At 57.2% G+C, this 53,485-nt stretch carries 64 protein-coding genes (2 of these 64 running past the window's edge); 18 read left to right on the forward strand and 46 right to left on the reverse strand.

The window, feature by feature from the left end; genetic code table 11:
• From ACYJRZ_RS11060 to ACYJRZ_RS11105, 10 genes are all read right to left on the reverse strand, one after another.
• A protein-coding gene (locus ACYJRZ_RS11060) for an isoprenyl transferase (protein ID WP_459458943.1) crosses the window boundary here: on the reverse strand, positions 1–6 show its 5' portion. 741 nt of this gene lie to the left of the window's left edge; 6 of the gene's 747 nt are visible here — the first part of the coding sequence; the start codon lies at positions 4–6; the stop codon falls past the left edge of the window.
• A gap of 109 nt (positions 7–115) precedes the next feature.
• Positions 116–676 (reverse strand): ribosome recycling factor, encoded by a 561-nt coding sequence (gene frr, locus ACYJRZ_RS11065; RefSeq protein ID WP_095434804.1) that lies wholly within the window; start codon positions 674–676, stop codon positions 116–118.
• Between the two features lie 56 nt (positions 677–732).
• Positions 733–1,452, reverse strand: a complete 720-nt coding sequence (gene pyrH, locus ACYJRZ_RS11070) for a UMP kinase (protein ID WP_069612088.1) — start codon at positions 1,450–1,452, stop codon at positions 733–735.
• 237 nt (positions 1,453–1,689) lie between these two features.
• Entirely contained in the window at positions 1,690–2,616 is a 927-nt protein-coding gene (gene tsf / locus ACYJRZ_RS11075; RefSeq protein ID WP_459458946.1) for a translation elongation factor Ts, read from the reverse strand.
• Between the two features lie 272 nt (positions 2,617–2,888).
• Entirely contained in the window at positions 2,889–3,656 is a 768-nt protein-coding gene (gene rpsB, locus ACYJRZ_RS11080) for a 30S ribosomal protein S2 (RefSeq protein ID WP_459458948.1), read from the reverse strand.
• Positions 3,657–3,843: 187 nt separating this feature from the next.
• Positions 3,844–4,950 (reverse strand): hypothetical protein, encoded by a 1,107-nt coding sequence (locus tag ACYJRZ_RS11085; RefSeq protein WP_459458950.1) that lies wholly within the window; start codon positions 4,948–4,950, stop codon positions 3,844–3,846.
• On the reverse strand, positions 4,950–5,567 hold the full coding sequence (locus tag ACYJRZ_RS11090) for a 5-bromo-4-chloroindolyl phosphate hydrolysis family protein (protein WP_459458952.1): 618 nt from the start codon (positions 5,565–5,567) through the stop codon (positions 4,950–4,952). Before ACYJRZ_RS11090 ends, ACYJRZ_RS11085 begins: the two co-directional genes overlap by 1 nt.
• Before the next feature lie 7 nt (positions 5,568–5,574).
• Positions 5,575–7,149 (reverse strand): substrate-binding domain-containing protein, encoded by a 1,575-nt coding sequence (locus ACYJRZ_RS11095; RefSeq protein ID WP_459458954.1) that lies wholly within the window; start codon positions 7,147–7,149, stop codon positions 5,575–5,577.
• A gap of 4 nt (positions 7,150–7,153) precedes the next feature.
• A complete protein-coding gene (locus tag ACYJRZ_RS11100) occupies positions 7,154–8,233 on the reverse strand; it encodes a toxic anion resistance protein (protein WP_459458956.1) in 1,080 nt (359 codons plus the stop codon).
• 203 nt (positions 8,234–8,436) lie between these two features.
• Positions 8,437–9,264 carry a cell envelope integrity EipB family protein gene (locus ACYJRZ_RS11105; protein WP_459458958.1) on the reverse strand — a complete coding sequence of 276 codons (828 nt, stop codon included), beginning with the start codon at positions 9,262–9,264 and terminating at the stop codon, positions 8,437–8,439.
• A gap of 135 nt (positions 9,265–9,399) precedes the next feature.
• Between ACYJRZ_RS11105 and ACYJRZ_RS11110 the strand changes: the two genes are divergently transcribed.
• The 4 genes from ACYJRZ_RS11110 to ACYJRZ_RS11125 all read left to right on the forward strand — a co-directional run bounded on the left by ACYJRZ_RS11110 (position 9,400) and on the right by ACYJRZ_RS11125 (position 12,367).
• Positions 9,400–9,867 (forward strand): RidA family protein, encoded by a 468-nt coding sequence (locus tag ACYJRZ_RS11110; RefSeq protein WP_459458960.1) that lies wholly within the window; start codon positions 9,400–9,402, stop codon positions 9,865–9,867.
• Complete coding sequence (locus ACYJRZ_RS11115; protein ID WP_459458962.1) at positions 9,867–10,586, forward strand: glycerophosphodiester phosphodiesterase; 720 nt, start codon at positions 9,867–9,869, stop codon at positions 10,584–10,586. Before ACYJRZ_RS11110 ends, ACYJRZ_RS11115 begins: the two co-directional genes overlap by 1 nt.
• Positions 10,587–10,709: 123 nt before the next feature.
• Complete coding sequence (locus ACYJRZ_RS11120) at positions 10,710–11,897, forward strand: GNAT family N-acetyltransferase (protein ID WP_459458964.1); 1,188 nt, start codon at positions 10,710–10,712, stop codon at positions 11,895–11,897.
• Between the two features lie 41 nt (positions 11,898–11,938).
• Positions 11,939–12,367: an HIT family protein gene (locus ACYJRZ_RS11125; protein WP_459458966.1), complete on the forward strand. Its 429-nt coding sequence runs from the start codon at positions 11,939–11,941 to the stop codon at positions 12,365–12,367.
• Between the two features lie 108 nt (positions 12,368–12,475).
• Here the strand turns inward: ACYJRZ_RS11125 and clpA are convergent, their stop codons facing one another.
• From clpA to cysE, 5 genes are all read right to left on the reverse strand, one after another.
• Positions 12,476–15,010, reverse strand: a complete 2,535-nt coding sequence (clpA, locus tag ACYJRZ_RS11130; protein ID WP_459458968.1) for an ATP-dependent Clp protease ATP-binding subunit ClpA — start codon at positions 15,008–15,010, stop codon at positions 12,476–12,478.
• Positions 15,011–15,020: 10 nt separating this feature from the next.
• Complete coding sequence (clpS, locus tag ACYJRZ_RS11135; protein WP_069612294.1) at positions 15,021–15,374, reverse strand: ATP-dependent Clp protease adapter ClpS; 354 nt, start codon at positions 15,372–15,374, stop codon at positions 15,021–15,023.
• A gap of 290 nt (positions 15,375–15,664) precedes the next feature.
• The gene (locus ACYJRZ_RS11140; RefSeq protein WP_459458970.1) at positions 15,665–16,030 is read right to left on the reverse strand and encodes a phasin family protein; all 366 of its coding nucleotides are present in this window, start codon (positions 16,028–16,030) and stop codon (positions 15,665–15,667) included.
• A gap of 349 nt (positions 16,031–16,379) precedes the next feature.
• Complete coding sequence (locus ACYJRZ_RS11145) at positions 16,380–16,583, reverse strand: DUF3126 family protein (protein WP_015339784.1); 204 nt, start codon at positions 16,581–16,583, stop codon at positions 16,380–16,382.
• Between the two features lie 124 nt (positions 16,584–16,707).
• A complete protein-coding gene (cysE, locus tag ACYJRZ_RS11150; protein WP_459458972.1) occupies positions 16,708–17,571 on the reverse strand; it encodes a serine O-acetyltransferase in 864 nt (287 codons plus the stop codon).
• A gap of 76 nt (positions 17,572–17,647) precedes the next feature.
• Between cysE and ACYJRZ_RS11155 the strand changes: the two genes are divergently transcribed.
• Positions 17,648–18,448 (forward strand): enoyl-CoA hydratase-related protein, encoded by an 801-nt coding sequence (locus tag ACYJRZ_RS11155; protein ID WP_459458974.1) that lies wholly within the window; start codon positions 17,648–17,650, stop codon positions 18,446–18,448.
• Positions 18,449–18,467: 19 nt separating this feature from the next.
• Here the strand turns inward: ACYJRZ_RS11155 and ACYJRZ_RS11160 are convergent, their stop codons facing one another.
• The gene (locus ACYJRZ_RS11160; RefSeq protein WP_459458976.1) at positions 18,468–19,253 is read right to left on the reverse strand and encodes an alpha/beta fold hydrolase; all 786 of its coding nucleotides are present in this window, start codon (positions 19,251–19,253) and stop codon (positions 18,468–18,470) included.
• A 201-nt stretch (positions 19,254–19,454) separates the two neighbouring features.
• Here ACYJRZ_RS11160 and ACYJRZ_RS11165 point away from each other — a divergent pair, with 201 nt between their 5' ends.
• Positions 19,455–19,700 carry a zinc-finger domain-containing protein gene (locus ACYJRZ_RS11165; protein WP_047454665.1) on the forward strand — a complete coding sequence of 82 codons (246 nt, stop codon included), beginning with the start codon at positions 19,455–19,457 and terminating at the stop codon, positions 19,698–19,700.
• Between the two features lie 29 nt (positions 19,701–19,729).
• Positions 19,730–20,893 carry an FAD-dependent monooxygenase gene (locus tag ACYJRZ_RS11170; protein WP_459458979.1) on the forward strand — a complete coding sequence of 388 codons (1,164 nt, stop codon included), beginning with the start codon at positions 19,730–19,732 and terminating at the stop codon, positions 20,891–20,893.
• On the opposite strand, the gene ACYJRZ_RS11175 is transcribed toward ACYJRZ_RS11170, so the two are convergent.
• Complete coding sequence (locus ACYJRZ_RS11175) at positions 20,894–22,084, reverse strand: cystathionine beta-lyase (RefSeq protein WP_459458981.1); 1,191 nt, start codon at positions 22,082–22,084, stop codon at positions 20,894–20,896.
• 374 nt (positions 22,085–22,458) lie between these two features.
• On the opposite strand from ACYJRZ_RS11175, the gene ACYJRZ_RS11180 reads away from it, so the two are divergent.
• The 7 genes from ACYJRZ_RS11180 (at position 22,459) to ACYJRZ_RS11210 (ending at position 29,419) form a co-directional block, all read left to right on the forward strand.
• Positions 22,459–23,484, forward strand: a complete 1,026-nt coding sequence (locus tag ACYJRZ_RS11180) for an amino acid ABC transporter substrate-binding protein (protein WP_459458983.1) — start codon at positions 22,459–22,461, stop codon at positions 23,482–23,484.
• A 94-nt stretch (positions 23,485–23,578) separates the two neighbouring features.
• Positions 23,579–24,769 (forward strand): amino acid ABC transporter permease, encoded by a 1,191-nt coding sequence (locus tag ACYJRZ_RS11185; RefSeq protein WP_459458985.1) that lies wholly within the window; start codon positions 23,579–23,581, stop codon positions 24,767–24,769.
• Between the two features lies 1 nt (position 24,770).
• Complete coding sequence (locus ACYJRZ_RS11190; protein ID WP_459458987.1) at positions 24,771–25,925, forward strand: amino acid ABC transporter permease; 1,155 nt, start codon at positions 24,771–24,773, stop codon at positions 25,923–25,925.
• An 18-nt stretch (positions 25,926–25,943) separates the two neighbouring features.
• The gene (locus ACYJRZ_RS11195; RefSeq protein ID WP_183812165.1) at positions 25,944–26,717 is read left to right on the forward strand and encodes an amino acid ABC transporter ATP-binding protein; all 774 of its coding nucleotides are present in this window, start codon (positions 25,944–25,946) and stop codon (positions 26,715–26,717) included.
• 238 nt (positions 26,718–26,955) lie between these two features.
• Positions 26,956–27,117: a hypothetical protein gene (locus ACYJRZ_RS11200; RefSeq protein ID WP_459458989.1), complete on the forward strand. Its 162-nt coding sequence runs from the start codon at positions 26,956–26,958 to the stop codon at positions 27,115–27,117.
• Positions 27,118–27,357: 240 nt separating this feature from the next.
• The gene (locus tag ACYJRZ_RS11205) at positions 27,358–27,795 is read left to right on the forward strand and encodes a hypothetical protein (RefSeq protein WP_459458991.1); all 438 of its coding nucleotides are present in this window, start codon (positions 27,358–27,360) and stop codon (positions 27,793–27,795) included.
• A gap of 322 nt (positions 27,796–28,117) precedes the next feature.
• Positions 28,118–29,419 carry a TROVE domain-containing protein gene (locus tag ACYJRZ_RS11210; protein ID WP_459458993.1) on the forward strand — a complete coding sequence of 434 codons (1,302 nt, stop codon included), beginning with the start codon at positions 28,118–28,120 and terminating at the stop codon, positions 29,417–29,419.
• Between the two features lie 367 nt (positions 29,420–29,786).
• Here the strand turns inward: ACYJRZ_RS11210 and ACYJRZ_RS11215 are convergent, their stop codons facing one another.
• The 7 genes from ACYJRZ_RS11215 to ACYJRZ_RS11245 all read right to left on the reverse strand — a co-directional run bounded on the left by ACYJRZ_RS11215 (position 29,787) and on the right by ACYJRZ_RS11245 (position 34,297).
• Positions 29,787–29,960 carry a hypothetical protein gene (locus ACYJRZ_RS11215; protein WP_459458995.1) on the reverse strand — a complete coding sequence of 58 codons (174 nt, stop codon included), beginning with the start codon at positions 29,958–29,960 and terminating at the stop codon, positions 29,787–29,789.
• A gap of 737 nt (positions 29,961–30,697) precedes the next feature.
• The gene (locus ACYJRZ_RS11220) at positions 30,698–31,885 is read right to left on the reverse strand and encodes a hypothetical protein (protein ID WP_459458997.1); all 1,188 of its coding nucleotides are present in this window, start codon (positions 31,883–31,885) and stop codon (positions 30,698–30,700) included.
• 61 nt (positions 31,886–31,946) lie between these two features.
• Entirely contained in the window at positions 31,947–32,396 is a 450-nt protein-coding gene (locus ACYJRZ_RS11225) for a hypothetical protein (RefSeq protein WP_459458999.1), read from the reverse strand.
• A gap of 36 nt (positions 32,397–32,432) precedes the next feature.
• A complete protein-coding gene (locus ACYJRZ_RS11230; RefSeq protein ID WP_459459001.1) occupies positions 32,433–32,690 on the reverse strand; it encodes a hypothetical protein in 258 nt (85 codons plus the stop codon).
• Between the two features lie 38 nt (positions 32,691–32,728).
• Complete coding sequence (locus ACYJRZ_RS11235; protein ID WP_459459003.1) at positions 32,729–33,112, reverse strand: hypothetical protein; 384 nt, start codon at positions 33,110–33,112, stop codon at positions 32,729–32,731.
• Positions 33,113–33,124: 12 nt separating this feature from the next.
• A complete protein-coding gene (locus tag ACYJRZ_RS11240) occupies positions 33,125–33,508 on the reverse strand; it encodes a hypothetical protein (protein WP_459459005.1) in 384 nt (127 codons plus the stop codon).
• A 54-nt stretch (positions 33,509–33,562) separates the two neighbouring features.
• Entirely contained in the window at positions 33,563–34,297 is a 735-nt protein-coding gene (locus tag ACYJRZ_RS11245) for a peptidoglycan-binding protein (protein ID WP_459459007.1), read from the reverse strand.
• A gap of 133 nt (positions 34,298–34,430) precedes the next feature.
• On the opposite strand from ACYJRZ_RS11245, the gene ACYJRZ_RS11250 reads away from it, so the two are divergent.
• Positions 34,431–35,618: an acyltransferase family protein gene (locus tag ACYJRZ_RS11250; protein ID WP_459459009.1), complete on the forward strand. Its 1,188-nt coding sequence runs from the start codon at positions 34,431–34,433 to the stop codon at positions 35,616–35,618.
• Here the strand turns inward: ACYJRZ_RS11250 and ACYJRZ_RS11255 are convergent.
• From ACYJRZ_RS11255 to ACYJRZ_RS11295, 9 genes are all read right to left on the reverse strand, one after another.
• Positions 35,615–38,308 carry a beta strand repeat-containing protein gene (locus ACYJRZ_RS11255; protein WP_459459011.1) on the reverse strand — a complete coding sequence of 898 codons (2,694 nt, stop codon included), beginning with the start codon at positions 38,306–38,308 and terminating at the stop codon, positions 35,615–35,617. The genes ACYJRZ_RS11250 and ACYJRZ_RS11255 overlap by 4 nt on opposite strands.
• 80 nt (positions 38,309–38,388) lie before the next feature.
• On the reverse strand, positions 38,389–38,943 hold the full coding sequence (locus ACYJRZ_RS11260; RefSeq protein ID WP_459459013.1) for a DUF4376 domain-containing protein: 555 nt from the start codon (positions 38,941–38,943) through the stop codon (positions 38,389–38,391).
• A gap of 15 nt (positions 38,944–38,958) precedes the next feature.
• Positions 38,959–40,251 (reverse strand): hypothetical protein, encoded by a 1,293-nt coding sequence (locus ACYJRZ_RS11265; protein WP_459459015.1) that lies wholly within the window; start codon positions 40,249–40,251, stop codon positions 38,959–38,961.
• Between the two features lie 14 nt (positions 40,252–40,265).
• The gene (locus tag ACYJRZ_RS11270) at positions 40,266–41,057 is read right to left on the reverse strand and encodes a DUF2612 domain-containing protein (protein WP_459459017.1); all 792 of its coding nucleotides are present in this window, start codon (positions 41,055–41,057) and stop codon (positions 40,266–40,268) included.
• Positions 41,057–42,235 carry a baseplate J/gp47 family protein gene (locus ACYJRZ_RS11275; RefSeq protein ID WP_459459019.1) on the reverse strand — a complete coding sequence of 393 codons (1,179 nt, stop codon included), beginning with the start codon at positions 42,233–42,235 and terminating at the stop codon, positions 41,057–41,059. Before ACYJRZ_RS11275 ends, ACYJRZ_RS11270 begins: the two co-directional genes overlap by 1 nt.
• Complete coding sequence (locus tag ACYJRZ_RS11280; RefSeq protein WP_459459021.1) at positions 42,235–42,588, reverse strand: hypothetical protein; 354 nt, start codon at positions 42,586–42,588, stop codon at positions 42,235–42,237. Before ACYJRZ_RS11280 ends, ACYJRZ_RS11275 begins: the two co-directional genes overlap by 1 nt.
• A complete protein-coding gene (locus ACYJRZ_RS11285; protein WP_459459023.1) occupies positions 42,588–43,253 on the reverse strand; it encodes a Gp138 family membrane-puncturing spike protein in 666 nt (221 codons plus the stop codon). The genes ACYJRZ_RS11280 and ACYJRZ_RS11285 overlap by 1 nt, the downstream gene beginning before the upstream one ends.
• 3 nt (positions 43,254–43,256) lie before the next feature.
• A complete protein-coding gene (locus ACYJRZ_RS11290) occupies positions 43,257–44,192 on the reverse strand; it encodes a phage protein (protein ID WP_459459024.1) in 936 nt (311 codons plus the stop codon).
• Positions 44,189–44,503, reverse strand: coding sequence for a phage baseplate plug family protein (locus ACYJRZ_RS11295; RefSeq protein WP_459459026.1), 315 nt, complete (start codon positions 44,501–44,503; stop codon positions 44,189–44,191). The genes ACYJRZ_RS11290 and ACYJRZ_RS11295 overlap by 4 nt, the downstream gene beginning before the upstream one ends.
• A 92-nt stretch (positions 44,504–44,595) precedes the next feature.
• Here ACYJRZ_RS11295 and ACYJRZ_RS11300 point away from each other — a divergent pair, with 92 nt between their 5' ends.
• Entirely contained in the window at positions 44,596–44,847 is a 252-nt protein-coding gene (locus ACYJRZ_RS11300) for a hypothetical protein (RefSeq protein WP_459459028.1), read from the forward strand.
• Here the strand turns inward: ACYJRZ_RS11300 and ACYJRZ_RS11305 are convergent.
• Positions 44,844–45,365 carry a phage baseplate protein gene (locus tag ACYJRZ_RS11305; RefSeq protein WP_459459030.1) on the reverse strand — a complete coding sequence of 174 codons (522 nt, stop codon included), beginning with the start codon at positions 45,363–45,365 and terminating at the stop codon, positions 44,844–44,846. The genes ACYJRZ_RS11300 and ACYJRZ_RS11305 overlap by 4 nt on opposite strands.
• Entirely contained in the window at positions 45,362–46,768 is a 1,407-nt protein-coding gene (locus ACYJRZ_RS11310; protein WP_459459032.1) for a glycoside hydrolase family 73 protein, read from the reverse strand. The genes ACYJRZ_RS11305 and ACYJRZ_RS11310 overlap by 4 nt, the downstream gene beginning before the upstream one ends.
• Here ACYJRZ_RS11310 and ACYJRZ_RS11315 point away from each other — a divergent pair.
• A complete protein-coding gene (locus tag ACYJRZ_RS11315) occupies positions 46,742–46,933 on the forward strand; it encodes a hypothetical protein (RefSeq protein ID WP_459459034.1) in 192 nt (63 codons plus the stop codon). The two genes, ACYJRZ_RS11310 and ACYJRZ_RS11315, sit on opposite strands and share 27 nt — an antisense overlap.
• A 365-nt stretch (positions 46,934–47,298) precedes the next feature.
• Here ACYJRZ_RS11315 and ACYJRZ_RS11320 read toward each other — a convergent pair whose 3' ends face one another.
• From ACYJRZ_RS11320 to ACYJRZ_RS11335, 4 genes are read right to left on the reverse strand one after another with little or no spacing between them, the layout of a single operon-like run.
• Positions 47,299–47,469, reverse strand: a complete 171-nt coding sequence (locus ACYJRZ_RS11320; protein ID WP_459459036.1) for a DUF6889 family protein — start codon at positions 47,467–47,469, stop codon at positions 47,299–47,301.
• A gap of 41 nt (positions 47,470–47,510) precedes the next feature.
• A complete protein-coding gene (locus ACYJRZ_RS11325) occupies positions 47,511–47,900 on the reverse strand; it encodes a phage tail assembly chaperone (protein WP_459459038.1) in 390 nt (129 codons plus the stop codon).
• 8 nt (positions 47,901–47,908) lie between these two features.
• Positions 47,909–48,361: a DUF3277 family protein gene (locus ACYJRZ_RS11330; RefSeq protein ID WP_113436356.1), complete on the reverse strand. Its 453-nt coding sequence runs from the start codon at positions 48,359–48,361 to the stop codon at positions 47,909–47,911.
• Between the two features lie 15 nt (positions 48,362–48,376).
• Positions 48,377–48,652, reverse strand: coding sequence for an HNH endonuclease (locus tag ACYJRZ_RS11335; RefSeq protein WP_459459585.1), 276 nt, complete (start codon positions 48,650–48,652; stop codon positions 48,377–48,379).
• On the opposite strand from ACYJRZ_RS11335, the gene ACYJRZ_RS11340 reads away from it, so the two are divergent.
• Positions 48,644–48,817 carry a hypothetical protein gene (locus tag ACYJRZ_RS11340; protein ID WP_459459633.1) on the forward strand — a complete coding sequence of 58 codons (174 nt, stop codon included), beginning with the start codon at positions 48,644–48,646 and terminating at the stop codon, positions 48,815–48,817. The two genes, ACYJRZ_RS11335 and ACYJRZ_RS11340, sit on opposite strands and share 9 nt — an antisense overlap.
• 101 nt (positions 48,818–48,918) lie before the next feature.
• Here the strand turns inward: ACYJRZ_RS11340 and ACYJRZ_RS11345 are convergent, their stop codons facing one another.
• The 7 genes in view from ACYJRZ_RS11345 to ACYJRZ_RS11375 are tightly spaced (at most 12 nt apart) and all read right to left on the reverse strand, a layout consistent with a single transcriptional unit that may run on beyond the window.
• Positions 48,919–50,403, reverse strand: a complete 1,485-nt coding sequence (locus tag ACYJRZ_RS11345) for a DUF3383 domain-containing protein (protein WP_459459041.1) — start codon at positions 50,401–50,403, stop codon at positions 48,919–48,921.
• 12 nt (positions 50,404–50,415) lie between these two features.
• Positions 50,416–50,994 carry a phage neck terminator protein gene (locus tag ACYJRZ_RS11350; RefSeq protein WP_459459043.1) on the reverse strand — a complete coding sequence of 193 codons (579 nt, stop codon included), beginning with the start codon at positions 50,992–50,994 and terminating at the stop codon, positions 50,416–50,418.
• Positions 50,991–51,371: a hypothetical protein gene (locus ACYJRZ_RS11355; protein ID WP_459459045.1), complete on the reverse strand. Its 381-nt coding sequence runs from the start codon at positions 51,369–51,371 to the stop codon at positions 50,991–50,993. The genes ACYJRZ_RS11350 and ACYJRZ_RS11355 overlap by 4 nt, the downstream gene beginning before the upstream one ends.
• A gap of 1 nt (position 51,372) precedes the next feature.
• On the reverse strand, positions 51,373–51,882 hold the full coding sequence (locus tag ACYJRZ_RS11360; RefSeq protein WP_459459047.1) for a hypothetical protein: 510 nt from the start codon (positions 51,880–51,882) through the stop codon (positions 51,373–51,375).
• Positions 51,882–52,268: a DUF4054 domain-containing protein gene (locus ACYJRZ_RS11365; RefSeq protein WP_459459049.1), complete on the reverse strand. Its 387-nt coding sequence runs from the start codon at positions 52,266–52,268 to the stop codon at positions 51,882–51,884. The genes ACYJRZ_RS11360 and ACYJRZ_RS11365 overlap by 1 nt, the downstream gene beginning before the upstream one ends.
• Positions 52,269–52,790, reverse strand: a complete 522-nt coding sequence (locus ACYJRZ_RS11370) for an STY1053 family phage-associated protein (protein WP_459459051.1) — start codon at positions 52,788–52,790, stop codon at positions 52,269–52,271.
• A gap of 2 nt (positions 52,791–52,792) precedes the next feature.
• On the reverse strand, positions 52,793–53,485 hold the 3' portion of the coding sequence (locus tag ACYJRZ_RS11375; RefSeq protein WP_459459052.1) for an HNH endonuclease. The gene runs 96 nt beyond the window's last position; 693 of the gene's 789 nt are visible here — the last part of the coding sequence; the start codon falls outside the window, past its right edge; the stop codon is at positions 52,793–52,795.

The following is a 53,485-nucleotide window of genomic DNA, read 5'->3' on the forward strand; positions in this document are numbered from 1 at the left end:
TGACATATGGATCCGGTTTCGTTCAGCGGAAAGATGCTCTGGCCTCGTAATCTAGGGCGCAGTCGCGGCTTTCAATATTGCAAAAATCGAAAGCCCGTCGTTCCCCAGCGTACGATCAGACGTGCATGATTTCCTTTTCCTTGTCCGCTAGCAAGCGGTCGATTTCCGAAATCGTCTCATCCGTCATTTTCTGCACACGTTCGGAGAGCGAACGGCTCTCGTCCTGACCGATTACGCCGTCCTTTTCGGCCTTTTTGAGGCCATCCATGCCATCGCGGCGCACGTGGCGAATCGCGACCTTCGCCTTTTCGGCATATTCGTGAGCAACCTTCACCAGCGAGCGGCGGCGCTCTTCATTGAGCTCCGGCAGCGGGATGCGCAGATTTTGGCCATCGACGATGGGGTTGAGGCCGAGATTGGATTCGCGGATGGCGCGCTCGACGGCGCTGACCATCGACTTGTCCCATACCGAGACGGTCAGCATGCGCGGTTCCGGCACTGTGATATTGGCGACTTGGTTCAGCGGCATGCGCGAACCGTAGGCTTCGATCGTGACCGGATCGAGGATGTTGGCCGATGCGCGCCCGGTGCGCAGCGAGGCGATATCGCTCTTGAATGCCGCAATGGCGCCATCCATACGGCGCTTCAGTTCCTTGAGATCGCTGGCTTCACTCATGTCTATGCTCCCCTGTAATGAGGCGACACCGGGGCTGACCCGGCGTCACAGGAATGTCAGTTGTCTGATACGATGGTCTTGCGGCCGCCGCCGGTCAAGATTTCCGCAAAGCCGCCTTTCTCATGAATGGAGAAGACGACGATCGGAATTGAATTTTCGCGTGCAAGCGCCACGGCGGCGACATCCATGACCGCCAGCCCCTTCTCGAGCACCTGACTATGGGTCAGATGGTCGAAGCGCTCGGCATCGGGGAACTTCTTTGGATCGGCGGAATAGATGCCATCGACCTGAGTGCCCTTGAAGATGGCTTCGGCGCCCATTTCGGCGGCACGCAGCGCCGCGGCAGAATCGGTCGTGAAGAAGGGATTGCCAGTGCCTCCGGCAAAGATGACCACGCGGCCGAGCGAGAGATGATACAGCGTGGCGCGCTGCGAGAAGCTTTCGCAGATTTCCGGCATGGAGATGGCCGAAAGCACGACAGTATCGATATTGAGCTTGCGCAGCGACGTTGCCAGCGCCAGAGCATTAATAACGGTGCCGAGCATGCCCATATGGTCGCCGGTCACGCGGTCGCCGCCCTTGGAGGCCACGGCTACCCCGCGGAAGATATTGCCGCCGCCGACCACGACGCCAACTTCGACACCCATGGCGCGCGCCTGCGCGATATCACCGGCAATCCGGTCCGCGACGGTGACATCGATACCGAAACCCTGACTTCCCATCAGAGCTTCACCGGAGGCCTTGAGCAACACGCGCTTGTAGATCGGCTGGGACATCGTAGCTCCTTGAAGTGATCACCGGGGAATGATTGTGAAAGCCGGATACACGAAGGGCACCGCGTTGTCACGCGATGCCCATACGTTTTCCCTGATATGGTTTCATCAAACCGGGATATGTCTCTTTTCGACCGTGCTTTTCCGCACTTCTTCAAGTTGCGGAAAAGCCCTATCGTTTTGTTTCCTTGCGCATTCCGAACGGAAAACCGCTACGCACTTTTCCTGGAAATGCTCAGATCAGCCCTTGGCGACAGCTGCAACTTCTGCGGCGAAGTCGCTTTCTTCCTTCTCTACGCCTTCGCCCAGCAGCAGGCGGGCCATGCCGGTGATTTCGATCGGAGCGCCGGCGGTCTTTTCAGCTTCCTTGAGCGCAGCACCGACCGTCAGGTCCGGATTGATGACGAAAGCCTGCGAGAGAAGAGCAACTTCCTCGAAGAACTTGCGCATGCGGCCCTCAACCATTTTTTCGATGATGGCTTCCGGCTTGCCGGATTCGCGGGACTGCTCAATGAACACATTGCGTTCGCGCTCGGCAACGGCGGCATCGACTTCTTCGGCGCGGATAGCCAACGGGTTGGTGGCAGCAATGTGCATAGCAATCTGGCGGCCAATCGACGTCAGAACGGCCTTGTCACCGACCGACTTCAGGGCGACCAGAACGCCGAGCTTGCCGATACCGTCGCCGGCAGCGTTATGGATGTAGGTCGCTACGACGCCGTGCTCGACCTCCAGCTTGGCCGCACGACGGAGCGTCATGTTCTCGCCGATGGTGGCGATCGCGTCCTTGATGGCGTCGGCGACAGGCTTGCCGGATGCGGGATAGGCCGCAGCCGAAATGGCTTCGACCGTGCCGTCGGTGGACAGCGCAACTTCAGCGATGCCGCGAGCGAGGTCCTGGAAGGCATCGTTACGGGCAACGAAGTCGGTTTCGGAGTTGAGTTCGACGACAACGGCCTTGTGACCGGCGCCGGCAATGGCGATCAGGCCTTCGGCGGCGGTGCGGCCGGACTTCTTGTCGGCCTTGGAGATGCCCTTGGCGCGCAGCCAGTCGATCGCGGCTTCGATATCGCCGTTCGTCTCGGTCAGCGCCTTCTTGCAGTCCATCATGCCTGCGCCAGACTTTTCGCGCAGTTCCTTCACCAGTGCAGCCGTAATCTCGGTCATAAGCTTCCTCTTGTCGGTTCATACGGTGCGGCAAAAGGCGTTAAGCCGAAGCGGCACCGATTTGAGGGACGAAATGTACCCGTAAGTATGACAGCGTTATGAAGCCGCGTCATACTGTGGAATTCTTGATTGGAACATGCCTGGATTTACCGCCCAGGCAAAGCGTTATGCAAAACGCAATAAGGCCGCTCGAACTTGTTGAAGTCGCAACGGCCTTATCCCGGATGTCATTGCGCTTAGGCGGACAGTTTATTGTCCGCCTGTTGGCGCGATCAGGCTTCGGTGCCGTCCGCCAGGGTCGGCTCGATCGGAGCTTCTTCGGAAGCGCCGAGATCACGGCCCGATGCGCTCTGCTGCCGAGCGATACCGTCGATAGCAGCGCGCGAGATCAGGTCGCAGTAAAGAGCGATAGCGCGGGAAGCGTCGTCGTTGCCCGGGATCGGATAGTCGATCAGGTCCGGATCGCAGTTCGAGTCGATGATGGCGACGACCGGGATACCGAGGCGCTTGGCTTCGTCGATCGCGATCTTTTCCTTGTTGGTGTCGATGATGAACATCAGGTCCGGCGTGCCGCCCATGTCCTTGATACCGCCGAGGGCCTTGTCGAGCTTTTCGCGCTCGCGCTCGAGGTTCAGACGCTCCTTCTTGGTGAAGCCCTGGGCTTCGCCGGAGAGGATTTCGTCGAGCTTGCGCAGACGCTGGATCGAGTTGGAGATCGTCTTCCAGTTGGTCATCATGCCGCCGAGCCAGCGGGCGTTGACGTAGTACTGAGCCGAGCGCTTTGCGCTGTCGGCGATCAGTTCCGACGCCTGACGCTTGGTGCCGACGAACAGAACGCGACCACCACGGGCAACGGTGTCGCTGACAACCTGCAGGGCGCGGCTCAGCATCGGAACCGTCTGAGCGAGGTCGATGATGTGGATGTTGTTACGATCGCCGAAAATATACGGCTTCATCTTCGGGTTCCAGCGGTGCGTCTGGTGGCCGAAGTGAACACCTGCTTCGAGAAGCTGGCGCATAGAAAAATCGGGCAATGCCATGCCTTTGTATCCTTTTCCGGTTGAACCTCCGCAAGGCGAACAGCATCCTCTTCGAGAATGCCACCGGGCGGAAAAATCCGGATTTCTCCCGGACAATCCCATGCCTTACGTGTGGAATGGGGTGCCCTTACATTCGATTCGCTTGGAACGCAAGGCTTTTGCGTCAAAAAATAATCGTAGCCCACCCTCAGGCAGCCAACTTATCGAGCAACGACAGCATGACATTGGCGTCCGGCATCGGCAATACGGCATCGATTTCGGCCGGCAACAGACCGGCAATCGCGCTGTCGGCATCACCCGTCACGGTGCCGAGCGGGCCGCGGAAGCCGTGTTTGGTCCAGGCGAGCTCCTGCAGTCGCGGAGTAGTAAGAGCCTCGATCATGCGATCGACCTGTTCGTCGATGGCAATCAGCGGATGCGAGGAATAGACTGTCGGATGAGGATAGAGCACAACGGGCTTGGCGCTGTTGCTCTCCTGAATCCTCTTCCAGCGCTGCGGATCGGCAATGATCCATTCCACCAGCTGGTTCTCGTAGCCGACGATCATCGGCTCGCCGCCAATGCCGCCAGCGAGATACTGTTCGAACAGCTTGCCCGACGACGACGACTTGAAACCCATGTTACGGAAGATCGCCTGCACCTTGTCGCCGAACTGCGCGAGACCGTCAGCGCTCGCCACATTGCCGCTCAGGAGGCTCAGCACCAGACCGGAGAACATGAAACCGGAGTTGGAGCGGTTCGGATCCGTCGACACGATCCTGGCCTGGCCATAGAGCGAATTGACACCGAGCTTCGACCAGTTCGTGCCGACGAGTATCGCGTCGAGCAGTGCCTTGAGATCAAGTTGGTGCTGCCCTTCCGGCGTCCTGGTGACGAGCCCCGCCTTGGTCAACCCATCGACCACAGGCTGCCAGGAATAAACGACGACGGGCGTGTTGAGAATAACGCGGTCATTGTGGATCTTGATGCCGTTCTGCCGGGCGATATCGACCATGATCGACGAGGAGGGCCAGAGGAAGGCCGGATTTTGCGACTGAAGCGCTTGCTCGCGCACCATCTCGACAGAGCCGGCAACACGGCTATTGATCTCGAGGCCATGGCTGTGCAGTGCCGATACCACGTCGGCATCGGCGAGGAATGCTTCCTTCTCACCGCCGATGAAGCCGAAGAGCTTGGTGCTGTTGCCGAGCAGCCCCTGCAGCTCCGGCCGGTCCTTGACTGCGAAATAGCCTCCGGTCCCTGCGACACCGGCGGCAAGAAGCCCTACTCCAAAAGCGCGGCGGGAAATGGCCATCAGCGTCCTATGTCCTCCTTGAGCGAGGCCTGGATGAGGCGCAGCTCAGTATCAAGCGTATCCAGCCTGTCTTCGACCAGGCTATCCGAATAGTGGACAAAAGCCTCTTCCAGTTTGGTCAGAACGAGACCGACCTCCTGAAGGCGCGCAGCATCCGGCTGGCGCTTCGCCTGGATGACGGCAAACCCCTCCGCCACATCTGCCGCCCGCGGCAAATAATAGCTGAGGAACCGCCGGACCGTGCCTGCGCTTTCCGGATTGGCCTCGACCTTGGCGAAAACGTCGGCTGCGATCTCCGCCAGATGCCGAACCCGTTTTGCCACATCCTTGCTGCCGATCTGCTTTGCCGATGCCTCGAGCCTCTCGGCGGCGGGTGCCGCCGTGCTTAATAGATCACGGGCAAACTCCATACGCCCCCTGCCAATCGCCTTGGCATCCAGTCCCTCGAACATGCGCTTGGGTGCAAGGGCGAAGATCAGGCCGACAAAAACGAAGAAGCCGATGATCGCGGCGATCCATATCGGCATGCCGGCAAAGAAGCTGAGCACGGGAACGACGATCGCGGCAGCAAGCCCTGCCACGATCCAATTCCAGTCATTATCGAACCAATTGCGCATTATCGTCCTAGTTATAACCACGGACCGCCCGGAATGCGCTGACCAGATCACCACGGCCGTCGAAGACGCGCGCCGAGGTCTCCTGCGCGAGGGCATCGAGCTGCCGCTTGTCCGCATCCCCGAAAGTGATTCCGAACACGGGCACATGCGGGCTTACCGACGCCCATCGACTCATGAAAATACCGTTAGCATCATCGGATTTGCCATCCGTCATGATGACGATTGCTGGCAGGTAGGATGACAGCTCCTGCGTCGACTTCATCCAATCGAGCGCCTTGCTCGCACAGGCATACATATCAGTACCTCCACCCGCATGTTGACGTGAGACCCTTTCGACCAACATCTTTTGCTGATCGGGCCTCCCGGTCGCCTCGATAGTGGTGCGCACATTGGCGTCAAAGGGAATGACGATGATGCGATCGGCTGGCGTCCATTGCGCCAGGACCTTGCCTGTTTCATCCGGGTTGAACAGGAATTGCATGGCCGCCTGGAGCTGTTCCTCGCCCGTGCCCGCCATCGAGCCCGAAAAATCGAGGCAGAGAGCCGTCAGCGAAGGCTTGCGCAATGCGACCTGATAGAGGTCAAGCGCCTGGCGTATCATGGCGGGCTCCGGCATGCGTATGGCCGTCACGATCCGGGTCGGATCAAAATTCCATATCGGGTCCGGCTTGGCAGCGATATCGGAGAGTGGAATGCGGCGGCCCGTATCGGCGATACGCTTCTGCACCGGCGCGGAGCGCAAATAGTCGACGAGCTGGTTGAAGAAGGTCTCTACCTCCTGCCCTCGCCCGTGATCGACAAAGCCGATAGGCGAATCGGCGACGACGACGCCATCGGCTGGGTAGATGGCATAGAGCGGCTCCTTGCCCATGCCGGCAAGCTTGTCATTGGTTTCCTTCAGAATCGCTTCGTAATTCCACATGGCGTCGTAAAGCACACCCTTGCCGGCGGAGTCCGTATAGAGATCCGCAAGCCAGCCCGACGAGCCCGACGAACGCTCCACACCGCCAAGCAGCGCCCGGACTGCGCTCTGGACATCCGGCTTGTCGAGATCGCCCGGCTCTATAACCGGCTTGTTGCCGAGCGCACTCGACAGCATGGCGAGATAGGCGCTGGCGCCGGAATTGGATTGCGTAGCCGACGTCATGAGAAATTTCAGCGAGCCACTTTTCACTGCCGCCAGTATGTCCTTCATATAGACCGGCTTGCCGACCCAGCCGAGCGCCTCGGCCTTGGATTTGCGCACGCCGAGAACGACCGGCATCTGCGCGACCGATGTCAGCGACTTCACGCGACGTTTGGTGTCGAACATATCGACCCAGACACCCGACGCCGGCCAAACGGCATCCTGCTCGACACCCTGCTCGCTCTGCAGCGCCAGGCCGATATCCAGCGTACCCTCATAAGTGAAGCTGCAGGCCGCCTTCTTCTCCTTGCAGAACTCTTCGACGATCGGCTGTAGGACGGTGTTTTCAGAGCCGGAAATGATCGAGAATTTAGAGACGTACCCTCCGACATTGCAACTGCTCAATAGGAGTGTGCCTGCCAGCGTCAGCGCGGTAGCAAAAGTGCGGACTGCCATGAGTTCACCGCGCCTCGATCATCGCCTTCTTGAGCTCAATGGTCATTTTCTGCATCTGCTGCTCGGCCTCGGCCCGCTTGGCGCGGCCGTCCTCCTGCACCTTCAGGACGCCACTGATCGTGTCGATCAGATCGCGGTTAGCGGCAGCAAGCGTGTCGATGTCGACGATACCGCGCTGCGATTGCTGTTCTATGGCAATCGCCTGGTCCTTCATCATTTTCGATGCCTGACGGATCATGTCGTTGGTGGCGTCGGTGACGGTCTTCTGCAGTTCAAGCGCCGATTTCTGCTGGGTCAAGCCCAAAAGGATCACCATCTTCTGCTTCCAGGCCGGCACGGTCAGCGCCGACGTCGCTTGCAGGTTCTCTATCAGAGTTTCGTCACCGGCCTGAACGATACGGATCTGCGGCAATTGCTGAATGCCGAGTTGGCGCGCCTGCTGCAGGTAGAAGACCCGCTTTTCCAACCGGTCGAGAGCCTGGAGGCTGTCCTGATAGACCTGCGCTTCCAGCATGCCGCCGCCGGGATTGGCCGAAGCCGCATCAGCGGCACTTTTCAGCCGGGGAAGCTCCGTCGCGCGGAAGCGCTCGGCAAACGTCTTTCCAGCCTGCACATATGCGTCGAGCTGTACGATGGATTGCTTGGTCTCCTCATGCAGGTCATCGAGGAGAGCGATATCGCGGCGCAGAATGTCTTTGTGGCGATCAAGCTCCAGTCCGATGCGGTTGATCTGGCCAGCCACGTCCTCGAACTGCTCCTTGAAACGCTCCAGCTTAGCTCTGAACGAAGAAAACATCCGCGACAGGAAACCTTCGTCCTTCAGCGAGGCCGGATCGAGCTTCTTCGACTTGACGATGATATCGGTCAACAGCTTGCCAACTTCGCCGAGATCGCGGTTGCGGACCTCGCGCAGTATACGGTCGGAATAGTCGGAAACGGCTTGCTGAGCGCGGTCGCCATAAACGGAGATGCCGGCGCGGTCGGTCAGATCGATGCCCTCTCCTATGCGGGCAATTTCTGCCGGATCGGCCGCAGCGACCAGCAGGGTGTTGGCGGAACCGGTGGAGATATCGGTATTGCTCATAGGTCGTGCTTTCTCGTCCATAGACTCGGGAACCGACCGCAAAAATTGCCAATCGCCCCCAAGACGATGCCCCCGCGCGCCCCACCACAATTCAAGATCGGCACAGAGAGAAGCTAAGCTTACCTCTGCGTGCCGATCGTTCCACACAATAATGAAACTTGGATCACAGTTTTATGACAGGGATCTTGCACGCCGAGGGAGAATTATTGGCACGCCTTCGTACCGAGAACTTCAAGCTTGGTGAGCTTGCCGGTCAGCACGAAGTCGCCGTAATCCATAGTGAGGTCGCGCGTGATGCCGTTCTCGTAGAGTTTAAACGACATGCGGTAGACGGGCGTGGCGTCGCCAGTAGATCTTTCATTGAAATAAGCCACGGTCACCGGCCAAAAAGGTGTCTTGGAGAATGCCCCAGCCTTGTCAGCATCTGGATCATCCGTCGCTGGCGTCTGTTCCTTGCCGACGACAGTGGTCGCGATCAGCGGCTTGTCGCCATCGTCGGAACCGTCGAAAACCTGCGCCTCGAAAAAGTTCTTGCCGAGCTTCGCATTGTGGATGATGTCGAGCATGTGCTCCGTCGGGAAGCGGCTCTCGATGATCTGGACTTGCTTGTTCTGCGGCTGCGTGAGATCGACTTTGATGCCCTTCTGGTCGTCACTTGCGGCGCCGCGCACATCCTTGTCGAGCTGGTTGTCGGTGTAGGATTTGGTTTCGAAGCGGAACAGGCGCTTATCAAGATCCTCGAAGGTCGTCGTCTGCTGGTCGCTGACGCGAGTGGAATCACCGGTGTCGATCTTCGTTACGAAGCGGAAATTGGTGGTGAATCCGGTGCAATCGGAGCCTTCGAACTCATAGACCATGCGGCCGACCATGCCGGAAATGCCGGAGCGATCGGAAGCATCCTTCAGTTCGAGATCATAAACGGCGCGATGTGCGATCAGCCCGCTCGGACCGGCCGCATAGGCTGCAGAAGCCCCCAGGGACAGGATGCTCAGGCCTGAAACGACGGTAGCAGCAAGACTCGATCGGAACATTCATTATCTCCTGTTGGACTCGCACGCGATGTTATAAGAACGCTTTCGGCTGAAACGAGGCTGCCGATCCTAAGTGACCGAATTTAGTCTTGATGCCGGATTTTTGAAGTTTTTACAACAAAACGGGAGATGAAAATGTCCGACGCTATCGAGGGCCGCCTGAAGGAACTCGGCATCGTTCTGCCGCAGGCCGCGGCACCGGCCGCCAATTACGTTCCCTATGTCATCAGCGGCAATCTTCTCTATCTGTCGGGCCAATTGCCGATGGAAAACGGCAAGATCGGCGTTACGGGCCATCTCGGCAAGGATGTGGATGTCGCCGGCGGCCAGCGCGCGGCCGAGCTGTGCGCCATCAACATTCTCGCCCAGGCGAAAGCTGCCCTCGGCGGCGATCTCGGCCGGATCAAGCGGCTGATCAAGCTGAACGGCTTCGTCGCCTCGACGCCCGATTTCGTCGAACAACACCTTGTGATCAACGGCGCATCCAATCTTCTGGCGAATATATTGGGCGAAGCCGGCAAGCATGCCCGCGCCGCCGTCGGCATGGCCGCCCTGCCGCTCAATGCCGCCGTTGAAATCGATGCCATTCTGGAAATTGCATAATGAGCGAGCTTGCCTGGCTGACCGAGCGTCCTGTCGCTCACCGCGGCTATCATGACATGAACAAGGAAGTCTGGGAGAATACGCTCTCTGCCTTCAGCCGCGCCATCGCGGCGGGCTTTGCCATCGAATGCGACCTGCACTACGCCTCCGACGGCGTTCCGGTGGTCTTTCATGACGACGACCTCCAGCGCGTCTGCAATCTGCCGGGCGAAGTGCGCGAGCGCACCTCGGCCGAGCTTGGCCTGCTTTCGGTCGGTGGCACCAAGGACAAGATCCCGACGCTGAAGCAGCTCCTGCGGCTCTGCGACGGCAAAGTGCCACTCGTGCTGGAGCTGAAAGGGCGCGAAGGCGATGACGATGGCTTTGCCGAATCTGTGCTCGAAGTGCTCGAGGGCTACAAGGGGCATGTAGCACTGATGAGTTTCGACCATTGGCTGCTCAAGGACCTCAAGGCGCTGGAAGCGTCCCACCCTGTGGGACTGACGGCAGAAGGAAACAAGCCTGAGACGTTTTTTCAGCATGACGAAGCAATGCATCTTGGGCTAGACTTTATCTCGTACTTCTATGGCCACCTGCCGAACCCCTTTGTTACGGCGCAACGCCAGCGCGGTATTCCAGTCATCACCTGGACCGTGCGCGACGAAGCGGCCCGCAAACATACATTTGCCAATGCAGACCAGATGACCTTCGAAGGTTTTGATCCGCGCCTGGCCTCGTAAATCGGCATCGATTGAAGAAGAGGCTTTGCGCATACCCAAACTGCCGCTGCGCTGACAGTGCGCCCTTCGGGCGGATGGCGCGGCGGTGAGAGCCCCTTCTTTCCTTCCAAGCGCAAGAGTTTGATGACAGACGAATTATCCATTCGAGTCGAACGATCCTTCAAGAATATCGCCCCGGAGAGCTGGTCGAAGCTGGCCGGAGCGTCCAGAACCAGCAGCATCCTGCCCTACAATCCCTTCGTCTCGCACGCCTTCCTCTCATCGCTCGAGGAGTCCGGCTCCGCGACCGACAAGACCGGCTGGCTCGGTAACCATCTGCTGCTTGAAACCGAAAGCGGCGAATTGCTCGGTGCCGTCGCCGGCTACCTCAAGAGCCATAGTCAGGGCGAATATGTCTTCGACCATGGATGGGCCGATGCCTTCGAGCGTGCCGGCGGCCGCTATTATCCGAAACTGCAGTGCTCCATTCCCTTCACGCCAGCCACCGGGCCGCGGCTGCTAGTTGCCGAAGGACAGGACCGAGGCGTGCTGCAGCCGGCGCTCGCCGAAAGCCTGAAAGAAGTCACCCGGCAGCTCAGCGTTTCCTCAGCGCACATCACCTTCCTGCCGGAAGATGAGGTTTCAGTTTTCGAAACCGACGGTTATCTGCATCGCACCGACCAGCAGTTCCACTTCATCAACGAGGGCTATGCCGATCACGACGCCTTCCTGGAGACGCTAGCATCGCGCAAACGCAAGGCGCTGAAGAAGGAACGGCGCGCGGCGGTCGAGCATGACATCACCATCGACTGGCTGACCGGCAGCGACCTGACGGAAGGAATATGGGACCAGTTCTTCGCCTTCTATATGGATACCGGCAGCCGCAAATGGGGCCGCCCCTATCTCACCCGAAAATTCTATTCGCTGATCGGCGAGCGCATGCCCGACGACATTCTGCTCGTCATGGCGAAACGCCAAGGCCGTTACATCGCCGGCGCGATCAACTTCATCGGCGGCGAAACGCTTTACGGCCGCCATTGGGGCTGCATCGAGGATCACCCCTTCCTGCATTTCGAGGTCTGCTATCACCAAGCAATCGATTTCGCACTGAGCAAAGGACTGAAGCGCGTGGAAGCCGGGGCGCAGGGCGAGCACAAGCTGGCGCGCGGCTATCTTCCCGTCATCACGCATTCCGCGCACTATATCGGCCATCAGGGCCTGCGGCGCGCCGTTGCCGATTATCTGAAGCATGAACGGGAGCAGGTGGAGGAGATGAGCGAAATTCTCACCGAGCACAGCCCCTTCCGCAAGGGTGGGCGACAGGATATCTAACCGTTCGGCGTAAACACAAAAGCAAGACGAGGAGAAACTGGATGACCAGCCCCGCCTATGATGACAACAATATCTTCGCAAAGATCCTGAAAGGCGAGATCCCTTCCTACCGCGTCTACGAGGATGAGCACACCATCGCCTTCATGGATGTGATGCCTCAGTCGCCTGGCCATACGCTCGTCGTGCCGAAGGCACCCTCGCGCAATATTTTCGATGCCGACCCGGCAGCATTGCAGCAGGCTATCATTGTGGTGCAAAAGATCGCCGTCGCCGTTCGGGAAGCCTTCGAAGCGGACGGCGTCTATATCGCGCAGTTCAACGAGCCCCCCGCGGGACAGACCGTCTTCCACCTGCATTTCCACGTTATCCCGCGCATCGAGGGCGTCGCGCTGAAGCCGCATTCGGGCAAGATGGAGGATGGAGCGGTGCTGGCGGAAAACGCCAGGAAGATCATCGAAGCGCTGGCCTGATGGCTGAGCTCCTCAAGTCATTCCTGAGGCTTTCTTCATAATCATATAAAAACGGCTGCATTATCTCTAATGCAGCCGTTCCATTTTTCTCAAATCACCGACTGGTGATTACTTGCGCGGAACCTTCGGAACCGTGCCGCCGCCCTTGCGCGGTGACTTGCCGTCGGACTCGCCGCTTTCGCTCGAAGGCGATGCCTTGGCCGAGCGGCGGCTGTCGGCTGCCGTTGCAGCCTTGCCGACGCGGCTTCTGGCCTTGACGGTGACGTCGCCGTCATCCTCTTCCACCTCGGCCGGCACATCGCCCACTTCGGCTTCCGGCTTCGGCCGGATCGGAGCAGTGTCGGCGATCGCCTCAAGCAGAATGCCCGTGGTGCCGTCTTCCTTCTTGCCGACCGTGACGTTGACCACGCCGCCCTTCTTCAGCTTGCCGAAGAGGATTTCGTTGGCCAACGGCTTCTTGATGTTTTCCTGGATGACGCGCGCCAGCGGACGGGCGCCCATCTTGTCGTCGTACCCCTTCTCGGACAGCCAAGCGATGGCGTCCTCGTGCAGGTCGAAGGTGACATTCCGTTCGGAAAGCTGCGCTTCCAGCTGCATGATGAACTTCTGAACGACCTTGTGAATAACGGTCGTCGGCAACGGCGCGAAGGGAATGACCGCATCCAGACGGTTGCGGAATTCCGGTGTGAACAGGCGGTTCAGCGCCTCTTCATCTTCGCCCGTACGCTTGGACGAACCAAAGCCGATGGCGGCCTTGGCCATTTCCGAAGCGCCCGCATTGGTCGTCATGATCAGGATGACGTTGCGGAAGTCGATCTTCTTGCCGTTATGGTCGGTCAGCGCGCCATGGTCCATGACCTGCAGCAGAATATTGAAGATATCCGGATGCGCCTTCTCGATTTCGTCGAGCAGAACCACGCTGTGAGGATGCTGATCGACGCCGTCAGTCAGCAGGCCGCCTTGGTCGAAGCCGACATAGCCGGGAGGTGCACCGAGCAGACGGGAAACCGTATGACGCTCCATGTATTCCGACATGTCGAAGCGCAGCAGCTCAACGCCGAGCGACGAAGCAAGCTGCTTGGCGACTTCGGTCTTACCGACGCCGGTTGGGCCGGAGAAGACGTAGCAGCCGATCGGCTTGTTCGGTTCGCGCAGGCCCGCACGTGCCAGCTTGATCGAGGTCGAAAGTGCTTCGATAGCCGTATCCTGGCCGTAGACCACGGAACGCAGTTCCTGTTCGAGGTTGGCGAGAACCATCTCGTCATCCTTGGAAACCGTCTTCGGCGGAATGCGAGCCATGGTCGCAATCGTCGCCTCGATCTCCTTTTCGGTGATCAGCTTGCGGCGCTTGGACGGCGGCAGAAGCATCTGGGCAGCACCCGTCTCGTCGATCACGTCGATCGCCTTATCCGGCAGCTTGCGGTCGGATATATAGCGAGCCGACAGCTCGACAGCGGTTTTGATGGCGTCGTTCGAGTAGCGCAGGTGATGATACTCTTCGAAATAGGGCTTCAGGCCCTTCATAATTTCGATGGCATCCTCGATGCTCGGCTCGTTGACGTCGATCTTTTGGAAGCGGCGGACAAGCGCCCGGTCCTTTTCAAAGAACTGGCGGTATTCCTTATAGGTGGTGGAACCGATGCAACGGATCGCGCCCGAGGAAAGGGCCGGCTTCAGCAGGTTCGACGCATCCATCGCGCCGCCGGAGGTGGCGCCCGCACCGATGACGGTGTGGATCTCATCGATGAACAGCACGGCGCCCGGATACTCTTCGAGCTCCTTGACGACCTGCTTCAGACGTTCCTCGAAATCGCCGCGATAGCGGGTGCCGGCGAGCAGCGTGCCCATATCGAGCGAAAAGATCGTGGCATCGGCCAGTGCTTCGGGAACCTTGCCCTCGACGATGCGCTTGGCAAGACCTTCGGCAATCGCCGTCTTGCCGACGCCGGGATCGCCGACATAGAGCGGATTGTTCTTTGAGCGGCGGCACAGCACCTGGATGGTGCGGTTGACCTCGGAGTGGCGGCCGATCAGCGGATCGATCTTGCCGTTCTTGGCCTTCTCGTTAAGGTTGACGCAGTAGGCCTTCAGCGCGTCCTGCTGCTTCTTGCCATTGCCCTCTTCCTGCTCGCCGCGGGAGGTCGGCTTGCTTTCGGATTCGCTTTCCTCGGCGCCGCGCGGCGTGCGGGTCTGGGAGGAACCCGGGCGCTTGCCGATGCCGTGAGAGATATAGTTGACCGCGTCATAGCGGGTCATTTCCTGCTCCTGCAGGAAAAAGGCAGCATGGCTTTCCCGTTCCGCGAAAATCGCGACGAGAACGTTGGCGCCCGTCACTTCCTCGCGGCCGGAAGATTGCACATGGATCACGGCGCGCTGGATGACACGCTGGAAGCCGGAGGTCGGCTTCGAGTCCTCATCATAGCCCGTGACCAGGTTGGAGAGTTCATTATCGACGTATTCAGTCAGAGTCTTACGGAGCGCGTCGAGATCAACATTGCACGCGCCCATGACAGCTGCGGCATCGGCGTCGTCTACCAGCGCCAAAAGCAGATGTTCCAGCGTGGCATACTCGTGATGCCGCTCGTTCGCGTAGGTCAGTGCCTGATGCAGCGCCTTCTCAAGACTAGGCGAAAATGTTGGCACGTTCAGATCCTCACTTCTTTTCCATAACACATTGCAGCGGATGCTGGTGCTGCCGGGCAAAGTCCATCACCTGGCTCACCTTCGTTTCGGCTACTTCATATGTATATATCCCGCATTCGCCCACGCCGTGGTTGTGGACATGAAGCATGATGCGGGTGGCACTTTCGAGATCCTTTTGAAAGAAACGCTCCAGGATATGGATCACAAAGTCCATGGGCGTATAGTCATCATTCAGAAGCAGCACGCGGTATAGATTGGGTTTCTTGGTTTTGGGCTTGGTGCGTGTAATCACCGAGGTCCCGCGATTTCCGTTGTCCCCGTTCCTTTCGCTATTGTTTTGCATCCGGATCGGCTCAGCGATCATTTCATTCATTCCTCAAATCATCCGGCAGAAGCTATCGCATTCCGACTTGGCACTGGGGTTGGGTTCATCACTTGGTCGGGCCGGATATCCGAACCTCTAACTTAGTTCATATTGGCGTGATTTTAAGCCCCTTGCAGGACACTGCAATCACAATTCGCTGACAAAGGGGGCTGCGGTCAAAAAAGTAGCTGTATATCGCCATGTCAGGTTCGGCACGCCAAAACGCAAAAGACCGGCCGCGCGTCGCGCGCAGCCGGTCCCTTCCGGAAATTTTGCCTTTCGGCGAAAGTTTAAGCGGCGGTCGCCGTTGCTGCCGCCTTGCTGGCAGCCTTCGTTGCAGCCGCGACGGGCGCTTCGTAAGGCTTGTAGGCAACCTTGGCGAGATCGGCATACATTTCGCCGAGCTTGGTGGCTTCAGCGACGAAGTTTTCATAGGAAGATTTCACATAGCTGCTCTGAAGTTCGAAGGCGGCTTCGAAGCTCTTGACGCCGGCAAGCGTTTCGAAGTGCGCAACGCCATCCTGGAAAGACTTCTTGGAGTATTCCGCAGCTTCGGCAGCAATCGCCTGAAAACCCTTGGTGACATCGGAATAGCTCTTCAGCGCCGAGTCCATAGCTTCCTTGCCCTTTTTGTTCGCTTCATCGAAATTGAACATGCTTCTCCGTCCCTTGTTGGCCGGCCGGCGGCCGGTTTACAGGGACAAAGGTTAAATGCGATGCACAATTAGTCAAGTAGTCTTGTGCGCCGCAGCATCATCTACAGATTGCATTCTTGAATGATGGTGCGTCATCGGCGATTAAGAGTGCGGCGCATCATTTTGTTTTTTCTAAAATATATCATTAAGCCTGCAACCAGAAGCTTTGATTAAAATATTGGCATTTGGTTAGAAGAAGTCGCAAAAGATCAGAACGGCAGCGGAATGATTAATTGGCAATTGCCAAAGAAAAGGGCCGCATTTCAACAAATACGGCCCGAATACTCGATTACTATATGAGATCGATGAATCAGAGATCGACGTCCAGAATGGCCATCGAGAAATTATAGGAGCGGTCGCCATCTTCGTCGTCGATATAGACGACACCCAGAAACTCTTCGCCAAGATAGACTTCTGCAGAATCGTTCTTGCGCGGGCGGGCCTTCACCACGACCTGCGGGTTGAACGTGCGCTTGAAATAGGCGTCGAGTTTCTTGATTTCTTCGGGCTTCACAATGCTTCTCCGTGAGGATCTCGGTTGGCCGCTTCTTGCATAGGAAAAGCGGCGGTGTAAAGACCGGAACCGCGCATAGCTATCCAGCAACAGCGCAAGCCTCGGAAAATCGGATTGGAATTTCCTAGATTCCTGCGCCCATGATCTGATCAACGATCAATTGCTCGGCAAGCAGCTGATCCATCGAGCGAGAAGGCTCGGAGCACCCGGCTTCTCCGACCACCTTGGCCGGAACGCCGGCAACTGTCGTCTTGGCAGGCACCTCCTTCAGTACCACGGAGCCGGCGGCAATACGCGAGCAATGGCCGACCTGGATATTGCCGAGGATCTTGGCACCTGCTCCGATCAGGACGCCGTGGGCGATCTTCGGATGGCGGTCGCTGCCTTCCTTGCCAGTACCGCCGAGCGTAACCCCATGCAGGATGGAGACGTTGTCGCCGATGACGGCAGTCTCACCCACGACGAGACCGGTTGCGTGATCGAGGAAGATGCCCTTGCCTATGCGTGCCGCCGGATTGATGTCGGTCTGGAAGACGCTGGAGGACCGGCTCTGTAGATAAAGCGCGAAATCGCGGCGACCGCGATTGTGCAGCCAGTGCGCCAAACGATGTGTCTGCAACGCATGGAACCCCTTGAAATAGAGGACAGGTTCCAGGAACCGCAGGCAAGCGGGGTCGCGATCGTAGACGGCCTGGATATCGACACGCAGAATCGATCCCCATTCCGGCCAGTCGGCGAGCATTTCCTCAAAGGTCTGCCGCAAAAGAATGGCTTGCATGTCCGGATGGTCGAGCCGCTCGCAGATGCGATAGATGACGCATTCTTCCAGCGAACGATGGTTGATGATCGTCGAATAGAGGAAGGCGGCAAGAAGGGGATCCTTTTCGGCAGCGGTGCGTGCTTCCTCGCGCATGCTGTCCCAGATCGGGTCCATGACCTTCACTGCGCCCAAGCCTTCAACCTGGCGAATATCCGTTGCTGCGACCATTGGCGGTCTCCCGATTTTCTGTCAGGGGTGCATTATATAGATTAAAAGCCAGACAAGACAAATGGGTTGATCGCGCATGAATTTCGAGCATGACTTTGCCGGCGGTCTCATTCGCGCGACCTGCAGCGACGCGATCGGTACGATTACCATCAGCAACCCTGGCAGAAAGAATGCCGTGACGGCCGCCATGTGGCGTGCCATCCCGCAAGCTGTGCGCATCCTGACCGATGAAGCCCATGCACATGTTATTGTTCTGCGCGGCGTGGGCGCGGATTTTTCAGCCGGCGCCGATATCAGCGAATTCGACAGCGTGCGCAAGAATTCCGAGACCGCCGTCGCCTACGAGGCACTGGACAGCCAGGCTTTCGAGGCTATCCGCCACTGTCGCGTGCCGACGATCGCAGCAATCCGCGGCATCTGCTATGGCGGTGGCTTCGGCTTGGCGGCGGCCTGCGATCTGCGGATCGCCGAACGGGGCGCGCGATTCTGCGTGCCCGCCGTCCGCCTCGGCATCGCCTATCCCGCCGATGCCGTGCAGGACATCGTGAACGCGCTCGGAGCGCAGATGGCCAAGGTTACCTTGTTTACCGGTGCCCCCATGCCAGGCGAGAAGATGGTTGTCGCCGGCTTTCTTCTGGAGGAAATCGACGCAGAGGCATTCGATGGCGAAGTCTCCTCCCTCGCCCATGCCATCGCCGCCAATGCACCAATCGCGCTACACGCTTCGAAACTCGCGATCCGAGCAGTCATCGAGCAGGATAGCGACCTGTTGCGCGAGGCGGAGGTGATCGGCGCCGAGACTTTCGACAGCGCCGATTACGCCGAGGGCCGTGCCGCCTTCGCTGAGCGGCGGAAGCCACACTTCACCGGCAAATAACTTGTCACCAGCAAGTGACTTAGCGCTGGCCGAGGCGCTGATAGAATTCGAGAACCGCAGCCTTGAAGATCTTGTCGCCGACGGCGAGCATATGATCGCGGTTCGGAATGTCGATGGCCTCGGCGTTCGGCATCAGAGCAGCCAGTTCCTGGCCGGAGCCGGCAATATCGTCCTTGGTGCCGACGGCGATCAGTGTCGGTGCTTCGATCTTCGCCACATCTTCCGGCGAAGCCAGATCGCGCGAGCCCTGGATGCAGGCGGCCAGCGCCTGCCGATCGCTTTTCGTCTGCTCGGCAAAGGCGCGGAACATGCGCCCGCGTGCATGGGTGACATCATCGAGGGACGGCGCCAACAGCGCTTCGGCAATCGGGTCCCAATCGCCAACACCCTCGACCATGCCGATACCGAGGCCGCCCAGCACCAGCGAGCGGACGCGATCGGGATGTGCGATTGCCATGAAGGTCGAAACTCGCGCGCCCATGGAATAACCCATGACATGCGCCTCGGCTATGCCCAGATGATCGAGGAGTGCCACTGCATCCTCTGCCATGACCCAGGGATGGTAGACGTCCGCATCATAGGGCTTGTCGCTCAAGCCGTGACCGCGATTGTCGATGGCAATCACACGATAACCGGCGTCCCCGAGCGTCTTCAGCCAGCCTGGATGGACCCAATTGGTAATCGCCGTGGAGGCGAATCCATGGATCAGCAGCACCGGCGGACCGTTTGGATCTCCTTCGTCGAAAAAGGCGAGCTTCAATCCATCTCGGACGAAATGGAGCATCTTGGGAGCATTCAAATTCATCGCTTCGTCTTTATAAATTGGGTCCTGTTGGCGGCGGACCATATTTTATCGGCGATAGCAAATGAACCCTGTGCTTGCGAAAATCTCTGCATCAAGCCGGACTTTCGCACTACACAATCGGGAAGAAGGATTATAAAGAGGGGCTACCAAGTCTGGCGCAACATTCATGCCGCTCACGGCAAGACGCATTCGGAGATCATCATGGCCGGCCACAATATTCCCCATTTCCAGAACGACGGCGGACATCGCGTCATCGAAATCGGCGTGAAGGAATTCATGTGCACCGGCGCTTCGGTTCCCTATGACCATCCGCACATCTTCATCGATCTCGGCGACGAGAGCGAGAAGGTTTGCTCCTACTGCTCGACGCTCTATCGCTACAATCCGTCGCTGAAGGCGGATCAGACGAATCCGGCCGGCTGCGTCTTCCATTTCAAGGCGGCCTGACGCCATAACGTCCGATCGGACATAAGAAAATGCCGATCAAAGCAGCCGCAATCATCGGCGCCGGAATAGCTGGATTAACGGCGGCGCTGGCGCTGGCGCGACATGGCATTGCCTCCGAGATTTTTGAACAGGCAGAGGTGCTGACCGAAGTCGGCGCCGGCCTGCAGATTTCGCCGAATGCCTCCCGCATACTCGACACGCTCGGCGTTCTCGATATGCTCAGACCCGTTTGGCTGGAGCCGGAAGAAGTTCGGCTCCTCTCCGGCTCGTCGCTGCGGCCAATCGCCTCCGTTCCCTGCGGAAAATTTGCTCGAGAACGATGGGGTGCGCCCTATGGCGCGGCGCATCGCGCGACCTTACAAAAGGCGCTCCTCGATGCGGTGACGGGCAATGCCCTATGCAGGCTAAATCTCGGCCGGCACATCGACATCAAGAACAAGCTGGCACTGGAGGAGATCGCCGGAAGGACGTTCGATCTCGTCATCGGTGCCGATGGCGTCTGGTCGAAGGCGCATGCGATGGTGCCTGGTGCGCCCTCACCGCTCTTCTCAGGCAATATTGCCTGGCGCTTTTCCATTCCCGAGGCGGTCGCCCCTTCCGTCCTGAGCAAGACAAGCGTTACGGCATTCCTCGGCCCGTCGAGCCATCTCGTCTGCTATCCCATCCGGGAAAATACCGCCTTCAATATCGTGGCGATTGTTTCCGGCAGCAGCGCCAGCCGCGATTGGGGCGCAGCCGGCAACAAAACGCAGCGCGAGCAGATGCTGCGCGGCTTTTCCGGCTGGAACAGAGCGATCCTGCAAATGCTTGAAGCTCAGGAGCAAGCCAGCTTCTGGCCGCTCTACGAGATGAGGGAGGGCCGATGGCATAATGGCAGCGATACGATTCTGATCGGGGATGCCGCGCATGCGATGATGCCGTTTGCGGCCCAGGGTGCGGCCATGGCGATAGAGGATGCCTTCGAGCTTGCCGGCATGCTTTCGGGACGCTCGCCCGCCGAAGCTTTCGAGCTCTACGAGAGGCATCGAGCCCCGCGGATATCTCGCCTGCGCCAGCGCGCCGCCTTCAACCAGTTTGCCTATCACGCACGCGGCCCCATCCGCCTGGCGCGCGATCTCGTCCTCTCGCTGCGTCCGCCGCAAAGCCTCGCGGCGGACATGGATTGGATCTACGGCTATCGCGCCATCGGCTGATCAGGCCTGCCGGACGGCAGCAAGGCCCTTCTCAATATCCGCCTTGAGATCGGCGACGTCTTCCAGGCCGATCTGCAGCCGGATGACAGGCCCCTCCCTCGGAGCCTTGGTGACGCGCCGGTCGTTGAGGTTGACGTGCAGCGCAAGGCTCTCGAAACCGCCCCAGGAATAGCCGAGACCGAAAATACGCAGAGCATCCAAGAAGGCATGCGCCTTCGCTTTGAATTTTTGCGGATCGTCGACCGCCAGAACGAAGGAAAAGATCCCGCTCGCCCCCTTAAAATCGCGCTTCCATAAGTCATGACCGGGAAAGCTCGGCAGGGCCGGATGCAGCACGTGCGCAACTTCTTCCCTGCCCTCGAGCCATTGTGCGATCGCGAGCGCGCTTTCCTGGTGACGCTCCAGGCGTACGCCCATGGTGCGCAAGCCACGCAGGACCTGATAGGCATCGTCAGGTGCGCCGCAGAGGCCGAGCTGCCCATGCGCGGCGATCAACTGCTTCCAATGGGCTTCATTGGCCGAAACGGTTCCCATCAAGATGTCGGAATGACCGGCCGGATATTTCGTCACGGCATGAATGGAGACATCGACGCCATGATCGAGCGGCTTGAAATAGAGCGGCGTTGCCCAGGTATTGTCCATGGTGACAACACAGCCGTGACGATGAGCCGCCGCCGAAATCGCCGGGATATCCTGCATTTCGAAGGTGTTGGAGCCCGGTGCTTCTGTATGGACCAGCCTGGTGTTCGGCTTGATCAGCTGCTCGACACCGGCACCCACCATGGGATCGTAATATTCGACCTCGATACCGAGGCGCTTCAGCATGGTATCGCAGAAGAATCGCGTGGGGCCATAGACCGAATCGACGATCAAGGCGTGATCGCCCGCGGACAGATAAGCGAGAAACGGCACCGTTACCGCTGCAAGCCCCGAGGGAACGATCACCGTTCCAGCGGAGCCTTCCAGCGCATTCATCGCCTCGCAAAGCGCATCCGTCGTCGGAGTTCCACGCGTGCCGTAAGTGTATTTCTGATCATGTGTTTCCATCACGCGCGCATTGGGAAACAGCACCGTTGAGGCATGCACCACGGGCGGATTGACGAATCCATGGAAATCGAATGGCGAATTGCCGATATGGGACAATCGCGTGTTGATGCCGGCGTTCTGCAGGAAGTTGTCTTTGTCTTTCATGTCCGGATATGCCTTTGGCGCTGCGAGAAAGTGGATTTGTGGCGACCAAGCCTTTCCCGGTCAACCCCCGGTCCTTCTGATGCGCCCACATTATTCGAAGGCTAAAATAACAAAAATAAGAGAGGAAACCGCATTTTCGTGCAGTTTTTTGGCAAAACGCCGCCCATTTTGACGCCAAATGCCCAGTTTTCGGCCGCCGCGAGCGAAAATGCCGAATAAATCCGCAATAATTTGGGCGATCTCTTGACCGCTACACCATTTGCGACTGTGATAGCGCCACTCGCACCGAGAAAGGGAAGGAACACGGTTCTCCAGGAACCTGCTTCGGACGCGATGCAGTTTAACTATAAAACAAATAGACAAAGGTAGGGAAAATGAAAAAGTTTGCTCTCTCCGCATTCCTCGGAGTCGCAGCCTTGGCTTACACCGCGTCCGGCGCTTCGGCTTCGACGCTGAGCGACGTGAAAGCTAAAGGCTTCGTGCAATGCGGCGTGAATAGCGCCCTTCTTGGCTTCTCGCAGCCCGATGCTTCTGGAAACTATGCCGGCTTCGACGTTGATCTTTGCAAGGCTGTCGCCGCGGCTGTTTTTGGTGACGTTACAAAGGTAAAGTACACTCCTCTCAGCGCGAAAGACCGCTTCACCGCGTTACAGTCCGGCGAAATCGACCTGCTTTCGCGCAATACTACCTGGACGATTAACCGCGATACCGCGCTCGGCCTCAACTTCCGCCCGGTCACCTACTACGACGGCCAGGGTTTCATGGTTCGCAAGGAACTGAACGTGAAGTCGGCTCTGGAACTCTCCGGCGCGGCCGTTTGCGTCCAGTCCGGCACGACGACCGAGCTCAACCTCGCCGACTACTTCAAGACCAACAATCTGCAGTACAATCCGGTAGTCTTCGACAAGCTGGAAGAAGTCAACGCCGCTTACGATTCCGGTCGTTGCGACGTCTACACCACCGACCAGTCCGGCCTCTATGCGCTGCGTCTGACGCTGAAGAACCCCGACGATAACGTCGTTCTGCCCGAGATCATCTCCAAGGAGCCGCTTGGACCGGCCGTGCGCCAGGGCGACGACCAGTGGTTCGATATCGTCAGCTGGACGGCTTATGCGCTGATCAACGCCGAAGAATTCGGCATCACGCAAAAGAATGTCGACGAGATGAAGAATTCGGCCAACCCGGATATCAAGCGCTTCCTCGGCGTCGAGCAGGGTTCGACGATCGGCACCGACCTCGGCCTGACCAATGACTGGGCCTACAACATCATCAAGGGCGTCGGTAACTACGGCGAAGTCTTCGACCGCAATATCGGTGCAGGTAGCCCGCTGAAGATCGCCCGCGGCCTCAACGCTCTGTGGAACAAGGGCGGCATTCAGTACGCACCGCCGATCCGCTAAGCCTATAAACGGCGACTTTCGAAGAGAGGCGGCAAGCCGCCTTTCTTCCCTCAAGAAAACAAGCCTGAAACAGGCACATTGGGGAAAATTCTGCATGGCAATTACAATAAATTCGCCCGAAGGCGAGCGATCGTCCGGATCTGCGATCAATAATCCTAAAGTCCGAAGCCTGATTTACCAGGTTCTTACCGTCGTACTTCTATTGGCGTTCTTTGGATTTATCATTCACAATACCGTTGAAAATCTGCGTGCATCGAACCAGCCTTTTGGATTCAGTTTTCTGAACGGACGCGCCGGTTTCAATCTCGGCCAGGCGCTGATTCCATTTTCGAGCGATTCCACCAATATCGACGCGCTTGTCGTCGGCCTGCTCAATACCGTTCTCATCGCAATATCGGGTATCATTGCAGCGACGATCATCGGCTTCATCGTAGGTATAGGCCGGCTTTCACGGAATTGGCTGATTGCGAAGCTTTGCCAGGCCTATGTCGAGCTGTTCCGCAATATCCCGCCGCTGCTCGTTATCTTCTTCTGGTATAGCGGCGTATTGGTACTGCTGCCACAAGCGCGCGAGGCCGTGCACCTGCCGTTCTCCAGCTACCTCAGCAATCGCGGCCTTGCCTTTCCCAGCCCGATTTTCGGTAGCGGCATGTGGGCTGTCGGTATCGCCTTTCTCATCGCAATAGCCGTCGTATTTTTCGTGGCGCGCTGGGCACACAGGCGTCAGGCGGCAACCGGTCAGCAATTCCATACGATCTGGGTGTCGATCGGCATATTGATCGGCCTGCCGTTGCTGGTCTTCCTGGTAACGGGCATGCCGCTTTCCTTCGACTATCCTGTCGCCGGCAAATTCAATCTGACTGGCGGCTCCGTCATCGGGCCGGAGTTTATCTCTCTGTTCCTGGCCCTCTCCTTCTACACAGCCTCCTATATTGCCGAAATCGTCCGCGGCGGCATTCGCGCCGTGCCGAAGGGACAGTCGGAGGCAGCCGGCGCCCTCGGACTGCGTTCACCTGCCATTACCCGACTTATCGTCATACCGCAGGCAATGCGCATCATCATTCCGCCGTTGACGAGCCAGTATCTCAACCTGACGAAGAACTCTTCTCTCGCGATTGCGATCGGTTATGCCGATCTCGTCGCTGTCGGTGGGGTCATTCTCAATCAGTCTGGCCGAGCGATCGAAGTTTTCGTGATCTGGATGGTCATCTACCTTGCGCTGAGCATAGCGACCTCCCTGTTCATGAACTGGTTCAATGCCAAGATGGCTTTGGTGGAGAGATAAGATGTCCAACGGAAGCCAGAGCTTTGTAAGCAAAACTATCCTTCCGCAACTGCCAGCTCCATCGAGCGAAAAAGGCGTCGTTCATTGGCTCAGAAAAAATCTGCTGGCGACGCCGAAGGACGTGGTTCTGACCATCCTTGCGATAGCCTTCCTCGCTTGGGCCATTCCACATGTCGTCAACTGGCTGTTTATCCAAGCCGCCTGGAGCGGGACCGATCGCACTTTCTGTGCGACCACTGTGCAGGGAGGGACACAACCGGACGGCTGGAGCGGCGCTTGCTGGGCCTTCGTGCGGGCCAAATTCACCATTTTCATGGTTGGCCTTTATCCACCGGACGAACGGTGGCGGCCGGTGCTCGTTGCCATTCTCACCATCATCCTCTTTGTTCCGATGTTGATACCGTCGGCGCCTAAAAAGGGATTGAATGCCATCCTGGCATTTATCGTACTGCCCATCGTCGCTTTTTTCCTGCTGTATGGCGGCTTCGGCCTCCCGGTCGTGGAGACGCAGAAGTGGGGCGGCCTCCTGGTGACGCTGGTCCTTTCCTTTGTCGCGATCGTGGTCTCCTTTCCGCTCGGCATCATGCTTGCGCTCGGACGACGCTCGAAAATGCCAGTCGTCCGAATGCTGTCGGTGCTCTACATCGAAATCATTCGCGGCATTCCACTGATAACAGTCTTGTTCATGGCCAGCGTCATGCTGCCGCTGTTCCTTCCGCAGGGCTGGACGGTCGACAAATTGCTGCGCGCCTTGGTCGGTGTCTCGCTGTTTACCTCGGCCTATATCGCCGAAGTCATCCGCGGCGGCCTTCAGGCAGTGCCGAAGGGTCAGTTCGAAGGTGCCGATTCGCTCGGTCTCGGCTACTGGCAGAAGATGCGTTTGATTGTTCTGCCGCAGGCCATCAAGCTGGTGATACCCGGCATCGTCAACACCTATATCGGCATGTTCAAGGACACATCCCTAGTGTCGATCATCAGCATGTTCGATTTGCTCGGTATCGTTCGTCAGAACTTTTCGGACCCGAACTGGGCAAGCGCAGTGACGCCAATTACCGGCCTTGTTTTCGCAGGCTTCGTTTTTTGGCTGTTCTGCTTTGGTATGTCGCGCTATTCAGGTTTTGTGGAACGCCATCTCGACACCGGCCACAAGCGATAAAATTGAGGGAAATACAAAATGGCTGAAGCCCAATCGAAGAAAATGACCGTCTCCGAGACGGAGGTCGCGGTCGACATGATCAACATGAACAAGTGGTACGGCGATTTCCACGTGCTGCGCGATATCAATCTGAGGGTTATGCGCGGCGAGCGCATCGTCATTGCCGGCCCATCCGGCTCGGGCAAATCGACGATGATCCGCTGCATCAACCGCCTGGAAGAGCATCAGAAAGGCCAGATCATCGTCGACGGCGTCGAGCTGACCAACGATCTGAAGAAGATCGACGAAGTGCGCCGCGAAGTCGGCATGGTGTTCCAGCACTTCAACCTTTTCCCGCACCTGACCATTCTGGAAAACTGCACGCTAGCGCCGATCTGGGTGCGCAAGATGCCGAAGAAGCAGGCGGAGGAGATCGCCATGCACTTCCTCAAGCGCGTCAAGATCCCGGAACAGGCGAAGAAATATCCCGGCCAGCTTTCCGGCGGTCAGCAGCAGCGCGTGGCGATCGCCCGCTCGCTCTGTATGAACCCGAAGATCATGCTATTCGACGAGCCGACGTCTGCGCTCGATCCGGAGATGATCAAGGAAGTGCTCGACACGATGGTCGGCCTTGCCGAGGAAGGCATGACGATGCTGTGCGTGACGCACGAAATGGGCTTTGCCCGCCAGGTCGCCAACCGCGTCATCTTCATGGACCAGGGCCAGATCGTCGAACAGAATTCGCCGAAGGAATTCTTCGACAATCCGCAGCATGAGCGCACGAAGCTGTTCCTCAGCCAGATCCTGCACTGATACTGGATGATTGAATGGACAGACCCGCCGCTGCATCGCAGCCGGCGGGTTTTTCATAGGCGGCCGGTTTTCGCGACGGTTATCGGCGTTAGGTCGAGGGCATCGCGAACCGTCTCCTCCTGATTGCCGCCTGACAATTAGCTGCGAGGGTAAGCCCTGTAGCACTTTGCACAAAAAGCGATATACTTTTTGCCGCCGCGAATAATGCGGAATTCACGAGACGTCGGGGAAGCGGGCCGTGAAAAAAAGCGATAAAATCATTGGCGGGCTTGCACTTTTGAGCGCCGCCATCATCGTCATCAAACTGGCCGGAGCAATGTATGGCCACGATCTCATTCAGATGGCGGTCGATGCTACAAGACCCACAGATGCCGGCGCCTGGCCGACGACCATGAATTGAGCATAAAATAGGGCTGATAGCGCATGATCGGCGGCACGCTATTATAATCGAAAAATGGCGACCCCTGCAGTTTTAGGAGGTTTGGCCAATATCAATTACTTAGATGAAGGTGGGACCGAAAACCGTCCCGTTGATATCGCTGGCGAATTTTAAACGCCAGGTCTTACCATTGACTCCACCATAAACCAGAACATAGTTAGAACATCAGGGCGGCGGCAAACTCAAAGACTGAGGTGGAAGATGCCCCGCGACTATCGGCTTATCAATTTCAATGGCGAATGGCAGGTGTGCTCAAAGGCTCGTAGAGGCCATGGCGAGCGCATCGTCTGGATCTACGGCAAGGAACGGATTTACTTCTGCGATGTGGGGAGAGAGGCGGCCGTCTATCAGCTTCCGGGCTCTGAGAAGGAGAACTTCTTCGGGGATCGCTTCAACTTCTCGATCGATGAAGTCTATGCGGAAGACGGCAGGCGCAAGGAGCGCTTAGGCGGGATGAATAACGTCGTCGCGGCCCAGAGGGCATTTACTGAACTGCTATCGCATCATTCGAAGAGAACACGCCTACAGCTCCGCCAGGGAGGCTTTGTGATGCGTGACGAGTTCGGGACGGATGATTATCGGGAAAGAGTTCAGATCGAAGCGGAGGAGCGCAGGAGGCTCAAGGGAGGGACGGCTTAGCCGCAGGCTTCGGATCGGCGAAAAATAATTCGCTCGGCATGTTGCAATATGCAACATTATCTGCGATACAGAATATGCCAATCGTGGTGAAGGCAATCGGTTACTTCTCTTGAAACGATGATACCGTTGCCGCTTGTTCCCGAATGGTTTGCAACTGCTGGCGTGGCGTAGAAGTCGGTTACTTCCACTGCTAATGGAGAGGTCGCGGGTTCGAATCCCGTCATCTGGAAACAGATGTAGCTCAGCTGGATAGAGCGCTTACGTTCCGAATTCGCTTGTTCCCGCCAGCAGTTTCATTCCTTCGGCGCATTAGGAGATTCAAATGCGCTTCAATACATCAGCTTCCATCAAGCAGAATTATACTCATGAGGGTGCGCCGGCCAAGCGCATCACTCCGGAGCAGGCTTTGCGCCGCTCGATCCTTTCCTGTCTTCTTTGGGAAAAGGAATTCTATGAAGACGGCAAATCCATCGTAGATCGCATCATCGAAAATGCTGCCGCCTGTTCAGCTGAGACTGTTTCGGCGTTGGCAATCGAGGCGCGCAATGTTCATGGTCTTCGCCATGCGCCGCTGATGCTTTTGCTCGACATCATTCGTCGTGGCGGATCTGGTGTCTCGGACACGATCGCTCAGACGCTGCGTCGCGCCGATGAAATGGCCGAACTGGTTGCGATCTATTGGAAGGATGGCAAGAAGCCGCTTTCCAAGCAGATGAAGCTCGGGCTGGCAAAGACATTCGGAAAATTCTCGGAATACCAGCTTGCCAAATATGACCGAGATGGAGCCGTACGTCTTCGTGACGTGCTGTTCCTCGCCCATCCGAAGCCGAAGGACGAAGGACAGGAAGCGTTATTCAAGCGCGTTGCTGAACGTCAGCTCGTAACTCCGGATACGTGGGAAGTCGCTCTTTCCGGTGGGGCAGACAAGAAGGAAACCTTCGAACGTCTTATCCGTGAAGGCCAGCTTGGCTATCTCGCATTGCTCCGTAACTTGCGGAACATGATGGATGCAGGCTGCGACCGTGAGCTGGTGAAAGATGCCATTGGCGCCCGCAAGGGTGCTGATCTCATCTTTCCGTTCCGCTATGTCGCTGCTGCCCGAGCTTGTCCACAAATGGAGCCCTATATTGATCAGGCTCTATGTGAGGCAATTGCGGCTGGCCCTCGCCTGTCTGGCTCTACTGCCGTCTTGGTGGACGTTTCCGGGTCTATGGATGCTACACTTTCGAGCAAATCCGACATGAAGCGCATTGATGCCGCTGCGGCTTTGGCTTCGGTTATCAATGGAGATGTCCGTGTTTTCACGTTTTCTCAGGCCGTGGTGGAAGTCCCGCCTCGTCGCGGTATGGCTGGTGTAGATGCCGTGATCCGTTCGCAGCCACATAGCGGGACCTATCTCGGGGCTGCAGTTCAGATGATCAATCAGAACGTCAAGCATGACAGGCTGATTGTCATCACGGACGAACAATCGGCGGATCGAGTTCCGGATCCAATCGCAAAGAGCGCCTACATGATCAATGTGGCTTCAGCGAGAAACGGGGTTGGCTATGGGAAATGGTGCCACTTGGACGGCTTTAGCGAGGCCGTAATTCGGTTCATTTCGGAAGTCGAGAATGACCGGTGATGAACTAAAGGAGGCAGCTATAAAGCTGTTTGGGGAGCGCGGGTGGCAATCCGCGCTCGCTGCGCATCTGGGTGTCGATAGAACCCAGATTTGGCGATATGTAACGAATGATAAGGTGCCGGGGCCAGTTGCCGCAGCAGTCAATTGCTGGATGAAGCGGGGAACGGCCGAGTAATTACCGTCTGTTGTGTCATTATCCCTTTCTCGTCCGAAATTTCATCGGATAGGGATAATGCCCGCCATTCCTCATCAAAATCAGGAATAGGCTTGGGAACGGCTACCATAGGCCGTTCGCATACTGAAAAACCAGTATCGGGAGATCGGATCAAACCAGATCCGAAACAGAGCGGGCAATAGCGATCGCCGATCATTTCACCCACCGTAGGGCGCCAGAGAATTCGCGGATGGCTTCCACGATCCATTGCGTCGGCACTTTGCCGTACGACAGGTTGCCGATACGGAATTCATAGGTGGGTTTGTCGCCTTCCATGCGGACAATGATCCTAATATCGGGTGGCGGATCGTCTAGCGGCTTTTCCATGAGACGATGGCCCTTTCCGCAGGATGATCAGGATGAGGCAGAGGAGGAGGAAGGCAAGAAGCGACAATGGCGGCGAGCTTGCTCTTTTGGCATATTCGAAGTATCTTTTACAGAGTGTCATTTGCGAGATAAGATGATGAAATTCATCGATTTATCAGGCATGAAATTTTCCAGATGGAGTGTCATTTCGTATGCTGGAAATCGGCATTGGAATTGCCGTTGTATCTGCGGTCGAGAAAAGCAAGTTTTTCGTGACAATCTCATCAAGGGGAAAAGTCGATCTTGCGGATGCTTGAGTTCCGAAATAACCAAAGATAGATTTTGGAAGCATGGCTATGCTCAGGCGGGGAAAATTTTGCCGGAATATCGATCGTGGCAGCATATGAAAGATCGTTGCTACAATCCTCAATGTCGAGATTTCCCAGATTATGGGGGCCGGGGGATCACCATTTATGAAAAATGGCTAGAAGATTTCGGTCGCTTCTATGAGCATGTTGGCCCGCGCCCAGGTCCGAGTTACACCATTGACCGCGTTGATGTGAACGGGAACTATGAGCCTGGTAATGTGCGATGGGCGACACCAAAGCAGCAATCCCGCAATCGCCGAAACGTAGCGAAAATTGGTTTCGAGACTGCGCCAGAACTACGGCTAGCAAATGGCATTTCGCGCTCCACCTATCATAGGCGCTTGCGCAATGGATGGACGGCTGAAATGGCAGCCACTATTCCACCCCGCCCTAAGAGACCTGCTGGAACTGGGCGGGCACGCGGACGACGGGGCGCGGTGGGAGAATTGGCTCTTCGAGCTGAACAGGCATCCTCTCCCTAAGAAACCATTTGCTATGCAAGAGATACATCCATTGCTGCGCAGGTTCCACGACGGCGCGAAGGTCATCTGCATATTCAGAGTACCCCACAACGGAACCGTTTGATAGGACATTCCCCGGATTCCCCGTAGTGTGGTAATGTCCGAACTGGATGAGATCGGGCTTCCGACCAATCCCCGCCTGCTGGGCATCGATCTTCTTCGAGCCGCGGACAATCGGAAGCATCGGGCCAGCAAAACCCATCCCACCCTTTGTTCCGATTTTATCACCGTGGGTCGTAAAGACTGTTCTGCCGAATACCGGTGTGATCTGGTCTTTGGCGTCGCTCTGCTGGAACGTCACTCGTTCATCGCCATCAAAGCGCTGAGCAATCATGGAGACGATCAGACTGTCATAGGACAGGCGAGCGTAGAGCTTGGCTGTCGGCTTATGGGTGGTGCGCCCGTGGTTACCAGGCACTCCGACGACATGAACGCGGCCATACGTATCCCGGAGATGCCGGATGCCCGCAACGCACTCCTCTGCGACCGCCAAGCATTGCTCATGCGATGTCAGAGCATTTGTCATCTTTAGTTCGTCGTGGATATCGCCGCTGATCAGATCACCCGCAAGCGCTAGGAGAACGCCTTCGCAATCCGTGTCCGAAGCCCAGCGCTGCCCTATCGTGCAAACGGCAGCAAAATAGCGGCGTAGTCTCTGGCGGCAAATCTCGGGGTTGAAGGCATTGATACCGAGGATTTCTTCGGCAGAGATTACCTCACCCATATGAATGTCAGAAACGAGTGCTCCGATCACACTCTTGCCGCGCCGACCGGTGCGCGTGTCCAATATCCAATCAGGGATGGTGAACGGCATTCCTCGGATGCCAGAAAGTTCCGAAACCAGATGCTCAGCATCCGCCAATTCTTTCTCGGAGGTTGAATGTTTCTTACGCCAGAAAGCGGCATCTCGCATCTCAGCTCGCGAAGCTTCTGGTTGCTGCTCTGGGGCGCCTTTGAAAAGACCGCGCTGCTTCGCTTCTTTGAGCCGGCGCTTTATCCAATGCCATTCACGGCCTGTGGCTATAGAAGCGGCCTGGATTGATTTGTGCTGTCTCATAAGCTCAACGGCATAGAGGCAGTCTTCATTTGTAAGTGGAGGGGTTGGCATGGGGAGGACCTTAGCTCTGGATCGATCGAGTGCGCCGGCCTGGCGCTGGTGAGTCATAGAGACGGTCCAAGCGGTCATTGAGACCATCTATGCGCTTACCGATGCTTTCGATAGCTCGGAGGAGTTGGCCAGTCTGTTCCTGCATGCCAGCCTTCGTGACATACGTTTCCGCGATGTGGGTTCTGAAATCGGCATGCGCCGCCTTCATCTCACTTAGCTCTTCATCGAGCTTTTCGGTCTTCTTCTCGGCATCTGTCTTGCCTTTTTCGATCAAAGACCAGATTTTCCAGAACGCTGTGAAAGTGAGCCCCAAGGCTCCGATAATTCCCATAATGAGGTAGGAAAGAACCTCATATGTCACTGGACCATTCATGCCGCCGCGCCCTTTGTGTGCATGATTAAAATGCCCATCAGGGCACGCTTGACCACGCCAGAAGGAGAAAACCAACCAGCGTGGCAATGAAGATGATGGCTCCGAGGAGTTGGAGGCGAGCAATCACTGGCCTTTATCGACCGGCGGCTGGGGCTTACTCAGGCCACTGAGACCATCCCGAGAGATGTTGATCGCCACCTTCAGAACGCCGAGGAGCGCGATCAGCGCGCCGGAGTACTGTGGGGGGATCGTGGACGCCGAACAGTCAATGGCGCCCGTCGGCAGTGTCATGCAGCCCCAAGCGGAAAGCCCGGCCGTGATCGCGGCCACCAGGATGATAACCACATTGATGATGTTGTGGACGAGGTTCGAATTGAACATTGGGAGAAGTCCTTTGATGTTCGAGATGCCGGCCGAGATCAGCCGGCCGATGGCAAAGGGCCGTCAGCCTCCGTTGCCGCGGCACCGGTTGACGTGGATGACACGGCAGACTCGGAACTTGCCGCCGGCGCTGGATCGGGATTGTTTGCCAGGTATGCCGCGATGGCATCGTCAAAGTCCTTGTCGGTCTTCGCATCAAGAACCTTGAGAGCTGCGAGCTGCGTTGCAGTCGTCGCCGGATTGGCCGAGAAGGCAGCAACGATATTTGAGATGACCGGCCCAAGGTCTTCAGAGAACTGAACGAGGATGGGCTCGATCTGGAGAAGCCATGCCACCGTCTGGCTCACGACTTTCGAACTCGTCATCTGAGGGATTGCGGCCAAGAGGATGTTCAGCATCCCCAAAACTACTTGCACGTTCATGGTGATAGCTCCTTAGGATTTGATGCTGTTGGCGGCGAGGATGGCCTGAAGAGCGCCGACCGATTTGGTGACGGCATCAACGAGCGTGGCCGGGCCGAAGGTCGCGTTGGGATTGTCGAGGGCGAACTGTTCAGCCGCATCGCGTGCTATCCGCACGTCATGGACGGCCGGAATGATCTTGTTCTTGATCACGCTGTCACTGCAGCCGACCGGCGTCGGCTTCGGGGTGCAATACCGGACGTAGGCCGTGGCGGCGGTCTCGGCCGCATCTACGCCATTGCCAGCGACGATGATTGCCTTCATGGGAACTTCAGTGCTGGAAAGCTTCTGCAGGGCCGCACAAGAGCCGAGCGGGATCATCAAGGCGGCTACTGCCACCAAGGCTATGGTACGCATGGGAGATGTCCTTTGATGTTGAGGGGGCTTATGCCGCGAGCCGCGCGGCCGGTATTAAGCCGCGAGAGCGGCCAGCGTCTGGGGGCCGGCGATACCATCCGCCGAAAGCCCCTTGGCCCGCTGGAAGGCCAGCACGGCCGATTGCGTGCCGTAGCCGAAGATACCGTCGGGATTGCCAGGCTTGTAGCCGGCGGCGATCAGGCGCTGCTGAAGCTGCAGGACGGACGCGCCCCGTTCGCCCCGCTCCAGAATGCCATCGGCCATTGCCGGATCAGGCATCGTCGTCCCTACCCCGCCGCTGGCGTAAATGCCTTGCGAGATCAGGCGAGCTTCGTCCTTCCGTCGAGCGACTAGACCGGCAAGAACTTTTCCCTTCTGGGTGACTGCCGTCGTCAGCAATCTCGATCCGGCGAGATCGTACTCCGCAGCCTTGATCGCTGTGGCCCATGTCCATGCCAGAGCCTCAGCGCCGCAATTGAAGACAACGGAGGTCGCACCGTCGAAAACGGTCTGTGGCGTCATGCGGCCCGAGAGGAACTTATCGACCGCCGCGCCGTATTCCTCATCGGAGACAAGCTGAAGGACAGCATCTGATTCCGCCTTCGTCATGGTCGAGCCGGGGCCGAACTTCTGACCGGGTCTGTTCTTCGACCACCATTCACGAAAGGCAGCAGATGCCCATGTGAAGCCGGTTCCGATCGTACCGACGCCGCCCGGATCGGCATACCAGGATGCGGAGAAGCCTTCGTGCAGCCTGATATCGGCCGCGCCGTTGGGAGAGAGACGCATTGTGATTGCTCCAATGAAAAAGGCGCCCCGAAGGACGCCTGCGATGGTTGTTAAGCAGATACTGCTTTTCGTTCCTAGAAATGTCTGTTAATTCCGGGTAACAATCCGCAAAAAACTGGTAGTGGTGAGAATTATGAGCGGCACCGATAACAATGCCGAGTTGTCACGCAGCGCTGGTCACCGATACGAATCCCTAGACGGCTTGCGAGGAGTGGCTTCGCTGATCGTCGTCATGACGCATGTGATGCTCACCCAGCCGGCTTTTTGGTCGCGCGTCATTCACGAAGACACCTCTCCAATGTCTGCGCTTGAGACAATCGCTTTTGACACACCGGTTCGCCTACTATTCGGCGGGAGCAGGGCCGTCATCCTTTTTTTTGTGCTCAGCGGCTTCGTTCTGGCCCTGCCATGGCTAACTGATCGCGCTCGATCATATGGCAACTTCATTCTGTATCGGGTGTGCCGAATTTACCTTCCCTATTTGGTTGCTATGACGCTGGCGGCTCTGATGGCGGCGTCGATTGGCGGCTACGCCATCCCAAGCGCGAGCGGCTGGATAAACGGCTATGGATGGACCAATCGTCTCGATCCGCTTAGCGCACCGAGCGTCTTGCTGATGCTAAACAACGTTTACAGTACATGGATTGACAACCCCACATGGTCTCTCGTGTGGGAAATGCGGGTTTCGCTGTTTTTCCCGTTGATCATCATTCCAATCGTCCGGTTCGGACCCTTGGGGATAATCGCTGTTGCCGCCGCTTTATGGGGAGCATTCTACGCCGGGCAATCAATCGAAGCACATTTCCCAGCCTCAAGCGCTTTTCTCGGAGATCCGCACAAAGCCTTTTATTATGCCTCGTTTTTTCTGATCGGATCGACCTTGGCAAAATACCGAGACATCCTTTTCAGAATGTGCTCCGCCCATGGTGGTATGGGGTCTATCGCGATGCTGATCATAGGGCTCACGATTTGGCTCACCAATTGGGGCACCTATACCGAATTGATGGAAGGGTTCGGTGCGGCGGCGCTGATTGTCGCCGCCGCATCGTCTGGTATGCCACGCAAATGGTTGATGACCGCACCGGTTCAATGGCTAGGCAAGGTTTCCTATTCACTATACCTTATTCATGTTCCGATCATCATGGGGACCCAATATCTATTCAACACCCGTATGTATAATGGAGACATGGCTTTCATCGCGGCCGCTACATCTCTTCTTCTTGCAGAGGTTTTTTATCGGAACGTTGAACGGCCGGCGCATGAGCTAGGAAAAGCTCTTACCAGTCGAATGAGCGCCAAGCGGCAGCAAATCCCGGCTTAGTGGAAGCGAACGCAACTGAGTGCGCCATACGCCGTTGCGGTAGATGTGCTAAAGGTGACAGAAGTGGTCAGGTACACCGTCGTAGCGGACGTGAAGTTAAAGAATACTGGCCCCACGTTGTTACCTTCAGCCAAACCGGCCGCGCTCGACACAGTTACACGCTTGAAATAGCCAGACGTTTCTAGCGCAGTTGGTACTGCCGCGCTTGTCGTGCTGATCCAGCCTGCAAACTGACCTATGGTTGTCGTGCCTGCTGGAGTTACTTGAATATTGCCATAGCATTGCCATGCGCCTGCCGGCAGGCTTGCGGAGGTGACGTTTAGAGGCGTTCCAGATGTCAGTGACGACCCAGGACTAGCGACGTCAGAGTTTACAATCTGCCCGATATAGCCGGAAGGCGCTGCGACACCAGCTGTTCCGCCCTGCAGTAGCGCTCCGCTTGTACCCTTCCCTTGAATCTGCATGGGGATATTGGTGTCATCACCTACGGCCTGCAGAGCCACAGCCTGCCCAGTGGCTGCACCGAGGGCCTGAACGCCATTGACGCCGCTGGCGACACCCTGAATGTTCAGGATCGCTTTTGAAGACGCATTTCGGAACGTGACAATATTATCACTCAAGAGCTGCTGAATGGCACCTGTGCTGGTCGTTCCGTTCGAAAGAATACTCGACGTTTGAACCCCAGCAGCGCCATACCACTGCATGGTGTGACCATAGCCAAACGCTATCGCGATACCAGACCCAGAAGTGCCGTTTGATCCAGTGATCGAATTTGACCCGAAGACGATGCCTTTACGATATGCCGCGCCGTTGTTCTGGATGTTGATCGCAGCCGTAGCGTCGAACGCCCCAGATACCTCCCCACCCGATGCGAGCTGAGCGCTGATAGTCTGGTCGCCGGATTGCGAATATGGATCGGTATCAGCAATGCCTACTAGGTTAATCGCGTCCGCCTCAATGCCATATGCGCCACCGTTGCCGGCCGTCGTCGTATCGCGCCATCCCTCAAAATAGCCTCCCCACGCCTGATTGCCAGACGCTCCAGTGTTGCCGGAGTTATTATTGACGCCAACACCTGTAGCCGCGATGACTTGGGATTGTGAGGCAGTACGGCCACTGGTCTGCGCGCCAAATACGGCGGTCGTGAGAGAATCTTTCCCCGCCGAAGTGTTCAAAACAGAGAACTGGCTAGTCTGGATATACCCATATGTGCGCCCCTTTGCCAGCTGATAGGTCGTGAGCCAATCCGGCTGAGACGCAACGTTGGTACCGTTGTTAAGAGCGGCCGGACCGACGAAGAGGCGATCGTTGATGCGGTTCACGTTGGCGCCGAGGTTCTGATAGAACTGGCTTGTGGCGGATTGCGTCGTGGCACCAGTCATCGAAAGCGTGGTAAACGCGCCCGTATTAGGAGTCGTCGCGCCGATCGGCGTATTATTGATGCTGCCTCCAGTGAAGACGCCGCCACTGATCGAAGGAGCGGTCGCAAGAACGGCAGATCCAGTCCCCGTAACAGAGCTAATTTGGGTGCCGTTGATCTTGAAGACGTTTCCAGATCCGGCGGTATCGAAGGTCTTGCCGGTGAATGTCTGGGTATCTGATGTGCCGGCGAGCAAACCTGAGGTCGGGAAAACCTGGGTTACGCCGCCAATCGTGACAGTGCCGGTCAAAGATGGGTTGGAGATCGAAGGCCCTGTACTGCGAACAACGGCACCCGTACCTGTCGAGGTCGTGGTGCCAGTGCCGCCCTGCGCCACAGACAGGGGCGTCGTCAGATTCGATAGCGATGTGATATCGCTGTTCGCACCGGCGGCGGCGGCGCCAATACCTGCTCGAGCAGTCGCTTGCGTGGTGCCACCCGTTCCGCCCTGCCCCAGCGAAAGAGCAGTCGTGAGCCCAGAGAGAGATGTAATATCACTATTGCTACCCGACGCCGCCGCGCCAAGGCCAGTTCTCGCGGCCCCTGCAGACGTCGCACCCGTGCCACCTTGGGCAACTGACAAAGCTGTCGTGAGACCTGTGATGGAGGTAATATCACCATTGGCGCCAGAGGCGGCGGCTCCAAGGTTCGTTCTTGCTCCGGCTGCCGTGTTTGACCCAGTGCCGCCATCGCTTACGGCGAGGTCAGTGATCCCGGTAATAGAACCGCCGGTAATGGAAACAGCGTTTGAATTCTGGGTCGCGATTGTTCCGAGCCCAAGATTAGTACGAGCCCCGGCGGCGGTGCTCGAATTCGTGCCGCCTTGGGCGACTGAAACAACACCACCGACCAAGCTGGCTTTCGCGCTCAGACCGACGTCAACATAAGCCGTGGTCGCAACGTTGGTGGAATTATCGCCCTGAGACTTCGTCGGGGCAGTCGTGACGCCTGTGAATGTGGCCGCACCCCCGGTAATCGAGACGGCGTTCGAATTCTGATACGCCATCGAGCCGGGCGTACCGCAATCCGTTATCAGATTGGCGCTTGTTCCCCAGCAGGCCAGATTTCTGGTAATCGGGGAAGTCGATCCTGGCTTCAGGAAATCCGTTACCGGCTCACGGCCGACATGGCCGCCGCCATCATGCCCGATGACGTGGGATAGCGTACGGATGGGCAGTTGCTCGATCGCGCCAGTGACGGTCTGCGCAGATGCACCGGAAAAAACGGCGCACGCCATCGCGGCCGCAAGGAGCAGCTTGTTCAAATTCATAGGAGATTTCCTGTGATTGGATCACTGAGGCGCGGCGATACGTCGTCCCGAATAACGGGACGCCCTACACCTCTGTCGATTTAGCTATTTGAAGGCCACGAAGCGGCATCAACTGCAGCGGCAGTCTTGACTTTTCCTGAGGCTATGGCCGCAACGAGGGTTGCCTCTGTATCGAAGCAGCCGGAAATGAACTTCATCACCGCCGTGGCCATAGCGATCGCATCAGATTGGCTCAGAGTAAAAAACGTGCCGTCAGCACATTTAAAACTTGTCGAGAATGTTGATCCGACGAGATTGGCAGCGAGCGCTACGCTGCTTATTTTGCTCTGACTATCGCGATCTGTGGAGATCGGATGGCCGTCATAGACAAAGCCCCCAACTTCCAGCGCATAGCGTTTTGACGCAGCGTAGGCGGTCAAATCAGCAAAGATACCATACTGGCCCACGACAGCTTGCAGAGACGCGGAGGTCTGGTTTCCGCTATCGTCTGATGGCCAACGTGTCGGAATGCGACCTTGCGCAAGCCAATTTTGGTAATCTGTGTCTTTTTCAGTCACGAAGCTCGCGTTGATGGATGAGAAAATCCTGCCATCATCCGCAAGCCAATACCAGTTTTTTGGAAATGCCCCATCCATGTTTGGCCCTCTTGATTAGATATAAAGACCATTGGTCGCAGTAGAACCCGCGATCGAGCCGGGGAGGTAATTAGCTCCGGCGCCGGCCGTGTAAATCAATCCGCTAACTTCGCTGAGATAGCGCGGCCCGACGACGACTCCCGCACCAGAGAATGTCATGCCATCTGCTGTGATGGTGCCGTTGTTGGCGTGGACAAACTGTTGATTGTAATTCTGTGTCCCACCTGTAAACGTGATGGTGCGACCACCGATCGAGATTGTTGAATTCGTCAACGCAAGTGCATGGACAGCCGCAGCTCCAGAAACGCTATAATTTCCATCTGCCACGATGAATGAATTTTGCGCTGAGAATATGTGGGCATTCAACGTGGCGCCGAAATCAATGTTCGAAAAGCGTATTGAGGAGCCATCGAAAGCGGTCATTGTTGTGCCGCCACTAGACAACAGCCTAAAACCACTGATGACAAGGCGCGAAGCTATTGACGCCGTGATCGTGTCGCCGCTCGTGTTGATTACGCAATTTGCGGGCGTCGATGGATTGCCCTGCAGGGTGATGTTGACGATGCCCGATCGCAACAAGTTTAGACCAGCCGTATACGTGCCGTCTCCCACCTGAATGACTACAGAGGACCCAGCGGCATTGTAACGTGTCAGAGCGGTGTTGGCGGCCGCTTGGATTGTTGCGAAAGCTCCAGATGGGCTATTCGTCAAGCCGTCATTCGCATCATTGCCATCGGTTCGAACGTAGAGGGTCGTCGCCAATGCGGGAGGCGTCTTCTGGCTCGGGATTTGAAAGGCAGTTCCGTCGTAAACCAAAACGATGATCTGCCCGGCAGTCAGATCGCCTGGAGACAGTGCTGTGCCGCCGGCACGCAGGATTGATTTTGCACCAAGGCCATTCACGTTCAGCGTTGCTGCGCCCGTATTTGTGGCGGAGAGAAGCAACACAATACCGAAGGGCGCAGAATACGTGGCCGGAGCAGGCGTGAGATTTGCTGTTATCGAATTCGCACTTCCGCCAGCGATAGCAAAATTGAGCTTTCCGCCCTGGATGGTTCGCTCGAAGCTGGTCTGAATATTTGCAACGCTGCCATCATCTAGCGCATCAAAGCCGCCGATATCACCAACGAATTGGCCTATCATTGCAGCGATGACGGACGCCTGACGCCAAACCGTGTTGAGCTCCTCTGACTGAGCTACACCAGCGGAAAATCCTGCGAGACGCGCAGCCAGCGCTGCATAATCGGCAGGCGAAAGCACGTTTGCTCCGCCGGCCGTGCCGAACGGCAGATATTGATTTGTCGTCATGATGTCCCCGGAAATCAGGAGGTGAAGTAGGTTGGATCTACGCCCCACGCGCCGGTATCGAACCCAGCAATGTAATCGTTCTGAACGTCAAAACCGAAGACGGGAGCGTTGTTGACAGAGGTGACTTCGTAATTGACGCGAACCGCCGCCGGCTTGATCGGCAAAAGCCCTTGTTCAAGGATGGCCAAGAACAGTAGCGATGGGATTTCCCCAGCGATACCGACAGTCATTGTCATGTCTTGATTGTCGAGCACGAAAAGGAGGGTGCCCGAAAGCGCCGGAAACGCAGACAAGACGGCTCGAAAGCCACTGTCGGTGAGACCGGTCAGAAGTGAATAGGAACCATCGTCGTTCAGCCCCTGAAGCTGTATGCGCGCGTTCGGCGGCTGGGGGAAGATGATGTCGAATGCGTCCGGTGCATTCTCTACGGTGCCGTCCCAAATGTTCGCGGCGATCTTCGCCCTTATGAGAGTCCTATAGGTGTCGTCATCGAGGACAGTTATCCCGGTATCGCTGTCATATGGGCCTTTCCAGACACCCAAATCGAATCCGCGCTTGGGATCATCAAAGGAAAACCACACATTCGGAATTGGAACCGGAATATCCCGGCTGATTCCTACCCAAGCGCCGTCAGCATCTTCCTGGACGCCAATGGAATAATCGAGATCGAAAGCCGTAGGCAGTGAGGCAAGAAAGCTTTGGCCATCCACCAGAGGCTGAACCAAGGCGGCGATCGTCGCTGTGAAATTCGGCTGCCCACGATGATAACTGGTAATTCGAGACAGGTAATCGTCGACGCTCGCCATCAGATCACCGTGACCGTGATATCCATTACATCACAAGCAGATGCTTCATTGAATGCAAGTGGAACATCAGGTGTTCCGGCACCGCTTGCCCGCGAGAGCGTCAGCGAAGTGACACGGAAGGCTGCAGAGCTCGGTACACCTTTCGCAGCCGATACTGCGCTGTCCCATTCGACCACACCACTTTGGCCCCCACCAATAGCGGTGGCATTGATTTCCGCAGCGACGGCATCCTTTATCGAATTCTCAACGGTCGTTGTATAGCCGCCGAGAGCCTTGACAGTGATCGCAACGGAAATCGGCACGAGGGTCGGGCGCGAAAAGCGAATAACATGCGAGACGCCATAACTATCAATGACCGTCTCGCTTGTCGTGCCGAAGGTGCCGGCGCCCTCGCCTTTCTTCAGCGCGATCGTATTGGCGATGGTCTGCGCATCACCGCCTTCAATCACAAGCGCGAAGGTGTGCCCTGGAATGCCGTTGGCATCTGTGACGTCGGTATCATTGTCATAGGCAGCATAGCGCGTTACCCCGGTCAGATTGGCGACCGCGCCGACAACGCCTTCCAAGACAGTCTTGTTCGGCAACATGGTCGACGTCGTCTGCCTCTTCCGGAGAGTGGCGTCATCCTCGACAGGGGCTCCTACCGCAGCGGCCGAAGCGTTTGTCACTGACTGCCATCCTCGGGTCGGCGTGGCGATCGTCGTTACCGATCCAACGTCCGCAGTAATCGCGCCAGCTTCGGCCGCCATCGCTGTGGCAATGATCTCGCCTCCGGACGGAATGGTCACGCTAGCTGGAAGAAGCCATTGATTGCCGTTCGTGTCCGAAGCGATGCCGTTGTTGATCGTCGTTCCCGCCTGGCCGATCAACGTTAGATCGACGGAAGAATAGGATGCTACGCCGCGCTGAATGCCGTTGAGCTTGACGACGCTCGATAGACCTGCACCCTGAGCCGTCGCCGGCGAGAACGAGTTATAAACCGCTGCCGCCATCGAATTCGCATCCGAGATCGCCAAGGCAAAGATTGCCAGCAATTGACCGTCCTGGCTGTCTGGCTCGAGATAGACGTCGGCGCCGTATATCGCCCGGTAGGCGTTCTGCAGGTAGGTGAGCACATCGGTATATGAGGGGACGTGAATCCCTGTCGCATCGATCGTGCAAACGGGTGTTGTAGCCATCACATCGCCTCTGAAATGACGGCGGCGCCGTATTGCGTATCAATCGTGCAGTTCACCGCAAAACCTCGGGTGTCGCGATTGAGCGAGCTCGAGTAATCAGCGATAGCTGTCACGCCCTGACTGCCAAGGATGCGAGTTCTGATGACTGGATCGCGGGTGGACCCGGTATACTTGCCGAGCACACGCGTTTTCCATGGCGTGCCTTCGGTGTTATCGAGGAACCATTCGCCAAGCTGCAGATGAAGCCGCGTCTTAACGGCCTGCGCCGGCGCTTCGGGCACGTCTCGCCAGAAGTCAGCTTGGCCGTGCCCAAAGGTGTAATCACCCGTGGGGGAGAGCTTTCGATAGCGCATCAGAGTACCGCAAATACCTTTGAGGAAGGGCCAGCGACCGTCTCGACTGGCTGGCCGCCAAGTCCGCCAAGATCAACTCGACTTGGCGTAATGGAAACCAGCATGCCGCCTCTGACCTCATGGACAATTGATGTTGGTGTGACTGTGCTTTGCGAGTCGGTGGCCTTGATCTGCACCTGATCTCCTTTGAGGCTGATCAAGGTGTTTCCGTCATCGGTCCGGATTTCAGCGGCATCTTTGTTGATGTTTGAAAGTATCCGCGGCTTTGAACGAAAACCCATCATCGCCATGCCGTCTGATAAATCATGCATTCTTCCATCGATCTGCATTTGCAGACCACCAGATTGATGCCATGCATCAATAGGCCGGGCTGAAAAGACAACCATCGCCTCATCCCCGGATTTGACTGGAAACGTCATACTCATGCCGCCGCCATTCGGGAACTGCATCGGAACGCTTGCCAGAACCGGCAGATCGACCGCCGTTGTGCTGCCGTCTGGATTTCTGACGATCGATTTGATCGCCGGCTGGAAGGTGGCATGTTGACCGTCGTCGTCGACGCTGACCACGACACACGGGAGCGCAGTCCAGATCTTCGCCTGCAGGCCGTCGAGCATCGCCCGGTTGGCTTCTTCCGGGTCATGCAGTCTCTCACGAACGTCCATAAATCACGGATCCACATTGATGCCCTTGGGCACTAAGCCAAGGGGAATTGGGCCTTTGCCGTCGGCGCGGATGCAGAGCATGTCTGAGTACCAGGGCTCGCCGCGGGTATCGCCAAGATGGTTGACGACCAGCACCTTGTAGAAGCCGTCGTCGGCCGTCGTCGGAATCATCGAGTTGTTGACCTCACCGAGATAGCCCGGATCGAACTTCGCTTCCTGGATGTCGGCTTGATCGATCTGAATGAGCGTGCCCGGTCCGATCATCGGATTGAGCAGGCTTTGAACCTGAATGCCGTCGATCGTTTGGACAGGCAGCCCGATCATGCCGGTGCGCGAGTTGAGCACGATGGCGCCCCCGGGCGCCGCCTCGCTGTCCTTCACGACCGTGAGCTGGTTATTCTGAATGCTCCAAGATGTGCCGGTCGAAATCGCCACCGTCCTGAGCACATCGCGGGCCATGCCGAAGAGCACCCTGCCCCGCGGCATCTGCTTTTTGCCAAGATCAGCGACGTAGCCGAGCGTGATGCCAAAAGGCTTCATCGCCTCATAGGCGGCCATCACCTGATCTTTGTAGGTATGCCCGGCCGCCAGCGTCTTATTGACGACGGCGTGGTTGTAGGCCTGATCTCCGCCTTGGGCCAAAATGTTCAGATAGGTGTCGACCGGATTCTCGCGGCCGCGCCGCTTTTGAATGATCTGGCCCTTGAAGATCAGCCCGTAGCCACTCTGATAGCCGGCCTCAAGAGTGACTGTCGTTCCCTCGTTCTTGATCCTTTGGACCGTCTGATCCGAAAGGTTCGAAATCGTGATGTCGCCGACGTTCGGCGATTGAAGCGTGTGCTGCGCGACATTGAACCTGATGCGCAGCTCCGACAGGTCGATCGCCTCACCGCCACCCTCGACCGTGAGCTTGCAATACCGGATCCACTGTTGGGTCATGGTGTCACGAAGTAGAGATGGGACTCTGTGCCCAGGTTACTGAACGTCGGCACAGCGTCCGGGTCAGCATCTGTCTGAACGATCAATTGGCCGCCAATGTTCAAATATTGATATTGCTCCAACAGATCATGGCCGGTGACCAGCGGTGCCCCGCATAGAATGTTGCTGCCGCTCTGATCGGCGATATCGAGCAGCCAGCCGCCCATCGGCGCATCCGCATAGCGGACGGTCAGTTGATAGGAGATGCCGGCCAGGAGGATGCTGAAGGTCTGCGGTGTCGGCGACAGTGGGATTTCGTATGTTGTTGCCATCGTCCACCATGACTATTCGCGCCGTCTCTCGACTTTTACGCGATTTGGATTCAACATGCCTCACCTTTAATCACGCGCCTCGGAGCACATCAGTGGGCAATTATGTTCAGCGGGTCGGCGACCTCATCTTTACAATTTCGGTCTTCGCATTGATCGCCGTCATTCTCGGATACCAAGGGCATCCATTTTTCGGGTCCTATCTCATGATGGCGATCTCTTCACTGATCACCGGATTGCTCATCGCAGTATTTGGCAGGATGTCGTCGGAACTGACAATGATCCGGTCTACCTCGGAAGAGCAAACCAAGCTTCTTCAGCAGTTGCTTGAGAAGGGACAAGGTTAACCGCCGGCCGCTTGAATTGGGCCGGTGATTTGCTTTGCGCCTGTATTGACGACGCCAGCCGTCTTCTGAGGGGATGCCTGCACGCTCTGGGCCGGCGACTTCGTGGTTGCGGTATCCACAATGAGCACTTCCCGAAGGCCAGCAACCAAATAAAGCGCGTGTTCGCTTCGTTCATCAGTCGTCACTTCAAGTGACCTGATCAACATATTGGAATATTGACGCTTTCCTGTGAACACATCGAATGGCTGGCGCGCTGCCTGCAGGTCAAGAAACTCCTGATAGACTTCCTGGACATACCCTTCCGCGCCAGCCGTCGAGTTTGAGAAGCCACATCGCATCTCGACCTCGACCGGAAGCTTGAAAGCATGGTCCGAGATTGCGGCGCCGCGTTCGACCGGATGATCCGTAATGACGAGCTGATCGCGGTGGTTCTCTTCAACCACGATATCCGGGACGATGGTTCCTATGGCCCGGAACGGGGCAGAGATCAGGGCATAGAGATCGTCGATCAGGCTCATCTAACCGCACCTTGGGTGTTCCGAAGCATCAGTGAGTTAACCGAGCTCTGCCGGTTCGCAACCGCATTGGCGGTCGAGGTCGGGTCACCGGAGCCCATAACGCTGATATTTGTGTTCTGCTGCAGCGTGACGTTGTTGGTGTTGCCTGCCGTCGTCAGCGGGGCACTGGAATTTATCGATCCCAGGTTGGAGGAGGCGTTCTGAGCCCAATCAAAGGCCGGATGCGCCTGGCTGAAATTCTGGTTTGCGGCCTCCTGTTGCTTTGGCGTTTTTCCAGCCATTGCCTGCACTGGATCATAGGTGATCTGATTGGCAACTCCACGAATCGATGAATCGTAATTGGAATCCGTCGCATAGGATCCAAAGCGCCCGTTCTTCAGTTCAGCGATCGCATCGTCCAAGGTTTCTGCATTCCATGCGCGCGGAAAATGCGATTTCATAAACTCAATTCGGTCGCGAAGACCTTCAGCGGCCGTGGCATACTTTCGGAACGTCGCCATGGTTCGATAGGGGCCATTGGGGCCATATTCTGTCGTGGCGAGGGTCTGGGTATCACCAGTCCAACTCCGCCCGGCTTTGATACCGAAAAAGTTATTCCCTGGAGCGTGCATGCCGAATCCGCTTTCCAGTCCAGCCTGAGCCGCCATGAGACGAGCTTGCGTATCGGTAAGACCGGCATCCAGCGCGTTCTTATAAACCGCGTTCAAGAACTGGCGTGGGTGGCCCCGAGCGGCAGTTATGTCGCTCGCATCTCCTGTGAAATTCACGTTCTGATCTGACGAAGCGGATGAGGTATTTCCGCGCGCATCTACCGGCGACAGGCCGAACATCTTCCGGACCGGATTGCGGATGTTGTTATTCCACCACTTGAAGATACCTGTTCCACCGATCGCATCATTGATCGCGTCGCCATTGGCCTTCGCCTGCTCCATGGAGTTCGGTGCGAAGCCAACGAGTGCGGCCAGCGCAAGCCAGCCAATCCCGACGCTTTTGAACACGCCAAGGACGCGCAACAGCCAGGATCCGGCCAAGAATACGGCGAATGTCTCAAATGCGGCCTGCAGCCCATCCTTGCCGGTAAGCGCCTTAGCCATATCATCAAAGGTCTTGAAGACGGGCTTGAATGCCTCGATCAACTTGCCGAGATCTTCGATAAGATCCTCGATCGCCTGCGTGACGGCAATGATGAAGCTTTTGATATCGTCCTTATGGTCGATAAACCATTGACTGAGGGCATTGAGCTTTTCGGTCAGCGTGGGCTCAAGGTCGGTCAGAACCTTCGTGACGACGGCCTCGATCGTCGACTGCAGTTGCGTCAGCGCCTGCATGAAGTCCTTGGACCGCTTGGCAGCCTCCTCGCTATCGAGACCTGCGGCTTGCTGGATCTTGACGTATTCGTCCATCCGGCGACCGAGATCGCCGCTCATCAGAGCCCGCAGCGTATTCTCATCAAGCCCGAGCGCGCCGGCGTACTGCAGGGCGATCGGGTAGCTCTTTTTCGAGAGGGCGGCGCCGACATCGCGAAGGACATCAACCTGATCCCGCAGCTGGCCGTTGGCTTCGGTTGAAACACCGAGCGATTTGACCAGATTCACATAGCCAGGATTGCTCCGAAGATGTTGGCCAAAAGCTTCGATCGCGGATCGCGTGCCCTCATAGGAGCCGCCAAGCTGCGAAACAGCGTAGGACAGCGCACGGATATTCTGAACCGACGCGCCGGTGCGCTGCGACGACCAATAGAGGCTATCAAAGCTTCGGGCGACCTTTTGGACACCCTCAACCACGATACGGGCCATGCCTTCGATGGCATCGGCCAGAAGCTGCGCCTGCACGACCGCGCCGCGCATAGACTCCTTGAATTTTCGCTCAGAATTATCGTCGACAGTATAGCCGAGGCTGACGAGAAACTCACGGATGGTCGTTGCGTCGGCCATCATCTGCCTCCGTTAGCCTGTTGGGACGATTGTTGCGCACGAGACTGGTTTTCGTCGGCAACGTTCAGGGCTTCGTTCATGAGGGCGATGTCGCAGATGTCGAGAGTTCCGTCTTTCAGGCTCTCGAATTTGCAGAGACCGCGAAGAACCGGCCGCATGAGCCAGGTCATTCCATCGGGGAGCGCCACCGCTTCGTAGGTTGCCTGTGAGGCTACGCTTTGAAACTCGAAGGGAGCGCGGCGGAGAAAGGGACGATGGCAGCTCCGATCACAGCGATGACGATCTGGATCATGACGGCCATGTCGATATCGTCGAACATGGGGCGCTTGGCTTGCGTCGACCAAATGGGAGCCCATCCGGTGCCGCCGGCCTGTTCACGCTGAACAACAGCCATGCACGCGTTGATCACGTACTCCGTATCGGCGTCGCTCATTTTCGAGATGGCGTCGGCAATCAGCGCCAAGCCGTCTTCCAGCTTGTTGTCGAGCATGCCGCGCAGACTCCCGAGAACCGGGCCAAGCCGGCGGACGACATGAAACTGCGTCATGGCATCCATGGTCCCGGACCGATATTTGAATCCCTTGATTGGAAACTCAGCCATGGCTCACCTCATGCCGCCGGCGTGCCGGTGCCAAGCTTCTCATCAATGAAGATGCAATCGAAGCCCCATTCGTTCGTGCCGCCGTCCTTGGCATAGTTGATGTCGGGGGCCTTCTTGAAGGCGCACTGCGAAGCCTGCACGCTGTCACCGCGGACCGGATCGCGAACCGAAATGACGTTCTGGCCATGATTGGCCGACGATGCGGTCTGGAAATTGTACATTTCCATCAGTAGCGCATTGGTCGGGCTGGTTTTGAGCAACCGGACCGTGATCGTGCCGCTCTTGCCGGCGTGCAGCGAATGCATGCCTGAGCCGTCGGCGCCGATCGTCATGGTGTTCTTGTCCTCAGTCATCGTGACCGTGATACCCTCTTCCGAAGGGCCGGCGCCGTTGCCGAGGGAGATGGAGCCGCCGGGGCCTTGGATCGCCGCGACGACGTTGGCGAAAGAATATGTGCTCATGGATTATCTCCTGGGTTAGCCAGCGCAGGCAAAGTCGCCGTGATACAAGCGCGCTGCGCTGGTATAAGCAGAATGCGCCTCCTCAGGCGTCTCAAAGCTGCCAAGATAAATCTGACGCCCGCCAGCCTGTATTCGCGCTTGCCATTTCGAAGAATGGGGATTTTGGGAAACTCCCTTCATCCCCGCTCTATTACTTAAATTGATGCGGCGATTTCTATTGTTCTCGGCTCTCGTGCATGCTCTGAGATTTTTCAATCTGTTATCGAGAGGATCACCGTTTCGATGGTCCACGAAATCAACCCACTGGCCATAAGCAAGAGCGAAGATTATTCGATGCGCGCCAATCAGGCGATTATTTCCCAGATTTACAACGAGATACCCGGTGCTTTTATAGACGCAGCCAGCAGCCCGACCGGCGTATCTGGAATTGAATGCCTTCCATCCTCGATCATTTGAAAAATGCGACCGAGGCCGACATTTCCATGACAATGATCCGCTTTCTGGGTTGTACTCAAAGCACTCCCTAAGAAATGAAACAGGCACCATATTCACGTCAATCACCTGTTCACATTGATAAGTACGTTGACCGAATGGACGGCGCCGGCGAGCTTTGCCGCCACCTGGATCGGTACCGACTTGCGGGCCTCGCGATCGGACTGGCTCTGGCTGGCGACAAGCGGCGCATAGACGTAATAGCCAGAGGTCAGCATCTGACCCTGCTTGAGCTGGCCGAAACCAGGAGCGTTCCAAACGCCGGGAGCGACAAGGCCATTGTTAACGGCCCGCGCCATCGTGGCCTCAATCGTGGTGACGAGCAGATGCGTGCCATCGTCCGTCTGCGGGATTTTCGTCGGGCTCTGGTAAAGCAGATTGTAAAGATCCGTCTGGATGGCATTCTGCAGCCAGTCCGTGCCGTGGACTTCGTCGAAGAAGTAGCCGTTGGCCATGACACCTTCCTGGATGATGGCGGTGTCATTGTTGTAATTGACGAAGACGTTGCAGTTCTTGGCCTTGAGCGTTGCGGCTTGGCTCTCGGTCAGCGTTTCGGCGGCAACACCCGGTTCTTGTTTGAACTTGAGCGTGATGGTCGAATTGTTGGCCTCGAAATTGACTGTGAAGGCGCGAGCGGCCATTGAGGTGACCGCATAAGGACTGGACGATGAAAATTGAGTGAAAGTCCGCTTATAGCCGAGCGCCTTCAACTGGCTAGCAAGGTCGTTGGTGACCGCCACGTCGAGCACCGATGGATTGGTGATCGTGATTCCGAAGATATGGCTCTGCGATGCGCCTTCGATAAACGCTGCGACGGCAAGATAGTCCGACGTTGCCGCCGGCGTCGACGTCGCGACAGTGAGGCCGTACCACGCGTTCGATATATCTGCGAGCGTCTGGACGGCTGACAGTAAGGTCTCAGCAGCCACACCGGCCACCGGAGGCGATGCCACGCCGGTTACAAGGTTGAGCATCGCCGAAATATCGGTACCGGAGCCTGTTGCAGACGCGTAGCCAACAGTCGATGTCGTTCCAGTCGTGGAGCTTTCCACAATGAACCGCTGAGAAACCGAATCCCAGACTACAGAGGCACCGGCGAGCGCGGTGTCGATGATAGAAGCGACGCCATTCAGGTTGGTCACGGCGGAGAAATTCAGCGCGGACAGGGTCTTTGTGGCACCATCAATGTCAATCTTCATAGAGCCGTTGGTGATGCTCGTGAAGTTCGAAATCTGCTGTTCGCTAGCCGAAAGGACGCCGCCGTTCAGTCGACCGGAAGTCGCAGTCTGCGCCCATCGACCAACATAGCAGATCGATGGCTGTGGCTCCTGAGAAAAGAAGAAATCAGCCGCGATGTATTCTGCAGCCGTCGTTCCGAAATCTTCGGCGATGCCATCGAGATCCGAATATTCTCGAATTCGCTCGGCCGTATCAATGACGTCAGACGAGCCGAGAATGAGTTCGGCTCCGAAATTGCGCTGGGCTGCCGCTTTCGGAGCAAGATTGATCGTGACGTTGACGACGTCACTGACGTTAAGACCAGAAGCCATAGATCAGCTCTCCTAGGCTGGCGTTTCCCAAGGTTGGGTGAAGGTTTCGGTGACGATCGTCCCGCTGGCCGAGAGAAGGTTCAGCACGGCGTACTTGCGGGTGATCTGGGTTCTGAAAGTGACGGCCAGATCGTATTTCCTGACCCACTGTTCATTGATGAGCGCCGGCGCGGCGATGATATCGGACGCCTCGACAAAGGCGATGTCCTGCAGGTAGAGCGCCTCGCGGTTCTGAGAGATCTGCAGGCCGTCGCGCAGCAACCCGGCATAAGCTTGACCGGCCGGCCCGTAGAAGCTCGCCAGCACCTCAAAGGTGACATGGCGCTGCAGCTCGTCGTAGCCATCGCCATCGGGATGATGACCGACCCATGCATAGGTATCGCCGATCAGTCGCGTAACGCCGATCGCGCACCAGTTCGTAGTGGCCGGCGGTTGCTTTGCCGGGATTGGCACCCATCGCGGTCGCACCAGATCAGAGCTTAAGCCCGTGATCCCAACGACAGCCTCCTGGATTTGATCGTCGAGTTGGTCGTCAGTGGCTGGCGGCGGCGATGTCGGTGTGAGATAACCGCCCGTCGATGAATCCGTCATGGAGCGGCCTCTACGAAATTCTTGAGCGTGCCGACGGCCATGATGAAGCCGGTCCCGAAGGTCGACCAATCATTGAGCCCGGTCACTTGGTATCCACGCCCCTGCCAGGTCACGATATCGGCTTGCGTGGTTTCGCTGGCCGATGTGAGCAGGAAGGTCGTGTGGATCAGAATGGCGCCCTGAATGTTCGTCATTTCAGGGAAGTATTTGAGAATGTCCCCCTGCCCGGCGGTGACGACGGCCGTCACGTTCGAGAAGGTCTGAGTTGTGACGATCGGCCGGCCATGGTCGAAGCCAGATTGAGTGGTGCGCGTGACAGTGATCGTGTCAGCGAAGTCGGGATCGCTGAGCACGTCCGTGACGTCCAACAAAGGCATCTTATTTCCCCTTCGGACGGATCACGTAGGTAAGCGATTTCAGATACTGCAACGTGTCCAGCAGAGGCTTCTCGCCAGTGCGGCCGCGCCGCTTGCGTGCCGCCAACGTCTTTTCGGACAGCTCCTGAAACGGCCCCTCGTTGACCTTCTTGCGGACCGAGTTCTGCCCGGCCAAGCCTGCTTTGTTCAGAGCGATGTCGACAGCCTGCTTATCCCCAGCGAGCGCCTTTTCCGCGCCGGCTTGAAGGATGTTTCCGAGTTGGCCGGTCGCCGCCTCCACGCCCGGAACAAGATGCGGCCGGGCTGGAATGTTCTTCTCTGGAAGGCCGAACTCCATGACATAGCCAATCTCGGCATTCGAAATCGGCTCTTCCTTCTCGCCCTCTTCCGGCTGCCGGCCGGCATTCTCATCAGGAACGCCGATCAGAACCTCTTGCTTCGTGAGAGATCGGATCGATTTCAGGACGTCGTCGAAGGCGTCCTTCGTCATCGTCACGCCAGGCTTAGCCATCAGAGTTGCAGGCCACCCGAGCCCATCATGGAGACGAGATCGAGATAGCGGGTCCCGTAGTCGGTCAGATTGTAGTTGCCGCCATCCTTCACGGACGCCACCGCCGTGTCATAGCCGACCGAAACATCAGCGACGGCCTTGGAAGACGTCACGCCGGTCGAGAGGCCGGGCAAGCCGCCCTTTGCGGCCGCGATCGACGCGCGCTTCCATAGAACGAGGTTGTGCGCCGTAAGCAGCTCGACGCCCATATCCGCCAGGTTGCCCCAACGATCGACATTGATCAGGTTGGAGGCAAAGGTGAGCCAGAACTGCACGTTCCCATCGGGATATGCCGTGCTGTCTGCGAACTCTGGGAAGTCCTGGCGGAATTGGGCGACGGTGACCACTTATTCGGCCTTCTGCTCGCCAGCCTCGGCCTGCTGTTCGGCGGCCTCGGCCTGCTGTTCGGCGGCCTGCCCTTCGCCGCCTTCGCCCGAAGGCTGAGGCGCTTCACCGGTCTGAGCGCCGGATGCAAGCGGGATCGGCGGGAGGTCGGTAACGGCGTCGGCCGGCTGGCCATCCTTCTTGGTGATATTGTCCTGCGCCTGTTGCGCAACGGCTGCGATAGCCTCGTTGGTCTTTTGCAGGAGCGCTGCCGCCCTTGCTTCAGATTCGGCCCTCGCCTGCGCATCGGCCTCGGCCTGCTGTTCGGCGGCCGCAGTATCTTCCTCGCTCTTCAGAGCGCGGTTGCGCTGCGCATATTCGAACGAGCCTTCCTTCGGCTCGTAGGAAGCGCCGACGAGATGCGCCTTTACGAACCAATGTTCGGCCGTTTCCTTGTCGACGGTATAGTCGCCCGGCTCGAAGGAAACGACTTCGCCGCTTTCCTTGCGCAGGTTGAACGCCTTCTCAACGCTGATCTTTGGCATGTTCATTTCCTTTCCTGACCATGATGCTCGCTCTCGGCCCGCTTACGCGCCGACACGGCATCTTCGAAGATTTTGAAATAGCCAAGTGAGAGTTCCTTGCCGCGCACGACTATCCGCGCATGCCAAAGGCCACTCTTCTTATGCATTCGCACACCAGGATATCCGGAGGTGTTCGTTTTTCTGATTTTCAGAGATCGATTACGCCTAAACTCATCACGATCTAGAGACGTATGCGGTTTAGGCTCAGGAACATGGCTGGCCGACAATAAGGCCGCCGATGCCGCGTTTTCCCCGAGAATGCGCATCTCTGCATCTCTTCTTGCGGTAACGGCTTCGGCAAATTCGTCAAATCGCCCAAGGTCATATCTAACTTTGTTGACAATTATCCTAGCCAACCATCGACCTCGGGATGCGTCGAATGAAACGCCTTTTACACCGCTCTTATTTGCAGAAGAAGGATCAGAATTGTGGTTGTTTCTCGTTCTGGTCACCAAACGGATATTTGACCAACGGTTATCATTTCGCCTTCGATTTCTATGATCAGGCTCGAAGCCTTTGGGGATCGCCTCTCCCGTCATGAACCACCAAGCGAGTATGTGTGCTCGATACTGTTTCCCATCTATCCCGATTTGGACGTATCCATCCTTCTCGGTTCCAGCGATATCTCCGACTTGGATAAAGCCCCCATGCTTGCG

This window comes from Rhizobium sp. No.120, from assembly GCF_054558365.1.

What these genes read in the sequence shown, in the direction of transcription:
- frr (WP_095434804.1), bottom strand. Translation starts at nt 676, where the DNA reads ATGAGTGAAGCCAGCGATCTCAAGGAACTGAAGCGCCGTATGGATGGC.
- pyrH (WP_069612088.1), bottom strand. Translation starts at nt 1,452, where the DNA reads ATGTCCCAGCCGATCTACAAGCGCGTGTTGCTCAAGGCCTCCGGTGAA.
- tsf (WP_459458946.1), bottom strand. Translation starts at nt 2,616, where the DNA reads ATGACCGAGATTACGGCTGCACTGGTGAAGGAACTGCGCGAAAAGTCT.
- rpsB (WP_459458948.1), bottom strand. Translation starts at nt 3,656, where the DNA reads ATGGCATTGCCCGATTTTTCTATGCGCCAGCTTCTCGAAGCAGGTGTT.
- ACYJRZ_RS11085 (WP_459458950.1), bottom strand. Translation starts at nt 4,950, where the DNA reads ATGGCCATTTCCCGCCGCGCTTTTGGAGTAGGGCTTCTTGCCGCCGGT.
- ACYJRZ_RS11090 (WP_459458952.1), bottom strand. Translation starts at nt 5,567, where the DNA reads ATGCGCAATTGGTTCGATAATGACTGGAATTGGATCGTGGCAGGGCTT.
- ACYJRZ_RS11095 (WP_459458954.1), bottom strand. Translation starts at nt 7,149, where the DNA reads ATGGCAGTCCGCACTTTTGCTACCGCGCTGACGCTGGCAGGCACACTC.
- ACYJRZ_RS11100 (WP_459458956.1), bottom strand. Translation starts at nt 8,233, where the DNA reads ATGAGCAATACCGATATCTCCACCGGTTCCGCCAACACCCTGCTGGTC.
- ACYJRZ_RS11105 (WP_459458958.1), bottom strand. Translation starts at nt 9,264, where the DNA reads ATGTTCCGATCGAGTCTTGCTGCTACCGTCGTTTCAGGCCTGAGCATC.
- ACYJRZ_RS11110 (WP_459458960.1), top strand. Translation starts at nt 9,400, where the DNA reads ATGTCCGACGCTATCGAGGGCCGCCTGAAGGAACTCGGCATCGTTCTG.
- ACYJRZ_RS11115 (WP_459458962.1), top strand. Translation starts at nt 9,867, where the DNA reads ATGAGCGAGCTTGCCTGGCTGACCGAGCGTCCTGTCGCTCACCGCGGC.
- ACYJRZ_RS11120 (WP_459458964.1), top strand. Translation starts at nt 10,710, where the DNA reads ATGACAGACGAATTATCCATTCGAGTCGAACGATCCTTCAAGAATATC.
- ACYJRZ_RS11125 (WP_459458966.1), top strand. Translation starts at nt 11,939, where the DNA reads ATGACCAGCCCCGCCTATGATGACAACAATATCTTCGCAAAGATCCTG.
- clpS (WP_069612294.1), bottom strand. Translation starts at nt 15,374, where the DNA reads ATGATCGCTGAGCCGATCCGGATGCAAAACAATAGCGAAAGGAACGGG.
- ACYJRZ_RS11140 (WP_459458970.1), bottom strand. Translation starts at nt 16,030, where the DNA reads ATGTTCAATTTCGATGAAGCGAACAAAAAGGGCAAGGAAGCTATGGAC.
- cysE (WP_459458972.1), bottom strand. Translation starts at nt 17,571, where the DNA reads ATGGTCGCAGCAACGGATATTCGCCAGGTTGAAGGCTTGGGCGCAGTG.
- ACYJRZ_RS11155 (WP_459458974.1), top strand. Translation starts at nt 17,648, where the DNA reads ATGAATTTCGAGCATGACTTTGCCGGCGGTCTCATTCGCGCGACCTGC.
- ACYJRZ_RS11160 (WP_459458976.1), bottom strand. Translation starts at nt 19,253, where the DNA reads ATGAATTTGAATGCTCCCAAGATGCTCCATTTCGTCCGAGATGGATTG.
- ACYJRZ_RS11165 (WP_047454665.1), top strand. Translation starts at nt 19,455, where the DNA reads ATGGCCGGCCACAATATTCCCCATTTCCAGAACGACGGCGGACATCGC.
- ACYJRZ_RS11170 (WP_459458979.1), top strand. Translation starts at nt 19,730, where the DNA reads ATGCCGATCAAAGCAGCCGCAATCATCGGCGCCGGAATAGCTGGATTA.
- ACYJRZ_RS11175 (WP_459458981.1), bottom strand. Translation starts at nt 22,084, where the DNA reads ATGAAAGACAAAGACAACTTCCTGCAGAACGCCGGCATCAACACGCGA.
- ACYJRZ_RS11180 (WP_459458983.1), top strand. Translation starts at nt 22,459, where the DNA reads ATGAAAAAGTTTGCTCTCTCCGCATTCCTCGGAGTCGCAGCCTTGGCT.
- ACYJRZ_RS11185 (WP_459458985.1), top strand. Translation starts at nt 23,579, where the DNA reads ATGGCAATTACAATAAATTCGCCCGAAGGCGAGCGATCGTCCGGATCT.
- ACYJRZ_RS11190 (WP_459458987.1), top strand. Translation starts at nt 24,771, where the DNA reads ATGTCCAACGGAAGCCAGAGCTTTGTAAGCAAAACTATCCTTCCGCAA.
- ACYJRZ_RS11195 (WP_183812165.1), top strand. Translation starts at nt 25,944, where the DNA reads ATGGCTGAAGCCCAATCGAAGAAAATGACCGTCTCCGAGACGGAGGTC.
- ACYJRZ_RS11205 (WP_459458991.1), top strand. Translation starts at nt 27,358, where the DNA reads ATGCCCCGCGACTATCGGCTTATCAATTTCAATGGCGAATGGCAGGTG.
- ACYJRZ_RS11210 (WP_459458993.1), top strand. Translation starts at nt 28,118, where the DNA reads ATGCGCTTCAATACATCAGCTTCCATCAAGCAGAATTATACTCATGAG.
- ACYJRZ_RS11215 (WP_459458995.1), bottom strand. Translation starts at nt 29,960, where the DNA reads ATGGAAAAGCCGCTAGACGATCCGCCACCCGATATTAGGATCATTGTC.
- ACYJRZ_RS11220 (WP_459458997.1), bottom strand. Translation starts at nt 31,885, where the DNA reads ATGAGACAGCACAAATCAATCCAGGCCGCTTCTATAGCCACAGGCCGT.
- ACYJRZ_RS11230 (WP_459459001.1), bottom strand. Translation starts at nt 32,690, where the DNA reads ATGTTCAATTCGAACCTCGTCCACAACATCATCAATGTGGTTATCATC.
- ACYJRZ_RS11235 (WP_459459003.1), bottom strand. Translation starts at nt 33,112, where the DNA reads ATGAACGTGCAAGTAGTTTTGGGGATGCTGAACATCCTCTTGGCCGCA.
- ACYJRZ_RS11240 (WP_459459005.1), bottom strand. Translation starts at nt 33,508, where the DNA reads ATGCGTACCATAGCCTTGGTGGCAGTAGCCGCCTTGATGATCCCGCTC.
- ACYJRZ_RS11245 (WP_459459007.1), bottom strand. Translation starts at nt 34,297, where the DNA reads ATGCGTCTCTCTCCCAACGGCGCGGCCGATATCAGGCTGCACGAAGGC.
- ACYJRZ_RS11250 (WP_459459009.1), top strand. Translation starts at nt 34,431, where the DNA reads ATGAGCGGCACCGATAACAATGCCGAGTTGTCACGCAGCGCTGGTCAC.
- ACYJRZ_RS11255 (WP_459459011.1), bottom strand. Translation starts at nt 38,308, where the DNA reads ATGAATTTGAACAAGCTGCTCCTTGCGGCCGCGATGGCGTGCGCCGTT.
- ACYJRZ_RS11260 (WP_459459013.1), bottom strand. Translation starts at nt 38,943, where the DNA reads ATGGATGGGGCATTTCCAAAAAACTGGTATTGGCTTGCGGATGATGGC.
- ACYJRZ_RS11265 (WP_459459015.1), bottom strand. Translation starts at nt 40,251, where the DNA reads ATGACGACAAATCAATATCTGCCGTTCGGCACGGCCGGCGGAGCAAAC.
- ACYJRZ_RS11270 (WP_459459017.1), bottom strand. Translation starts at nt 41,057, where the DNA reads ATGGCGAGCGTCGACGATTACCTGTCTCGAATTACCAGTTATCATCGT.
- ACYJRZ_RS11275 (WP_459459019.1), bottom strand. Translation starts at nt 42,235, where the DNA reads ATGGCTACAACACCCGTTTGCACGATCGATGCGACAGGGATTCACGTC.
- ACYJRZ_RS11280 (WP_459459021.1), bottom strand. Translation starts at nt 42,588, where the DNA reads ATGCGCTATCGAAAGCTCTCCCCCACGGGTGATTACACCTTTGGGCAC.
- ACYJRZ_RS11285 (WP_459459023.1), bottom strand. Translation starts at nt 43,253, where the DNA reads ATGGACGTTCGTGAGAGACTGCATGACCCGGAAGAAGCCAACCGGGCG.
- ACYJRZ_RS11290 (WP_459459024.1), bottom strand. Translation starts at nt 44,192, where the DNA reads ATGACCCAACAGTGGATCCGGTATTGCAAGCTCACGGTCGAGGGTGGC.
- ACYJRZ_RS11295 (WP_459459026.1), bottom strand. Translation starts at nt 44,503, where the DNA reads ATGGCAACAACATACGAAATCCCACTGTCGCCGACACCGCAGACCTTC.
- ACYJRZ_RS11305 (WP_459459030.1), bottom strand. Translation starts at nt 45,365, where the DNA reads ATGAGCCTGATCGACGATCTCTATGCCCTGATCTCTGCCCCGTTCCGG.
- ACYJRZ_RS11310 (WP_459459032.1), bottom strand. Translation starts at nt 46,768, where the DNA reads ATGGACGAATACGTCAAGATCCAGCAAGCCGCAGGTCTCGATAGCGAG.
- ACYJRZ_RS11320 (WP_459459036.1), bottom strand. Translation starts at nt 47,469, where the DNA reads ATGACCTGGCTCATGCGGCCGGTTCTTCGCGGTCTCTGCAAATTCGAG.
- ACYJRZ_RS11325 (WP_459459038.1), bottom strand. Translation starts at nt 47,900, where the DNA reads ATGGCTGAGTTTCCAATCAAGGGATTCAAATATCGGTCCGGGACCATG.
- ACYJRZ_RS11330 (WP_113436356.1), bottom strand. Translation starts at nt 48,361, where the DNA reads ATGAGCACATATTCTTTCGCCAACGTCGTCGCGGCGATCCAAGGCCCC.
- ACYJRZ_RS11340 (WP_459459633.1), top strand. Translation starts at nt 48,644, where the DNA reads ATGGTCCACGAAATCAACCCACTGGCCATAAGCAAGAGCGAAGATTAT.
- ACYJRZ_RS11345 (WP_459459041.1), bottom strand. Translation starts at nt 50,403, where the DNA reads ATGGCTTCTGGTCTTAACGTCAGTGACGTCGTCAACGTCACGATCAAT.
- ACYJRZ_RS11350 (WP_459459043.1), bottom strand. Translation starts at nt 50,994, where the DNA reads ATGACGGATTCATCGACGGGCGGTTATCTCACACCGACATCGCCGCCG.
- ACYJRZ_RS11355 (WP_459459045.1), bottom strand. Translation starts at nt 51,371, where the DNA reads ATGCCTTTGTTGGACGTCACGGACGTGCTCAGCGATCCCGACTTCGCT.
- ACYJRZ_RS11360 (WP_459459047.1), bottom strand. Translation starts at nt 51,882, where the DNA reads ATGGCTAAGCCTGGCGTGACGATGACGAAGGACGCCTTCGACGACGTC.
- ACYJRZ_RS11370 (WP_459459051.1), bottom strand. Translation starts at nt 52,790, where the DNA reads ATGCCAAAGATCAGCGTTGAGAAGGCGTTCAACCTGCGCAAGGAAAGC.